This is a genomic window from Microbacterium sp. Leaf288 (assembly GCF_001422925.1).
Lineage (GTDB): Bacteria > Actinomycetota > Actinomycetes > Actinomycetales > Microbacteriaceae > Microbacterium.
The window spans coordinates 800,424-858,094 of the sequence record NZ_LMNI01000012.1 but is presented as its reverse complement, the minus strand read 5'-3'; the positions used below and the strand labels follow the sequence as shown (position 1 = coordinate 858,094).

General features: G+C 68.1%; 47 protein-coding genes (2 of these 47 cut by a window edge). 22 read left to right on the top strand and 25 right to left on the bottom strand.

Annotated elements, in window-relative coordinates; genetic code table 11:
• Window positions 1-460, top strand: partial view of an acyltransferase gene (locus ASF40_RS17350; protein ID WP_056371264.1) — the 3' portion only. Its footprint begins 116 nt before the window's first position; the window shows 460 of its 576 coding nt (coding positions 117-576); the start codon falls outside the window, past its left edge; its stop codon occupies window positions 458-460.
• A 4-nt stretch (window positions 461-464) separates the two neighbouring features.
• Window positions 465-2,171, top strand: coding sequence for a S8 family serine peptidase (locus ASF40_RS17345; protein WP_056371262.1), 1,707 nt, complete (start codon window positions 465-467; stop codon window positions 2,169-2,171).
• 41 nt (window positions 2,172-2,212) lie between these two features.
• Here the strand turns inward: ASF40_RS17345 and ASF40_RS17340 are convergent, their stop codons facing one another.
• The 7 genes from ASF40_RS17340 to ASF40_RS17310 all read right to left on the bottom strand — a co-directional run bounded on the left by ASF40_RS17340 (window position 2,213) and on the right by ASF40_RS17310 (window position 10,360).
• Entirely contained in the window at window positions 2,213-3,217 is a 1,005-nt protein-coding gene (locus ASF40_RS17340) for an HNH endonuclease signature motif containing protein (protein WP_082497145.1), read from the bottom strand.
• A gap of 569 nt (window positions 3,218-3,786) precedes the next feature.
• Window positions 3,787-5,391 carry a lipopolysaccharide biosynthesis protein gene (locus tag ASF40_RS17330; protein WP_056371255.1) on the bottom strand — a complete coding sequence of 535 codons (1,605 nt, stop codon included), beginning with the start codon at window positions 5,389-5,391 and terminating at the stop codon, window positions 3,787-3,789.
• On the bottom strand, window positions 5,388-6,668 hold the full coding sequence (locus ASF40_RS21275; RefSeq protein WP_056371254.1) for a hypothetical protein: 1,281 nt from the start codon (window positions 6,666-6,668) through the stop codon (window positions 5,388-5,390). Before ASF40_RS21275 ends, ASF40_RS17330 begins: the two co-directional genes overlap by 4 nt.
• Window positions 6,665-7,702, bottom strand: a complete 1,038-nt coding sequence (locus ASF40_RS17320) for an acyltransferase family protein (protein WP_056371252.1) — start codon at window positions 7,700-7,702, stop codon at window positions 6,665-6,667. Before ASF40_RS17320 ends, ASF40_RS21275 begins: the two co-directional genes overlap by 4 nt.
• 24 nt (window positions 7,703-7,726) lie before the next feature.
• Window positions 7,727-8,431 carry a hypothetical protein gene (locus ASF40_RS21190; protein ID WP_157549752.1) on the bottom strand — a complete coding sequence of 235 codons (705 nt, stop codon included), beginning with the start codon at window positions 8,429-8,431 and terminating at the stop codon, window positions 7,727-7,729.
• Between the two features lie 128 nt (window positions 8,432-8,559).
• Entirely contained in the window at window positions 8,560-8,769 is a 210-nt protein-coding gene (locus tag ASF40_RS21185) for a hypothetical protein (protein WP_157549750.1), read from the bottom strand.
• A 247-nt stretch (window positions 8,770-9,016) separates the two neighbouring features.
• Window positions 9,017-10,360 carry an HNH endonuclease gene (locus ASF40_RS17310; RefSeq protein ID WP_056371248.1) on the bottom strand — a complete coding sequence of 448 codons (1,344 nt, stop codon included), beginning with the start codon at window positions 10,358-10,360 and terminating at the stop codon, window positions 9,017-9,019.
• A 192-nt stretch (window positions 10,361-10,552) separates the two neighbouring features.
• Between ASF40_RS17310 and ASF40_RS17305 the strand changes: the two genes are divergently transcribed.
• The 6 genes from ASF40_RS17305 (at window position 10,553) to ASF40_RS17280 (ending at window position 17,477) form a co-directional block, all read left to right on the top strand.
• A complete protein-coding gene (locus ASF40_RS17305; protein WP_056371246.1) occupies window positions 10,553-10,822 on the top strand; it encodes a hypothetical protein in 270 nt (89 codons plus the stop codon).
• A 5-nt stretch (window positions 10,823-10,827) separates the two neighbouring features.
• Entirely contained in the window at window positions 10,828-11,907 is a 1,080-nt protein-coding gene (locus ASF40_RS17300) for a trypsin-like peptidase domain-containing protein (protein ID WP_056371244.1), read from the top strand.
• Between the two features lies 1 nt (window position 11,908).
• Window positions 11,909-13,039, top strand: a complete 1,131-nt coding sequence (locus ASF40_RS17295; RefSeq protein WP_056371242.1) for an ATP-binding protein — start codon at window positions 11,909-11,911, stop codon at window positions 13,037-13,039.
• Window positions 13,036-15,783 (top strand): AAA family ATPase, encoded by a 2,748-nt coding sequence (locus ASF40_RS17290; RefSeq protein WP_056371240.1) that lies wholly within the window; start codon window positions 13,036-13,038, stop codon window positions 15,781-15,783. Before ASF40_RS17295 ends, ASF40_RS17290 begins: the two co-directional genes overlap by 4 nt.
• A gap of 414 nt (window positions 15,784-16,197) precedes the next feature.
• Window positions 16,198-17,025 carry a universal stress protein gene (locus ASF40_RS17285; protein WP_056371238.1) on the top strand — a complete coding sequence of 276 codons (828 nt, stop codon included), beginning with the start codon at window positions 16,198-16,200 and terminating at the stop codon, window positions 17,023-17,025.
• A gap of 5 nt (window positions 17,026-17,030) precedes the next feature.
• On the top strand, window positions 17,031-17,477 hold the full coding sequence (locus ASF40_RS17280) for a hypothetical protein (RefSeq protein ID WP_157549748.1): 447 nt from the start codon (window positions 17,031-17,033) through the stop codon (window positions 17,475-17,477).
• Between the two features lie 138 nt (window positions 17,478-17,615).
• Here the strand turns inward: ASF40_RS17280 and ASF40_RS20945 are convergent, their stop codons facing one another.
• Entirely contained in the window at window positions 17,616-18,620 is a 1,005-nt protein-coding gene (locus ASF40_RS20945; protein ID WP_082497142.1) for a polysaccharide pyruvyl transferase family protein, read from the bottom strand.
• Between the two features lie 237 nt (window positions 18,621-18,857).
• Here ASF40_RS20945 and ASF40_RS17270 point away from each other — a divergent pair, with 237 nt between their 5' ends.
• Window positions 18,858-20,063: an IS110 family transposase gene (locus ASF40_RS17270; RefSeq protein WP_056371233.1), complete on the top strand. Its 1,206-nt coding sequence runs from the start codon at window positions 18,858-18,860 to the stop codon at window positions 20,061-20,063.
• A 407-nt stretch (window positions 20,064-20,470) separates the two neighbouring features.
• Here ASF40_RS17270 and ASF40_RS21180 read toward each other — a convergent pair whose 3' ends face one another.
• From ASF40_RS21180 to ASF40_RS17220, 13 genes are all read right to left on the bottom strand, one after another.
• Complete coding sequence (locus ASF40_RS21180) at window positions 20,471-21,676, bottom strand: hypothetical protein (protein ID WP_157549746.1); 1,206 nt, start codon at window positions 21,674-21,676, stop codon at window positions 20,471-20,473.
• A gap of 29 nt (window positions 21,677-21,705) precedes the next feature.
• Window positions 21,706-22,779, bottom strand: coding sequence for a glycosyltransferase family 4 protein (locus ASF40_RS20940; RefSeq protein ID WP_157549744.1), 1,074 nt, complete (start codon window positions 22,777-22,779; stop codon window positions 21,706-21,708).
• Window positions 22,776-23,705 carry a hypothetical protein gene (locus ASF40_RS21175; protein WP_157549742.1) on the bottom strand — a complete coding sequence of 310 codons (930 nt, stop codon included), beginning with the start codon at window positions 23,703-23,705 and terminating at the stop codon, window positions 22,776-22,778. Before ASF40_RS21175 ends, ASF40_RS20940 begins: the two co-directional genes overlap by 4 nt.
• Before the next feature lie 307 nt (window positions 23,706-24,012).
• Window positions 24,013-24,834 (bottom strand): glycosyltransferase family 2 protein, encoded by an 822-nt coding sequence (locus ASF40_RS20935; protein WP_162239872.1) that lies wholly within the window; start codon window positions 24,832-24,834, stop codon window positions 24,013-24,015.
• 14 nt (window positions 24,835-24,848) lie between these two features.
• Window positions 24,849-25,823: a glycosyltransferase gene (locus ASF40_RS20930; RefSeq protein ID WP_082497139.1), complete on the bottom strand. Its 975-nt coding sequence runs from the start codon at window positions 25,821-25,823 to the stop codon at window positions 24,849-24,851.
• Entirely contained in the window at window positions 25,820-26,590 is a 771-nt protein-coding gene (locus tag ASF40_RS20925; protein WP_162239871.1) for a glycosyltransferase family 2 protein, read from the bottom strand. Before ASF40_RS20925 ends, ASF40_RS20930 begins: the two co-directional genes overlap by 4 nt.
• 37 nt (window positions 26,591-26,627) lie before the next feature.
• Window positions 26,628-28,358, bottom strand: a complete 1,731-nt coding sequence (locus ASF40_RS17250) for a sugar transferase (protein ID WP_235560271.1) — start codon at window positions 28,356-28,358, stop codon at window positions 26,628-26,630.
• A gap of 251 nt (window positions 28,359-28,609) precedes the next feature.
• Window positions 28,610-29,527: a class C sortase gene (locus ASF40_RS17245; RefSeq protein ID WP_082497136.1), complete on the bottom strand. Its 918-nt coding sequence runs from the start codon at window positions 29,525-29,527 to the stop codon at window positions 28,610-28,612.
• A 110-nt stretch (window positions 29,528-29,637) separates the two neighbouring features.
• The gene (locus ASF40_RS17240; RefSeq protein WP_056371222.1) at window positions 29,638-31,119 is read right to left on the bottom strand and encodes a SpaH/EbpB family LPXTG-anchored major pilin; all 1,482 of its coding nucleotides are present in this window, start codon (window positions 31,117-31,119) and stop codon (window positions 29,638-29,640) included.
• An 84-nt stretch (window positions 31,120-31,203) separates the two neighbouring features.
• On the bottom strand, window positions 31,204-34,107 hold the full coding sequence (locus ASF40_RS17235) for a prealbumin-like fold domain-containing protein (RefSeq protein ID WP_056371220.1): 2,904 nt from the start codon (window positions 34,105-34,107) through the stop codon (window positions 31,204-31,206).
• A gap of 865 nt (window positions 34,108-34,972) precedes the next feature.
• Window positions 34,973-35,854, bottom strand: a complete 882-nt coding sequence (locus ASF40_RS17230) for a hypothetical protein (RefSeq protein ID WP_056371218.1) — start codon at window positions 35,852-35,854, stop codon at window positions 34,973-34,975.
• Window positions 35,855-35,867: 13 nt separating this feature from the next.
• Window positions 35,868-37,517: a polysaccharide biosynthesis tyrosine autokinase gene (locus ASF40_RS17225; RefSeq protein WP_056371216.1), complete on the bottom strand. Its 1,650-nt coding sequence runs from the start codon at window positions 37,515-37,517 to the stop codon at window positions 35,868-35,870.
• A 70-nt stretch (window positions 37,518-37,587) separates the two neighbouring features.
• Entirely contained in the window at window positions 37,588-38,178 is a 591-nt protein-coding gene (locus ASF40_RS17220; protein ID WP_056371215.1) for an arsenate reductase/protein-tyrosine-phosphatase family protein, read from the bottom strand.
• A gap of 34 nt (window positions 38,179-38,212) precedes the next feature.
• Here ASF40_RS17220 and ASF40_RS17215 point away from each other — a divergent pair, with 34 nt between their 5' ends.
• The 3 genes from ASF40_RS17215 to ASF40_RS17205 all read left to right on the top strand — a co-directional run bounded on the left by ASF40_RS17215 (window position 38,213) and on the right by ASF40_RS17205 (window position 40,574).
• Window positions 38,213-39,067, top strand: a complete 855-nt coding sequence (locus ASF40_RS17215; protein WP_200919515.1) for a CPBP family intramembrane glutamic endopeptidase — start codon at window positions 38,213-38,215, stop codon at window positions 39,065-39,067.
• A 194-nt stretch (window positions 39,068-39,261) separates the two neighbouring features.
• Window positions 39,262-39,798, top strand: a complete 537-nt coding sequence (locus ASF40_RS17210; protein ID WP_056371211.1) for an LPXTG cell wall anchor domain-containing protein — start codon at window positions 39,262-39,264, stop codon at window positions 39,796-39,798.
• 71 nt (window positions 39,799-39,869) lie between these two features.
• On the top strand, window positions 39,870-40,574 hold the full coding sequence (locus tag ASF40_RS17205) for a CPBP family intramembrane glutamic endopeptidase (RefSeq protein ID WP_157549740.1): 705 nt from the start codon (window positions 39,870-39,872) through the stop codon (window positions 40,572-40,574).
• A 57-nt stretch (window positions 40,575-40,631) separates the two neighbouring features.
• Here ASF40_RS17205 and galU read toward each other — a convergent pair whose 3' ends face one another.
• Window positions 40,632-41,525 (bottom strand): UTP--glucose-1-phosphate uridylyltransferase GalU, encoded by an 894-nt coding sequence (gene galU, locus ASF40_RS17200; protein WP_056371206.1) that lies wholly within the window; start codon window positions 41,523-41,525, stop codon window positions 40,632-40,634.
• Between the two features lie 689 nt (window positions 41,526-42,214).
• Between galU and ASF40_RS17195 the strand changes: the two genes are divergently transcribed.
• Window positions 42,215-44,017 carry an HNH endonuclease signature motif containing protein gene (locus ASF40_RS17195; RefSeq protein ID WP_056371204.1) on the top strand — a complete coding sequence of 601 codons (1,803 nt, stop codon included), beginning with the start codon at window positions 42,215-42,217 and terminating at the stop codon, window positions 44,015-44,017.
• A gap of 564 nt (window positions 44,018-44,581) precedes the next feature.
• Here ASF40_RS17195 and ASF40_RS17190 read toward each other — a convergent pair.
• The gene (locus tag ASF40_RS17190) at window positions 44,582-44,818 is read right to left on the bottom strand and encodes a PLD nuclease N-terminal domain-containing protein (protein ID WP_056371203.1); all 237 of its coding nucleotides are present in this window, start codon (window positions 44,816-44,818) and stop codon (window positions 44,582-44,584) included.
• A 198-nt stretch (window positions 44,819-45,016) separates the two neighbouring features.
• Between ASF40_RS17190 and rplM the strand changes: the two genes are divergently transcribed.
• The 5 genes from rplM to ASF40_RS17165 all read left to right on the top strand — a co-directional run bounded on the left by rplM (window position 45,017) and on the right by ASF40_RS17165 (window position 50,411).
• Window positions 45,017-45,463: a 50S ribosomal protein L13 gene (gene rplM, locus ASF40_RS17185; RefSeq protein ID WP_056371200.1), complete on the top strand. Its 447-nt coding sequence runs from the start codon at window positions 45,017-45,019 to the stop codon at window positions 45,461-45,463.
• Between the two features lie 25 nt (window positions 45,464-45,488).
• Window positions 45,489-45,965 (top strand): 30S ribosomal protein S9, encoded by a 477-nt coding sequence (rpsI, locus tag ASF40_RS17180; protein ID WP_056371198.1) that lies wholly within the window; start codon window positions 45,489-45,491, stop codon window positions 45,963-45,965.
• 16 nt (window positions 45,966-45,981) lie between these two features.
• Complete coding sequence (gene glmM, locus ASF40_RS17175) at window positions 45,982-47,340, top strand: phosphoglucosamine mutase (RefSeq protein WP_056371196.1); 1,359 nt, start codon at window positions 45,982-45,984, stop codon at window positions 47,338-47,340.
• Window positions 47,341-47,485: 145 nt separating this feature from the next.
• On the top strand, window positions 47,486-48,325 hold the full coding sequence (locus ASF40_RS17170; protein WP_056371194.1) for a universal stress protein: 840 nt from the start codon (window positions 47,486-47,488) through the stop codon (window positions 48,323-48,325).
• A gap of 1,045 nt (window positions 48,326-49,370) precedes the next feature.
• Window positions 49,371-50,411 (top strand): LacI family DNA-binding transcriptional regulator, encoded by a 1,041-nt coding sequence (locus ASF40_RS17165; protein ID WP_056371192.1) that lies wholly within the window; start codon window positions 49,371-49,373, stop codon window positions 50,409-50,411.
• A gap of 5 nt (window positions 50,412-50,416) precedes the next feature.
• Here the strand turns inward: ASF40_RS17165 and ASF40_RS17160 are convergent, their stop codons facing one another.
• Together ASF40_RS17160 and ASF40_RS17155 are read right to left on the bottom strand one after the other, a co-directional pair.
• A complete protein-coding gene (locus tag ASF40_RS17160) occupies window positions 50,417-52,060 on the bottom strand; it encodes a glycoside hydrolase family 32 protein (RefSeq protein WP_056371190.1) in 1,644 nt (547 codons plus the stop codon).
• Between the two features lie 85 nt (window positions 52,061-52,145).
• Complete coding sequence (locus ASF40_RS17155) at window positions 52,146-53,759, bottom strand: glycoside hydrolase family 68 protein (protein WP_056371189.1); 1,614 nt, start codon at window positions 53,757-53,759, stop codon at window positions 52,146-52,148.
• A 198-nt stretch (window positions 53,760-53,957) separates the two neighbouring features.
• Between ASF40_RS17155 and ASF40_RS17150 the strand changes: the two genes are divergently transcribed.
• The 4 genes in view from ASF40_RS17150 to ASF40_RS17135 are tightly spaced (at most 58 nt apart) and all read left to right on the top strand, a layout consistent with a single transcriptional unit that may run on beyond the window.
• Window positions 53,958-55,046, top strand: a complete 1,089-nt coding sequence (locus ASF40_RS17150) for a LacI family DNA-binding transcriptional regulator (protein WP_056371187.1) — start codon at window positions 53,958-53,960, stop codon at window positions 55,044-55,046.
• A gap of 41 nt (window positions 55,047-55,087) precedes the next feature.
• Window positions 55,088-56,377, top strand: a complete 1,290-nt coding sequence (locus ASF40_RS17145; RefSeq protein ID WP_056371185.1) for a sugar ABC transporter substrate-binding protein — start codon at window positions 55,088-55,090, stop codon at window positions 56,375-56,377.
• A 58-nt stretch (window positions 56,378-56,435) separates the two neighbouring features.
• Window positions 56,436-57,377, top strand: coding sequence for a carbohydrate ABC transporter permease (locus tag ASF40_RS17140; RefSeq protein WP_082497133.1), 942 nt, complete (start codon window positions 56,436-56,438; stop codon window positions 57,375-57,377).
• Between the two features lies 1 nt (window position 57,378).
• On the top strand, window positions 57,379-57,671 hold the 5' end (the start) of the coding sequence (locus ASF40_RS17135; protein ID WP_056371181.1) for a carbohydrate ABC transporter permease. It continues 661 nt past the right edge of the window; the window shows 293 of its 954 coding nt (coding positions 1-293); it begins with the start codon at window positions 57,379-57,381; its stop codon lies off the right edge, out of view.

The following is a 57,671-nucleotide window of genomic DNA, read 5'->3' as shown; positions in this document are numbered from 1 at the left end:
GGTGGGACCCGGGGTGTCGATGGCGCCGAACGTGTCGTTCCGCAACGGCGAGCGCATCTCGATCGGCGCCGGCACGCACATCGGCGAGTTCAGCCTGATCTGGGCGGGCAACGAGACCGGTCGCATCGAGATCGGTGAGAAGTGTCTGTTCGCGCCGCACGTGATGGTGACGGCGTCGAACTACGGCGTCGAGAGGGGGCCGGTCCCGATCATGGACCAGCCCAAGATCGAGCGCGATGTGGTGATCGGCGCCGGCTCCTGGCTGGGCGCGAACGTGGTGGTTCTGGCGGGCGTGACGATCGGCGAGGGCGCCGTGGTCGCGGCCGGGGCGGTGGTGACGAAGGACGTTCCGGCGTTCTCGATCGTCGGAGGGGTTCCGGCGCGGGTCATCGGCGAGAGGCCCTCGGGCCAGGAAGTGGGAGAGAGCCGTGGGGAAGCTCAGAAGGAGAGAGTCGAATAGGGCGATGCGCGTCGCTGGGCTCGCGGTGGGGACCGCGGTCGTGGCGTCGTTGCTGGGCGGCGGTGTGGCCACGGCCTCGTTCGCCGCCGGCGACGGGGCGGGCGTGTACACCGTCAGCTTCCGGACGACGGCGGGGGTGGATGCTGCGCTCTCGGCCATCGTCGCCGAGCCTGACGCTGTCTACGACAGCGTGGTGAAGGGATTCACCGGGTACCTCAGCGCCGACGAGGTCGCCTTGCTGCGGGTGTCGTCGACGGTGCGGGGGATCTCGGCGAACAAGGTCGTGAGCGGCGCCGCGCAGACCGTGACGCCGGCGGTGGGCACGGTGGAGGCGGACCTTCCGCCGACGAGCGCCACGACGGCGGGCGCGTGGGACGGCCCCGGGCTCGCGATCATCGACTCGGGCGTGAGCGAGCACACCGACCTGAACGTCGCGCGCCAGATCAACTGCTTCGGAAGCGGTGACGGCACCGACGCGAACGGCCATGGCACGGGCGTCGCCGGTGCGGCGGCGGCGATCAACAACAGCGTGGGGCTGGTCGGCGTCGCGCCGGGCGCCCCGATCACGTCGGTGCGCGTGCTCGACAACAAGATGCAGGGCACGCTCGCCACCCTGATGTGCGGCCTCGAGTGGGTCATGGAGAACCACGAGCGCTACGACATCGCCGTGATGAACATGAGCATGCAGTTCGGTCAGGCCGACGACGGCAACTGCGGATACACGAACGGCGACGTCATCCACCAGGCGATCTGCGCGCTCGTCGAGGACGGCGTCGTCGTGGTCGCGGCCGCCGGCAACTCGTCGAGGGATCTGGCGCAGTACTCGCCGGGCAACTTCGACGAGGTGATCACCGTCACCAACGTCGCCGACTACGACGGCAAGCCCGGTTCGCGCGGCGCGAAGGCGTGCACCGAGTCCAACGCCCCGGTCGACGACACGATCAACCCGAAGAGCAACTGGGCCGTGAGTGCGGCCGATCGCGCGCACACGATCGCGGCTCCCGGCACGTGCCCCTATACGACCAAGAAGGGCAACCGGTACGGCTACATCGCGTCGGGCACGAGCATGTCGGCGGCGGTGATGTCGGGCGTCGTGCTGGCGTGCTTCGCCGAGGGCTCGTGCGAGGGCCGCACCCCGCGCGAGGTGTTCCAGATCCTCGAGGGCCAGGCGCAGGCCGCGGCGGCCACGCGGGGCAAGCGCTTCGCGGGCGACCCGCTGAGCCCGATCTCGGGCCGCTACTCGGGCTGGCTCGCGTCGACGGTGCCCACCGGCACCACCCCGACCCCGACGCCGACGCCGACGCCGACCCCGACGCCGACGCCGACGCCGACCCCGACCCCCACCCCGACCCCGACCCCCACCCCGACCCCGACCCCCACCCCGACCCCGACCCCGACGCCCACGCCGACTCCGACGCCGGATACGCAGGCGCCGACGGCGACGATCACGGCGCCGGTCTCGGGGTCGACGGTGTCGGGCAGCGTAGCTGTGCGGGTCACGGCCGCCGACAACGTGGCGGTCACCGGGGTCACGCTGTGGTCGGGCACGACCAGGCTCGGCACGCTGGCGAAGCAGTCCGACGGTTCCTGGGCCGGCACGCTGCCGTCGCGCAGCTACCCGAACGCCACCTACCCCGTGCACGCGCGGGCGGTCGACGCCGCCGGCAACACGGGGTACAGCCCGACGATTTCGCTGACCCTGCGCAACTGAGACCCCTGCCTCGCTTGAGCATTCCGGTTCAGGCGCGGTCATCAGAACGGCGGCAGGTCGGCGCTCGGCACGAAGACGACGCGAGCTGGTGGGTCTTCGAGGTAGTGGGCGCCGGCCGGGCTCGTCCATTCGAGGGCGCCGCCGGGCAGCTGCCGGACGGTCCAGTCGGTGTTGTGTTTGAGGGTATGGTGCCGTTTGCAGAAGCACGCAAGATTGCAGATCTCGGTCAGTCCGCCGAGCGCGAAGTCCTGCGTATGGTCGTGATCGCATGATCTGGCCGGTCTGCGGCAGCCCGGGAATCGGCAGTGCTGGTCTCGCGCGCGGAGGAACCGCTTCTGCTCGGCGCTCGCCTGATACCGGTCGACGGTGAGAACCATTCCGGTGACGGGGTCCGTCATGACGCGATCCCACCCCGGAGCGTCGCCGGCGAGTCGCCGCGCGGTCTCGGGGTCGACCGGAGCGAGGCCGTCGAGCTCTGCTCCGCCGGTCGTGACCCCCGTCAGCGTCGTGACCGGAACGGTGACCTGCACCATCGCGCGGATAGCACCGAGCCCGCCCGGCGAAGCGTCGAGCGTGGGATCGATCGCGGGGGATCCCGTGAGCAGCATGTCGACGACGACGTCGGCGCGGGTCTGATCGATCGTGCGCTCGTCGAACCACGTGTCGTCGGCCGCAGCATCCGTCGACGCGTCATCTCCGGCTGACGCACCCACACCACCGTCACCCTCGACGGATGCACTCGTCGCGTTGCGACGTGCGGCAGCATCGACCCGCTTGATGAGTTTCGCCTGCCTGGTGGCGCGATCGTGGATGCCGTGCGCGATCGCCGTCGACGTCAGAAGGCTGAGCTGCGACATGCCGTCGGCCAGGTCGGTGACCCAGATGCGACGACCCCGGACAGCGTCATCGTGGCGCTCTTGCAGGGTGCGGGGATTGTGGATGTCGGCCTGCTGCTGGGCGAAGGAGCGCGTGCGCGCCGCGGTCGTGCCGTGGGCGTGGTCGAGCACTGCCTGCTCGTAGGCACGGCGGGCGCCGACATCGTCGATGTCGGCGCCCCCGGTGAGCGTCCCAGAGGTGGGACTGCATCGTGCGGTCGTTGATGCGCACCGCGAGTCCGAGTTCGGCGGCCAGCGACCGCAGCGGCATGTCGCGTTCCCGGGACCTCATCGACGGGATGCGGGCCTTCTGCGTCTCTGCGAACTCGAACGCTTCGGCGAGCAGCCGCACCTTGCGGGCCTGCAGTGCTGCCTCATCGGCGTGGATCGCGCGAAGTTCGTCGGCGAACGCGCCGGCGCGCTGCGCCTCGGCCCGATCACGCGCTTCGTGGTCCACGATGTGCCCTTCCGTCGCGCGACGCGCGACTCTCGCTCCCCGTCCGGGGAGTCATCGATCCGGCGAACCGGGGGCACTCGATGACCTGCTGGACCCATCATGACAGGGGCCTCCGACATCGCCGCTGACGTTGATGGCACCCGGTGATGCCGGGGCCGAACGACAGACGCCCCTCCCACCCGAAGGCGGCTCAGGGGAGGGAGTTATCGAGAGAATGCACGGACGTGCCGTGCGCCAACACCCCCGCTGTTGTTCGGAGCCCCGAGGGGCGAGGAGCGAATGCTCAGCGACCGGGACTCTGAGCCCGGCGCTTCTCGATCTCGGCGTCGAGCACGTCGCCGGGAGTCGCGGCGTCTTCGAGCAGCACGCTCTCGTACGCCTCCGCTTCCGCAGGGGTCGCAGCATCCGTCGTCTCGTTCTCGTCGGCGGCGGCGCGCGCCTTCGGCTTGCGCATCTGCTTCACGAACCCCATGATCTGCGCGACATCACGCCGATACGCGGGGATCAGCAGCAGCGGTCCGATCACGACCGCCCCCGCAAGCCCGCCCACCAGAATCTCCAGGATCGGCACCAGGTCGACGGCGCGCGTCGCGGCGAACGCCGCCCCGAACGCCAGCAGCGCGAACAGCAGCGGGCGCAGCACGGGGAACACGATGTCGCTGCCGCGCACGAACGTGCCGCGGATCGCGAACGCGAACCCGGGGATGAGGAGCAGCGCCGACAGGATGCCGTACGTCAGGGCGAGTCCGTAGATCCCGCCCCACCAGATCCCGACGAAGAAGCCCACCACGACCAGCGGCCGCGCGACGAGGTCGTAGAGCAGCTGCTGATGGGAGCGGCCCATGGTGATGAAGAGCCAGCCGCGCACCTTGCCGATGCCCTGCGCGATCCCGGCGATCGCGAGGATGCTGAACAGCACGGCGGCCTGCTCCCAGCCGGGGCCGAGGAGGATCGCGAAGAGCGGCTCCGAGATCGTCGCGAGGATCGCGTAGGTGGGGAGCGTCAGATACCCGATCACCAGCAGCGCGCCGCGGATGTACAGGCGGTAGCGGTCGCCGTCGTCCTGCAGCTTGCTCAGCACGGGCAGCGCGACGCGCCCGATCGGCCCGTTCAGCTGCTGCAGCGGCATGAGGAACAGCGCGTACGCGCGCGAGTACTGGCCGAGCACGGCCGGGCCGAGCTGCTGGCCGATGATGACGGTGTCGGCGTTGCGCTCGACGTAGTTGAGCAGCTCGGCGCCGAAGATGCTGCCGCCCCGCGTGACGAGCGGCAGCACGTCGCGGTGGACGCGCGGCCAGCCGGGCCGGGGGCGGATGCCGATCCACAGCATCACCAGCCGCACGACCAGTCCGGTGCCGACCATGACGATGAGCGCCCAGTATCCCCACCCGAGCAGGCCGGCCGCGATCGCTGCGGCGACACCGCCCACCATCGAGACCACGTCGACGCGCGCCAGCAGCGCGAACTTCAGTTCGCGGGTGGCGCGGGCCTGCAGCGGCATGGTGAGGCCGTTGACGATGAGGCTCGGTGCGATCACGAGCGTGATGAGCACGAGCTGGGGTTCGTCGTAGAGGTTCGCGATAAGTGGGGCGCACGCCGCGAGGACGCTTCCCAGCACCACGCCGAGGCTCAGCGCGAGCCAGAAGAGACTTCGCCAGGCGCGCTGCGAGATCTCGCGCGCTTGGATGATCGCGCCGGTGAGGCCGAAATCCCGGACGAGGTCGATGATCCCCGAGATCGCCGTGACCATCGCGACGAGACCGAAGTCCTCGGGGCTGAGGAGGCGGCCGAGCAGCATGATCGCGGCCATCTGGATGAGGGTCTTGCCCCACATCCCTCCCATGGTCACGGCGATGCCGCGCGACGCGCGGTGGGCGAGGTCGGTCACTTCCAGATCGATTTCAGGTACGCGTCGGTGGGAGTGGGCACCAGGGCGTCGAACTGGGCGGCGCCCCACGAATCCATCGAGCTGTCGTAGCTCCAGCCGCCCGACGCGACGGGGTTGCGCGTGGTCGCCTGCCCGTACGAGACCTTGGTGTTCGAGACGCCGCCCCACTTGCTGCGGTACATCGAGCCGAAGATGTACGAGTCGTTCGCGTAGAGCTGGAAGTCCTCGCCGATCCCGTTGATGGCCTGCGCCATCGAAGGCGTGTCGGCCCCCGTGGGCGTCGGATACCGCACCCGAAGAGCTGTGGCCTGCGACGTGAGGATGCTGTGGTCCACCGTGAGGAACCGTGTGCCCTTGTTCGGGTCGTCGTCGCGCATGCCGCCGATCTGCAGGGCGCAGTTGAGGGATCCGAAGAAGGTCGTGTCGCGCACCGTGAGCCCCCGGTACCAGCCCGATCCGTACATCTGCAGGGTGTCGACGTGGTCGGTGGCGCCGGACGGGCGGAACACGGGGGCTGAGTAGCATCCGTCCCACACGCTGTCGGTGAGCACGCAGTCGGCGCCGGCGGCGTACCCCAGCGGGTCGGAGATGTCGGACTTCACGTTGCTCATGACGATCTCGTACGCCCCGCACTGACTCGTCGTCGCGCCGTACGACGAGGCCATGCTGAGGCCGTCCGACATGACGGACTGCGCCCACGCGCTGCGCGTGCAGTTCGTCAGCAGCACGTCGACGCCGTTGATGCGCGCGAACGTGACCCCGTACACCTCGCGCAGGCGCGCGGGCTCGGTGATGACGACCGAACCCCAGCCGTCGCGCGGTGACACGAGCACGTTCTTCGCCCACGAGGCGCTTCCCAGCCCCTGCAGCACGGCCTTCGATCCCGACGAGGCGCCGAGGCCGGGCAGGGTGCCGGGCCGCACCTTGATGTGCACGCCGGCGGCCGCCTGCGAGGCGGTCACCGCGAGCAGCGCCGTGCGGATCGCGGCCCACGTGCAGGGGACCTCGACGGTCGTGACGGCGTCTTTGATCCAGGGCGTGTGGGCGGGCCAGTGGGTGCCGTTGGGTCCGAACGAGCGCACCACCGCCGGCCGGGCGGCGCCGACGATGGCCGCGGCGGCACCCGTCGGTGCTGTAGCCGAGGAGGAGGGGACGGATGCTGTGGCAGAAGGCCCGCCGGAAGTCTGAGCGGGCGAGCACATGGCGGTGGCCGCGGCGGGCGCGGCGACGGCGAGAAGGCGGACGAAGGATCGGCGGCTGAACGGGCTGGTGGTCATGGTGCGGGCCTTCCGTCGGTGGTGTGTCCGGTGTAGACGGTTGCCGAACGGCGGGCGGGCCACGCGAACAGCAGGTCGAGGGCGGGCAGGACGCGGAGCAGGTGCACCATGACGACGCCGGCACCGAGGCCGAACACGAAGCCGACAGCGAGCGCGATCCAGGCGTTCCCCGTGAGAGCGCCGAGGGCGACGCCGGCGCTCGCCGGCCACCAGTGCACGATGTAGTAGACGAGCGAGTCGCGTCCGACCGCGCGCAGGGGACGCAGCATCCGTGCCGATCCGAACCGGCGCGCGAGCACGATGGCGATCCCGATGCCGCCGGCGGCGAACGGCGCAGACAGCGCGGTGTAGCGCAGGCCGACGCCCACCGCCGCGGCGGCGACCGTGGAGAGCGCAAGCGCCGCGCACGCCCAGATCACCCAGCGGCGGGCGAGCATGCGGTCGAGCGCTCCGACGTGCTGCGAGAACCACACGCCGATCATGAAGAACACGAGCAGCAGGAAGAACCGCCGCATGCCGAAGTCGGGCACGAGGGCCGACGCGACGAGCGCGCCGCCGGCGATCCAGAGCGGCGGGACCCGGGGCGTGACGAGCGCGACCATATAGAAGAGGAACAGGTCGTACAGGAACCAGAGGTGCTCGACGGGGTCGTAGAGCGGCAGCAGGAGGTCCCACGGGGTGACGACGTGCGCGGTGACGCCGCCGACGATGCCTTCACGGATGCCGAACCCGTACAGCAGCGCGAGCGCGATGATCGACCACACGACGTAGGGCCAGAGCACCCGGCGCACCTTGCCGGTCACGTAGGCGCGCGGGCCGCGGGCGAGCGAGCCGGCGACGAGCAGGCCCGACAGGAACACCATGAGCGGCATGCGCACGGGGGAGAAGATCGTGTTGAGCACCCAGGCGACCTCGGGTGCGCCGAGCGGGGAGGAGCTCGCGAACAGGATGGCGTGGTTGAACACCACGAGGATGATCGACGTCCCGCGGAGGACGTCCATCCACTCGATGCGCGACTTCTCGCCCGCTGTCATCAGGTGCTCCGAGCTGCGGCCCGCTCAGGTTCTCCGGCGCCGGCTCAGCGCGATCCCGCCGACGATGGCTGCCGCGGCGGCGATGGTCGCGGCGACGGTCCATCCGACGGCCGCGCCGGTCGAGGCGAGCGCGCCGTCGGCAGCGGCTGACGTGGGGGTCGCCGCTGCCGACGGCACTGGCGTCGCCGTGGCCGTCGGCACAGGGGTCGTCGGAGAGGGAGTCGGCGACGCCGTCGGGGTGGGTGTGGGAGTCGGTGTCGGGGTGGGCGTCGGTGTCGGGGTTGGCGTGGGGGTCGGCCCGCAGCCGATGACGGTGATGAGCGGGCTCGGGTAGGTGATGAGCCCGCTGGTCCACGAGGGCTCGTCATCGCCGCGAGCAGCGTAGCCGTAGGCGATCGCCGACGTGTCGTGGAGGTCTTCGCAGGGGTGCCCGGTGATGGTCACCTCGTGGGTGCGCACCTCGCCCGGCTCGAAGCGGGTCGGCCCAAACGTGTAGAGCCTGCCGTCGGGACCGTTGACGCGCGCGACCCCCCAGGCGGGAACCGACGATGCGTTGCGGGTGTACACCGAGATCTCTGCCACTTTGGGCGAGGTGAACTCGATGACGACGCTGACGTCGCCGACCACGGCGCTGCTCTCGGCCGATGCCGCGACGGCTGCCAATGCTCCGCCGCCGAGGCCGAGGGTGATCGCGGCCGCAAGGATTGTGACTCTTCTGCCTCTGTACATGTGCTCCCCAAGCCCAAAGAGAGAACGCCCGGGGCCGTTCCCTTCCGGCTCCGGGCGGCAGTGCCCCATCTGGGTGCCACGCTACGGCGATCTGTGCCGCGGGGGGTTACTTGCGCGTTTCGTCTCGGTTAAGCCCGGTGTTCAGGCGTTTGGGGCGCGGGGGTGTCGCCGTAGTAGTGCCGGACGGACTCGCGGGAGTCGATGACGAGGAGCGCGTAGAGGGTCACGGCAGCGGTGGCGACGAGGGCGAAGAGCGCGACGGCGACGGTGGTGAGGACTCGGATCACGGTGGGGGCGGGGCTCCGGCGACGAGGGGGGAGGGTGATGGCGCTCGTCAAGCTTAGGCTTCCGGCGGACGCCTGCGTGGCGCCGTGCGGGTGATCGGATGAGTGGATGCTGCGCCCCGGCGCCCCCGGTCGCGCCCTGCCTGTGCGGGTGGTGGCGTGGGGCGCGCGGTCGGTGGTGTGGGCGCGCGTGTGGGTGGTGTGGGCGCGCGTGTGGGTGGCCCGGAGCGTCGGGCGCCGCGCCGTCGCCGCGCTGTCACGCGCCGCGCCGTGGGGCGTTGCGCCATCGAGTGCCGCGCCGTCAGGCGACGAGATCGAACCGTGCCCGACCGCCGAGTCGGGGTGTGCGGTCAGGATCGACGTGCGCGGGCGGCAGGAACCACACCTTCGCGCGTGTTCCCTTCCCTTCGATCCGGATGTCCCACCCGTTGTCGTGGATCCGGTGGTGGCAGGCTTCGCAGAGCAGCACGCCGTTGTCGAGGTCGGTGGGACCGGCGTCTCTCGCCCACCATCTGATGTGATGGGCCTTCGTATACGAGGGCGGGGCACCGCACTTGGCGCAACCCCCGTCGCGTTCCACGAGGACGAGCTTCTGCGCCGTCGTGTAGAGACGCTGGATGCGCCCCCAGTCGAGAACCTCGCTGTCGGCTCCGAGGACGCAGGAGATGATTCCGCCGCCGGCAGCCATACGCCGGGCGGTTGCGACGGAGACCGGGGTCGCGATGCCGTCGATGGTCGCGTACCCAGTCCCGGTGATGAGGTCTTCGTGGTCGATCCGCACCACGACCGTCGCGCCACCGAGGGGGAGGTCCTTGTTCGCGCAGCCGAGGGCGTGCTCGGCGAGGCGGGCGAGGGCGTCGGCCTGCATCTGCGGAACAGAGCGGCGCACAGCATCCGTTCCTGCCTGCGCGGCGTCGCGTTCGGCGCGAAGTTCGGCCCCGACCATCGTCTCGATCGCGAGCTTGACCGGCGCGCCGTGCTCGGGATCGAGCTTGCCGTTGACGACGATCATGCCCCGGCGGTCTTCGTAGATGTGGAGCGCCTGCTCGGCACGCAGTTCTTCTTCGCGGGCTTCGACGCCGGCCGGGTCGAGCTGGGCTTCGGCGCGCGTGATCAGTCGGGCGAGCTGATCGGATGCGAGCCCGGGCGCCTTCTCGACGAGCCGCTTCTCCATCTCGTCGATGGCCTCACGCCCCGCGCGCAGCGCGACCCTGTCGAGCATCGTGATGATCGCGCTCGCCGCAGCGGCGCCGATGCGCCCCGCTTGGAGCGCGGTGGCGACGTGCGGGTGCCGCGCTGGCGCAGCTTCACCACTCAATGTCATGCGGGGCGCGGTCGCCTCGCCGACCTTGATGAGCCGCGCCGCTTCGCCGGCGCTCGCCCCGCCAACCGTGGCGATCAGTGCGGTCGGGTTGCGAAACCCCTGCTGCTTGGCGAGCCCACCCGCACCGAGTTCGGGCCTCGACTGCCGTGCGATCTCGGCGGCGACGCGTGCCCGCGCCGCGTCGAGAAGTCGTTGGCTGTCGGCAAGCTGCTCGTTGAGACGGATCAGCGCCCCCGGTGCCAGCGCTTCGATCGCTTCCTCGGCCCACAGCACCCGCGCGGAGTCGACCGCAGCGGCGAGGGGAGCGAGGTGGTCCGTCATGGGTCCAGACTACCGCATCAAGGCGGTTTCGTCGAATATAATTACGAGTAAGGCCCAGAACGAGCCCGCTGTCGAGTCGCCGCCCGACGTGCGCGATAGAACAAAAATTCCCCATGAGGAACCACTGATGACAGGCACGCTTCCGCTCGCTACGGTAAAGGGAAAATCGGCCGCACCGGGAGGGTGGGGATCATGTCGGTCGCTGATTTCGAAGTTCCGCCGAGGGGTTCCTCAGGCGAGGAAGAGGGTGGCGGCGAAGGGCTTCCCGAGCCGATCACCAAGCTGAACCGGCCGGTGTACCTCGTGGTCATCATCGGACTCTTCGTGACACTGCTCTTCGGACTCGTGTCATGGTTCGTCCTGACTCTGCAAGGCCTCGCCATGCCTGAGGGCATGGCGGTGCTGATCGGCACCGTCGGCGGCGGACTGGTCGGGCTCGTCACGACGTCCAGGGGGACGTGATTCCGATGGTGCGCACCGCGAAAGCAGCGGTCGACAGCCATCCGCTCGATCGGTACCCGATCCGTTGGACCGATCCCGTGATCCGCGATGTGCGCGAGACGCTCGCAGAGACGTACCGAATGCACTCTGAGATCATGCGGCTCGTGGACGCAGTCGACGGGATCAGCTCGATCGAGATTGCGTGGGGCGAGCCATCCCCGATCGCGGTGTGGACGTCGGTCCTCAACGAATCCAACGCCAAGGAGCGTACCCGCGCTCTCCTGGCGACGGTCCGTCAGCAGAAGCCGAAACTCGCCGACGTCATCGACGACTGGTTGACCGATCTCCCGCCGATCGCGGCGCGAGAGGACCCGGCGATCACCGACGCGGCCGACTGGACGGGATTCTCAGACGGAGGGGAGGAGGAACGGCAGATCGTTGAATCGCAACCCACCCTGCTGGATGTCGTATTCCTCGAACTCGGGCTGCAGCGCGCGAAGTCGGTCTGCCAGCTGAGAGTGAAGTTCCCGGGCCGTCGTGGTCTCAAAGGGACAGGGTTCAGGGTTTCCAAGGATGCGATTCTCACAAATCACCATGTGCTGTTCACCAAGGACGGGGTGAAAGCACGCGACGTCATCGCTGTCTTCGACTACGAGGTGGGTCTCGACGGTCATACTCGCGAAGGTTCGGCGATCCGCGGAGACCCGTCGAGCATCATCGGGGATCCCGCGCGTGACTGGGCTGTGTTCAAGACGCTGGATCCCATTCCCCCCGAATATCCGGTGCTACCCATCGATGCAGAGGTGGAGCTGGCGCCCGACGACCGGGTGTACATCATCCAACATCCGCTGGGGCTGCCGAAGATGATCGGCATGCATCACAACCTCGTGCGGTTCGTGGATGACGACGTCGTCCAGTACTGGACTGACACGGAAGCTGGCTCCTCCGGGGCCCCGGTGTTCGACTCCGAGTGGAATGTTGTCGCCCTTCACCATCGCTGGACCCAGGGTCAGGCCGACGGGAAACTCGAGTATCGCAATCAGGGCCAACGTATCGACCGGGTCCGTGCTGACCTCATCACTGCGAAGGTGAGACTCGGAGGGTGAGATGGCGCTGTGGATCGATGTCGCATCGACCAAGGTGGACGCGACCGCGAAACAGCTCTTGGGGCTGTTAGCCGAGCTTCTGCAGGAACCGGCGAAGATTCGTCTTGCTCTGACAGAGGTCGATGTCGACATGAGCGAGATCGAGCAGTCAGAGAAGCCGAAGATATTCCTTGCCTCGGCCGTGCCGGAGGTCAGGCGGCAGCGGAAGATGAGGGCGCTGCTGGAGTATCTGCAGACGAAGCAACCGGCGCGCAGGGGGGACTTCGACTACTTCCTCAGCGTCGACGAGGCCGAACTCGTGCTCGGACTTCCCGCGGGACGGAGGGACTGGCGTATCACCGCCGACCCGCTCGATGCCACCTTCGTCGACGTCGGCCTTTCGCAGCTCGTGTTCGATCGACTCCCCCTGCGCGATCGCCTCAAGAGGCTGAGGGACGAGGGGTACCACACGCTGAACGTCACTGGTGATCAAGAGAGCGGCAAGACGGTGATCGTGCGTCTTGCATTGCACTTCTGCGCAGTCAAAGGAGTGGAGCGGGCCTCGGTGTGGGACGAGGATTGGACTCCCGACGCTCCGCTCACCGACCTCGACCTTGCGATGGCGATCATCAGCGAGTTGCGCGATGATCTCACGAGCGACCAGCGCGGGAAGATCGAGGACGACCTCCGAAAGCGCGTCGAATACGTCGTCGCGCCCGAGAGCCGAGCCCGACTGCTGGTGAATGAAGTTCGAGAGATCATCGAGCCTTCCGATGGCGAAGCGCAATGGATTCTCATCGACGGTCTCGAGAAGCCTCAGGTGCACCCCTCCGCGGTCCACTTGGTCGAGCGACTCATCCTCTCGCTGAATCGAGACCTGAAACCTTCGAATACCAAGCTCGTCGTCACGGGCTTCGGGGGCAAGGCGCACCGACAGAGCCTCGACTATCGCACAACGCCCATCGGCTCTCGAGACATCGAGACCTTCATCGACACGGTCACGGGCGGCTGCGAGCCGCTCGTGACCAAGGCGACTCGCCGCACCTGGACACGCAACGCGATGGATGAGTACGAGAAGTCGGGCGGTGATCTGGGCGCGCTCGGCGACTATCTTCGCGGACGTCTTGAGAAGCACTTTGCGGTGGAGTCATGACGAAGGCGGATCGATTGACCCCGGCGCGCCGAGAGCTCCGCGAGGCGACGGCGACGCTCGCTTCCTTTCAGGGAGGCTGGCTCGAGGCTTCCGCCGCCGGCGAGGTCGACCCCGAGCAGTCGATCGTCGACTTCCTTCTCGACGACTGCGTGAAGGTGCGCGATCACAGCGGAGCCGCAGCGTGGACGCTTGACCCTGCCGTGCGCCGAGACACGCTCAAACGGCTCGGCACACGAGGGGCCCAAGAGCGGCGCGCCCAGGCTCCTCGGGTGCCCGACGGACCGACCCAGGCGGCCATCGACCGAATCCTGCGGGGCGAAGGCCCCGCACCGGCGGAGCTGTCCGCAGCGGATCTCAGGGCCGAGCTGCAGGTCGTCCGATGGTTCGACGGAATCGTCTCTCGTTCGGACGATCACGAGAACGCGGCTCGACGTCGACTCGGGCGGCTGGAGGTCCTGCAGCCGCTCACCGACTTGCTGCGATTCGGCTTCGTCGGTCGCGGGGCGGAGCTCGAGCGGATCGCGCGCCACATCGATGTCGACGACGGCCGGGCTCTGGTGATCTCGGGCGTCGGTGGTGTCGGAAAGTCGACACTGCTGGCCAGGGCAGTCGTCGATGCTGTCGACCTTCGGGGAGAGGTGCTCGTCGCCTACCTCAACTTCGATCGGGGTGCCCTGCGCACCGACGATTCGGCCGGCTTGCTGGCCGAAATCCTCGCGCAGACTTCGCTTCAATCCCCGGACACGTCGCGAGAGTCTCCGATGGAGATGCATCTAGCGGCAGTGATCGACGAGCTTCGCCGGCAGGAGGAAGCAGATCTCGGGTGGTATGGCCTCAGTTCACGCAGCATCCAGGGAAACACGTACAAGTCCGCGAACTCGCGGACGAGACCGGGGCTGGGAGTCAATCCCTTTGGGCGCACCAACCCGTACCTCGCGAGCCCGACCAGCGGCTACGACGACCTGCTCGGTGCTGCAGCCGACCTGCTGGAGGGATTCGGCGCGGACAGGGTCGTTCTGTTGCTGGACACATTCGAGGAGGTCGAGCGCAACCAGGAGTCGGATCTGTTCCTGCTCTGGGACTTCCTCGGGTACCTGAGGCGGCGGATCAGCTCGCTGCGCATCATCGTTTCGGGCCGCGCGCTCGATCCGCAGGACTTCGACGACAGGTTCGTCGTCCGTACGCTCGACGAACTCGACGAAGAGTCGGCGATCACGCTGCTCACGACGCAAGACGGTCTCGAAGTGAGTGAGTCCCAGGCGAGGCTCATCACCGCCCGATTCGGAAGGAGCCCGCTCACTCTGCGGCTGGTCACCGATCTGCTGAAACATGACGATGATGACGGTCTGTTCGAGGCAGGGGGTACTCACGACAGCCTGGACGGGACGTCGCTTCTCGACGGAATCCAGGCCGGGCTTGTCCAGGGCCAGCTCTACTCCCGGATCCTGTGGCACATCGCAGATCCCGACGTGCGCAAGCTGGCCCACCCTGGGCTGGTCGTCCGCGTGATCACGCCGGACATCATCCGAGAGGTTCTCGCAGTGCCCTGCGAGCTCGACGTCACGACCGAGCCGGAGGCCTTGGGCTTGTTCCGCGCGCTTGCGGAGGAAGCGACCCTCGTCGAGGTGGATGGCGAGGTGTTGCGCCATCGGGCAGACGTGCGATCTCGGATGCTCTCGTGGCTGCTCCTTGATCGTCGCGACCAGGCGCGCGCCATTCACGTGGCGGCGATCGACTACTACCGGGCTCGCGAAACGGTCGAGGACCGCGCCGAAGAGCTGTACCACATGCTCATGGTGGGGAGCCCAAGCGACGAGCTCGACGATCGCTGGGACGATCGGGCCTATCGACTGCTGAAGCCATCGCGTGATGAGTTGCCACCAAGAGGCCGTGCCTACCTCGCCGCACGCTCGGGCGGCGACCTGCGGATCGACGACGACGTCAGCTCTCACCTCGACGATGCGGGCTGGATTCGGTCGACGGAGTCGAACGTGCGGTCCTTGGTGCAGGCGGGCCAACTCGAGGTTGCGCTGGACACGCTTCGTTCACGACGAGGCAGCCTCGGCGAGTCGCTGCTCCCCCTCCTCGAGATCGAGGTCCTCGAGGACTTGCGGCGGTTCGACGAGGCGCTCGAAGTCATCCAGTCGGCGAGGCGCGTATCGCTCGACCGCAGCGGTGATGACGAATTCGAGCTGCGATTGCGACTGGCAGAGAGTCGAGTGCTCGAGCGAATGGGGCGCTTTCACAACGCGGCGGATACCGCAAGGCAAGCACGTGAGCTTGCCGCGCGTGTCGCCGAGCCCATCGATGTGTTGATTGCAACCGTAGAGATGCTCCGCACCATGCGGCGCGGCGGCGAGATGTGGGATCTCGACGCACTTGCAGACTCTGCCACGGATCTCGCGGAGTCGATCCCGTTCATCGACCTGGAGGTGCAACCGGGACTCGTCCGCGAGCTGCTGGGCGAGATCGGCACGCGATCGCAGAGGCTCTTCGAACTTGGAGTGGGGATCATCGGTGTGGAATCCGGTACCAGTGCTCGCGTCGACCGCGACCTGACCGAGCGTGGCCTCCTTTTCGACGACAACGACGATCAGCTCCTGCCGCCGCGGGAGCATCTCGTCACCCGTGGAACGACCGGCGATCGGGTTCAGGGGTACCTGTTGAACGCTGGGGGCGACGACCGTCTGGCAGACAGTATCGTCCAGCAATGGCGCGACGAAAGCGATCGGCTGTACTCCTGACCCGCGTCGACACGAGACTGGTGGATGCTGCGGATGCCACGGGATGCCACGGGATGCCGCGGCCTCGCGCCGTGTGCCATGCGTCACGGCGCGCGCGCAGAACGCCCCCTCCCACCTGGAGGGTGAGAGGGGGCGTCCACCCGTCATTCGGAACGGGAGCAGGGGCTCTCGCACCCGCCCGCTCGTTGAGCGGAGGGCGGGATCAGGGCCCTTGCCTCCCCGCTCGTTGAGCGGAGGCGGGAGCAGCGGCTCTCGTACCCCCCGCTCGTTGAGCGGAGGGCGCTCCAGCGCCCGAAGTCGAAACGCCCTCGAGAGCGTGCGGGTACGTGCCTTGCGGCAGGTCCCTGCGGTTGTTCGGAGACGTGTCGGCTTCGGTTTGCGTCCGCTGCGGGCCGCACGCGGCAGGATGAGCGTATGACCGAGAGAATCGTCGTGGGTGTGACGGATGCTGCGGCCAGCCGCCGTGCGGTGGATTGGGCGGCGCAGCGCGCGGCGCAGACGGGCGCGGTGCTCGTCCTGATCGCCGTGACGAAGGACTCCGAGGATTCCGAGGCGGTGTCGGCGGGCGACATCCTTCTCGAGGCGGAGACAGCGCGCCTGTCCGTCGCCATCGCCGACGCCGACCTCGTGGTCGAGGCACACGCCGAGCATGGCGACGCCGTCGATGTGCTGGTCGAGGCTTCGCGCGACGCTGCGCTGCTCGTGCTCGGCGACCCGCACCCCGGGCATCACTGGGGCGATCACGGCCGGCGCATCGCGACCGCGGCGCATTGTGCGGTGGCGGTGGTGCCCGACGCCGACCTCGAGGGGCGCTCGGGTGTCGTGGTGGGCATCGACGGTTCCGAGGTGACCGAGGCGGCGGTCGCGTTCGCCGCCGCGGAGGCGGTGCGCCGGGGCGAGCGCCTGGTCGCCGTCGCCGCGTGGTCGCCGGTGCTGGTGGGCGACGGCATCACGTCCGGCCTTCCAGGATCCGATTACCTCGAGCCGCTCGACCTGCAGGAACCGACCGAGGAACTGGTCGAGCATGCCCTGGCCGCGGTGCGCGCGGCTCACCCCGACCTCGCGATCGAGAAGCAGGTGCAGCCCGGCGACGCCGCCCAGGTTCTGCAGGCGTTCGCGTCCGGCGCGGCGCTGCTCGTGGTCGGCACGCACGGTCGTGGGGCTCTCGCCCGCCTCTTCATCGGCTCGGTGAGCGACGCGGTGCTGACGGATGCTGTGACCCCGACGATCGCCGTCCGCTGATGGTGGTGGACGAGCTGAGCGTCGCGGTGCGCCCGTGGGAGCCCGGCGACGACGACGCCCTGCTGGCGGGCTTCGTCGACGCCTACAACAGGCCGCCGTGGAACGACGCGTGGACCCTCGCGACCGCCGCGGTCTACCTCGGCGAACTTCGCGGCATCCCGAGATCGACCGCGAGCCTCGACTCCTGCTACAACGCCGCGACTGGCCCCGCGTCGTGCCGCACGATGATCAGCGAGGCCTATGCGGTGAAGGAGCAGGGCGACCGGACCGCCGCCGAGAAACTCGGCATCGAGTACGTCCCCACCGCGAAGTGGTTCACCGCCAGCGGGAGGGTGATGCCCTTCGCGGGCACCACCCCCCAGCGCTGGGACGGCGGACACATCACGGCCGAGTACGCGGCGTCATCGTGGCACCGCTGGCCGAGGCGCTGTTCCCGCCCGCGAGTTAGGTAGACCCATCTGTTCGCTTGGAAACTACGTCAACTCGCCTTGCATCGAGCCAAGCACCCGCAGTTTGCGCGGAAGCGGTCACCGTCAGTTGCAGTCGCATGGGGGCGAGATTGCCCGTCTTCTCGAGGCCCGTATACCCGACTAGATCTTCTCGACCATCGCCCAGAGTGCTGCTCTCGACTCGCCCGCAGCAACCTTCCAGCGATCCGAGTAGTCAACTGGCGCTGCAAGCTGTTCCATCACCTGGTCGATGTCTAGCGTTGTGAGGATCGTCTCGGCTGTGCCTATCCGGTCCAGGGTTGGGCGTACCTTTCCGCAATACGGCACTGAGACAGTCGGCGTTCCGAGCGCCGACGCGATTAGTCCGGGGTGCATCCGCACGCTGAAGACCCCCGCGGCAGATGCCAGAGCAGAGACGAGCCCTGGGACGGTGGATGGCACAAGGATGGGAATGTCGCCAAACGAACGCAGGTGTTCGGCATCCCCCTCGCCGATGACCAACCCGACTGCCCGATCCCCGAGTCGCTCGACGAGCAGCCGCCCAAACTCGACGAGTTGCACAGGATCCAGCTCCGCCTCTTTCGAGTCTGGACGGCGTGCGATGTCGAGAAGATTCAGCAACACCTTCCCGCGCAACTCAGGCACGCGCGTGCGGTAGCGGTCGAGGTGCGGTGTGAGCAACGCAATCGCATCGGGCACGATCTCCGCCGCCTGGTTATCCAGGCGACCAAGCTCCAGCTGAGACTCGCGGTCTCGAACCGTGGCCGTAGCATGACGGAGTACCTTTCTGGCTCGCTCTTCCAAAGGCGTTCGGACGAGACCTCGCACCTCAACGGCGTGCGTTGCCACACGGACCCCGCGGCTGTCGTGAGCGATGCGGCGCAATTTGCGCCCGATCTCGGGAAGCCAGGAACCGTTCAAGTACCCGCCTCCACCAAGGATCACGACGTCGTCCTGAGCGAGTCGTCCGAACGTTCCTTCTTGGCGGAGCACCCTCGACTCGAGTTGCGCTTTTGAACTTCGATGTGGATCGACGGAACCGACCTGGAGATCGACTTCTCCATTGAGTGTCTCGATGTAGCCCGCGAGGAGTGCCTCATCGCCGAGGTTGAAGTATCCCCAACCGCCAAGGAGCCTAACTGTCAATGTGGTTCCTTACTTTGTTGGTGTGTGGTTTCGGGAGCGTCGTAGGCTTCTGACCGCTCCGGGGATGCCGGGTATGGCTGACATGTGGTTGCCGTTGTGACGGCTGGAAAGGATTGGCCGCCCGGTGTCTCGCAACGGCTCGACCGCTGATTGAGAGACGCGATCTGATCGCTGTGTAAGGACGAGACGGCGTGGTCGTTCGCTGGGGCGGAAGCACCTGAGAGAGCGGAGGCGCGGATGCCGCGACTGTGGGCCGGTATCGATGCCGGCAAGACCCATCACCATTGCGTCGTGATCGACCAGGACGGTGCGAGAGTGCTGTCGAGGAAGATCGCCAACGTCGAGGACGACATCCTCGCGCTGCTGGCCGACGTGGTTGCCTTGGCGGATGGCGGCGCACTTGTCTGGGCGACGGACCTGAACCAGGGCGGGGCTGCGCTGCTGATCGCTGTGCTCGCCGCGAACGGGCAGAGCCTGCTCTATATCCCGGGCCGGACCGTCCATCACGCCGCCGGCGCCTACCGCGGCGATGGGAAGACCGACGCCAAGGACGCGGGGATCATCGCCGACCAGGCCCGGATGCGCCGCGACCTTTCCCCCGCGCGGGGGATGGACGAGATCGCCGTCGAGCTGCGGATGCTCGCCGGTCATCGCGCCGATCTGGTGGCCGACCGGACCCGGGCGATCAACCGGATGCGGGCCACACTGCTGGAGTACTTCCCCGCCCTGGAAGCCGCGTTCGACTACGCCCAGCGCAAGGCCGCTCTCATCCTGCTCACGCAGTATCAGACACCCGAGCAGCTGCGCCGCGCCGGCGTGACCCGGGTGACCGCCAGGCTGGGCAAGGCCGGCGCCCGCCTGCCCGAACAGATCGCGCAGGCCGCGATCGACGCCGCTCACACCCAGCACACCGTCGTCGCCGGGCAGGACGCGGCCGCGATGATCGTGCGGCGACTGGCCACCGAGGTGCTGCGGCTGCGAGAAGAGGTCGAGGAGGTCGAGTCTCAGCTCGAGGCCCGGTTTCGCCGCCACCGGCACGCCGAATCGCTGCTGAGCATGCCCGGCTTCGGGCCCTTGCTCGCCGCGGAGTTCATCGCTTTCACCGGCGGCACCCTGACCGTGTTCGAGTCCGCCGACCGGCTCGCCGGCATCAGCGGCGTCGCACCCGTCCCACGAGACTCCGGACGCGTCACCGGCAACCTCCACCGCCCCAAGCGCTACAGCAGACGCCTGCTGCGCACCTGCTACCTCTCCGCCGAAGTCGCAGCCCGCTCCCATCCCGCTTCCCGCGCCTACTACGACCGGAAACGCCGCGAGGGAAAGAGCCACAAACAGGCCGTCCTCGCCCTCGCCCGCCGACGCATCAACGTGATCTGGGCGCTCCTGCGAGACGGCACGACCTTCCATCAGGAATCACCGCCCGCCACGCCGACCGCCGCTTGACAAGTCAATTGAGATTCCTTTCGGATGCGGCGATGCTGAGCGGCATGTGCAAATCGAGCCCAGGGTGGCTGCATGCCGTGAGCGTCGAGACAACAGCGCCACGTCCTACGTGGGCGCCTTCCTGGATGTGAATGCGCGCAACGCCGTCAAGGCGAGCGCGAGCCCCAACGTACGCGTCGCGTTCGACGCGAAGGTTGACGTTGTCTATCACTACCGCCGAGCCAATGGTCGCTTCGTTACTGATAAACCCGCCGGCCTGCTGTACCACTCGCCTTGTCAACGATGGCGGCATGAGGCCTCTCTGCATCAATCGAAACACTGCATCCCGTAGCGCTGAGCGACTGGTTCGTCGCAGGCCGCGCAGATGATAAATGAGCCTTGATTTCATTTCCCAAGCCTTTTCCAGGTCAAAATGTCGGAGTCGGGGAGAGGATTGCCTGAGCTAGTAAGAGTGAAACGATTGCGCACAGAGTGGCCGAGATCGCTATCCCGAAGCGGCGCTGCACGACCGAAAGAATGACTCCCGGCACTAGGTCCATCAGTATCAGGGCGCCGATCACGACGATAAGATTCAGCAACCCCAGCGCGTTCGCTATAGATAGTGCGGCCGGTATAAGCACTGCCGGAATTATTGAGAACATTGCCACTCGGCCCGGCAGAAAACGCGCCGCCACCCTCTTCATCGATGCATTCAAATTCGCGGCCACGGCCCATGGAATCACGAGAAGCGCGTAGCCGGCGATCGAATCCTGGAGGTTGGCTGCGACGATGGCCGCGAGGGCGAGTGGGAGGGTGGCCCATGCCCCTACATTTACGAAAAGAACGAAGCGATATGTTGGGTCAGCCGAGAGCGTGTCGCGATGCACTAGGCGCGGAAGAATGGCGTTGGTTACAACTGCTGTGATGCCGGCCACGATCCTGGAGACGATGCCGAGCGAGGAGAGTGCATTCGCAGGAAGCGTGGCGGTTTGCGTCTGGATGAAGAGATTCGATCCGTACGCGGTTGCTGATTGGGCCAGGAACCACCTGTGGGCGCTCGATTCGGTGTGGCGAGGCGCGGATACCGTCCGGGACCGGATCCGGTGCATCCTCAACGCGACGATCACAAGGTAAACGGCCGATCCCAGGACCTGTGCCCCAAGGAGAGCCGTCACCCGCCCTGGTAGCGGAAGCGCCTGACAGATTACGAGCGCTACGCAGGCGGCAAAGTTTGCCGGAAGCGTGACAGCCGCAAACCACAAGGGATCATTTTCTGCAGCGAGACGGAGCACAACGGCCCATAGCGCGCCGGATATAAGCCCCAGCGACGACATCAGCACACAATGCAGCCACAGTTCGGGGTATGGCTCCGAGAGCCGAGCAAAGAGATAGGAGGCGATGACCCCTGCCGCCGCCGAGAGCAAGGGCACCACAGCCAACCACGCTCGCTCGTTCGGAACGTGTGCGCCCCGGACCCAGGTTGGGTACACGACTCCTAGGAGGACGATCTGCCACGGGACTTGTATCCAGGCAACGATGTAAAAGTACGCATCGGATGCGGGACCCGGCCCCTCGCCTAAGAAGAGAAGAAGCAGTTGAAAGAGTGCTAGGCCTTGCGTTGCCCCAGCGAGCAAGCTCGAGCCTCCAAATCGTCGGATATGCCTCACCTGGTTAGCCAGCGATCTGATGTCACCCGTGTGTGTTCCGTCGGAAGCGACCCGAGCACCTCGATCCGCGCGGGACCGCACTGGAGAGCTGAGTTGACCGCATCCACAACGTGCGCTGGGTTGGCCGCATCAACCAAGAAGTGTCCTTCGGCCTGGAGCCAGTCCGCGATGCCGGTCTCGGAGGTCGTGACAACGACGCAGCCATGGCTAAGCCCCTCGACAATGGGTAGCCCGACTTGCTCTCTCCATCGGGGAACTCGCTTGGACAGGAGTACCACGACTTCGGCACGCCGGTACTCCTGGTGAACTTGGTCTCGCGGCGGGTCTATCAGTATGCGGACGTTTGGCTTGGCGTTTGCCCACGCCTGCACGCGGCTTGTGAGTGGGCCGATCCCGACGATGGTCAGCCGTGTATCGTCGTCCATCAACTCCCAAGCCTTCATCAGTTCGACAATTCCCTTGCGATGCTCGAGTGCTCCCACGAAGAGCACACTCCGGGGGGCAGCAATCGCGTCGGGGCACGAGCATGGTGAAGGAAGTTGGGGAATCACGCTGATTTCGGGCGTCGTTTTCGTCGTTCGTAGGAGTGAGGCGTAAGCGGCGGCGGCTCCCGCGGAGCCAAAGCTTACCCTGTCAAAGGACGCGAACATATAGCGAAAGAACGGGCGAACGAGAAACGCGGCGAATCGTCGAGGTAGTCGAAAAGTATCCGCAATAGCGGCATCCGGAGGTAGGTTGTCAATCGCATACAGGATTGCCGACGGACTGCCTTTCCTATCGAACGCGCGGCGCGCCCGATGAGCTGAGGTGTAGATAAGCAACCTGGGCCAGAGTTTCAACATGGTCGGCTCATTGAACTCCACATACTGGTGGGTCCCGGTCAGCACAGCCCAAGTGGTTGCGAAGATTCCACGCTTTCGAACATCAAGCCCGGTTGCCTCACGAATATCAAAGCTATAGTTCTCGCTGGCATAGAAGAGCGTTGACGGGGTAAGGCGCTTCAGAAGCTCGAAATGCGATGTGCGAGTTTCGTGCCAGACTCTGAGCACCTTCTTTGCGGCGGTGCTCACTCGACGTTCCCTCCAACTCTACGACCTTTAGTGCTCGCTGGGTTCTTCCGGCCTACGTTCACACTCATCGCCATGCCCGTAATCAGAATCCAAAGGCCCCCCAGCGAATCCCACGCATGTAGCGCAATTGAGAATCCAAGTAGTGAGAGTGCTGTTGCCGTCAGACCAATGGGGAGGTCGAAACGTACCGTGCGAACAGCAATTAGGAATGCGGCAATGACAACCGCGATGCCAGCGCAGCCGAAAGTGAAGGCTGAGTAGACCAACTCTGAGTCCAACGTCTGCACCAGGTCGCGTATGCCGAAGGCCTGCGACGCGACTAGCCATACTCCCGCAGGAAGCGTTCCCAAGCCATACCCGAACGGCACCGACGATAGGAGACCGGGCAATGTCGCGTATAGCGCCCACCGGTAGTTGGCGCTGTACTCCTCGCCGCTCGCGCCCAGAACCTCTGCGCTCCACGTGGTGATGGATAGGTAGGCCACGACTGCGACTGCGACGATCGCAATCGTAGTCAGCCAACGGGATCGACCCACAGCACGCGCGAGAGGAGGAACCAAGACTACAGCCGCGAGCATTGCGCCAATGACTAGTGGTCCGCGGCTCCCTGTGGCATAGATCCCTGCGAGCAGGAGAAGTATCGAGAACATTCGCGCTCTGGCGGAGAGCACCAAGGACATGGGTATCGCGCATGCGAGTAGGCATCCAAGAACGAGCGCTTGATCTGACGCCAAGACGGCTCTGGTTACGCCGTCCCGCGCGAGAGCGCGGAGGACGTCATTGCGGCCAAAAAGGGAAATCTGCGTCGCGCCCTCGAGGCAGGCCAGCGCGGCCGTTGGTACGGCGACATACACGAACCAGCGAAACGCTGTTGGCCCCATGGACGCGCGCTGGATGCGGTATCCAGCGATCAGCAAGATCGGCATCGACGCAACTAACCGCTGCACGTTGGTAGCGATTAGCGGATCGCGCGCCGCGGCAGCCAATTCTGTACCCGTGGCGACAACGATTGCGGCATACCCTGCGATGACTAGTACTGCGAGGATCCGTCTTGGGCCAACTGACGGCCCATGAATCGTGGATGCTATTAGGAGAATTGCGATGACGATCGTTACCAGACGGGGACTAACGAATGGTGCAATCAGCGCGGGGTAAAAGATCGTGCACGCAAGGGCGGCAAACAGTAGCGAAGTGAAGCGGCCGCTGTGCCCCGACTGTTCTTGCGTTTGTATCTCAGGTCGGTCTTGCTGCGATGGCATCTCGAAGTCCAGTGACGTAATCGCGCAGTCGTACCCGACGTTCCCGCACGCTTCCGCTTGCTAGGCAAAACCGCGTCGCCTCGCGGACCGACGTGAGCCAAGCAGGCAGGAGACCCGCATGGCGGCGAAGGAAGAGGTATGAGTTTCGTCCGACATAGTAGGGCGGGGCGCCGTTCGTGTCCTGTTCGACAACAGCCTCCGGGATAACCGCGACTTTCCAGCCCTTCTTGCCCAACCTCATGTGGAGATCAGTCTCCTCGTAATACATGAAGAACTGGGCGTCGAAGCGATCGGTGGTTAACGCGGACAATCGGTAGATCGCGAAGGCGCCGTCCACCCACGAGCACGATGTCGGGCGGTCGAGCTCCTGCATCCGATGGACGGGGCGCCGCCCGAACTTCGTCAGTTGTCCACCGCTGGACCAGATGGCGCGGGAACCACGAATCAGGAGCACAGGCCCTACCACACCGCAATCAGGATTCAGATCGAGGTACTGTGTCATATTTGACACCGCATGGGGGAGAGCCACGGCTTCGTGGGAAGACACTAGCACATACTCCGAGTTGGGCCGGTTGGTGACCACCCATTCGATCCCGAAGTTCGCGGCAGCGCCGTAGCCGTCGTTGCCGACGAAAGAAACCGCTACTCCCTGCGGAGTGAACTGTTCAAGAGCCGCGCGAACTTCGTGATCTTCCGAGTTGTCGACAAGGATTACGTTCTCCGGGGCCACACCCTGGGAGAGCACCTGCTGAACGGTGTTCAGTACATCGGGGAAATTCCTATGGTGGACGATCACCGCGCAGGTGCTACTCACAGCGCCAGTCCCTCTCGACGCTTGCCGCTGCGCCACGCAAGCCCGATCGGGTAGCCGATCATCTTCGCCACGTCGCCTACTGCCATAATTAGCGGAGCAATCGCGACCCCGAGTACCTTTTCGCTAATCGGGAGCCTCTCGGAGCGGACAACCCGACGCGTGTATCTTCCGGAATAGACCAGGTACCCGCCGGCGAGTAGCGCGAGGGTGGAGAGCCAGCCGAAGGGCGAAGTGACCATCATAACCACGCCGGCCCCATAGACGCCGTAGCGCGCAACATGACGTTTGGCCCAGAGATTCGCCTTGCCATCTCCGCGCCCGTAGCGGAAATACTGCTTCGCAAATGCTCGCAAGGACGAACGTGCCGACCAAGAGACCAGAGCATCCGGGGCGAACACGAACCTTGCGCCTGACTCGCGAACTTCGAGGTCAAACACCAGATCCTCGCAGTAGTCCAACCATTCGGGATATCCATCGACCTTGGCCCATACCGACTTACGAATGAGCAGTGACCGGCTAGACGGAAGGAACTTCTGCGGGTCAATCTCTTCGACACGAAAAGTGATCAGAGTGGCGAGCAAACGCTCGAACAACTTGTCACCGATCGGATAGAAAAAGCCCGAGACCACATCAGCGTGACCGCGTCGCTGCGCAAGCTGACTCAGCCATGACTCATCCAGTGTTGTTCCGGCGTCCGTAACGGCAAGCCATTCTCCCGATGCAGCCGCGATCGCGCGATTTCGCCCCTCGCTGATGTTCGCGCCGGGGGAAACGACGATGGTGACGCGGAACGGGGCATCTTGGGCCCACTCTTCGAGGATGGCTACTGTTCGATCTGACGACCCGCCATCGCAGACGATCAACTCGTCGGGCAATCTGGACTGCTTGCCTAAGGTTTCAAGCCAGGCGCCTATGCTCCGCTCCTCATTCAGCACGGTGATGACGAGGGAAATCGTTGCTGTATGCGTCATCCGAGCTCCGGGGCTTCCGATGCAAAGAGCAACTCTGGATACTTCCTATAGAACGTCAGGGCGCTTCCAAACTCCAGCTTCCAGGCGCGCGCGTTGAACCCGGACGCAGCGCGTGCCCATCCATGTAGCCAGCGGCAGCTTCCGACGACGGTCGAACCGATACCGAGCTTGCGCGCGCGAAGGCAGAGATCGACATCCTCGTAGTAAACGAAGAATGACTCGTCGAACCCTTCTAACCGGCGCAGGAGCTCCTTCTTGGCGAAGACTACTGCTCCTGTTAGCCAGACAACGGCTCTATGTTCCTTTTCGACCGTGAGCACTCTAAAGCCGCGCTTGGATGCCAGCGAAGGGCGCAACCGGTTTAGAACCTTGTTGGGAAGGGACGGCACACCTCGGCCGTTGGGTTGAAGTGAACCGTCAGCATTCACGAGCTGGGGAGCGACTAGGTGATTCGACTCCATCGCGGCTTCGCAAAGCGCGGGAATGTCATCGTAGATCACAGTCACATCTGGGTTCACGAAGGCGACGACGTCGCTTCGAGAATGGTCCAATCCGATATTGCATGCGGCACCAAAGCCCACGTTCTTCGAGAGTTCGATCACTCGCGCACCGAGCTGTCTTGCAACAAGCACGGAATCATCGGTCGAAGCGTTGTCGACCACGACCCATTCGATGCTCTCGTCAGGGATGGGTTGCCAGAACTCACGCAGCGCTGGCCCGCTGTTGTGCGTAACGGTAACAAGTGTCACTCGGGGAATGTTGGTCATGGTCCTCATCTGTACCGCGGTGCTTCGACGACTGGGTTTAGTGGGCGGAGTTTCCTGGATTCAAGGCGGCGCGAGCGGTCTTAACGAGGATGACGAAGTCCCCGATCAACGACCAGTTCTCGACATAGGCGAGATCGAGCCGTACCGAGTCCTCCCACGACAAGGATGAACGACCCCCGACCTGCCAGGCGCCGGTGATGCCGGGCTTCATGAGGAAGCGGCGGTGGACGTGGGTGTCGTACAGCTCGACTTCACTCGCCAGAGGAGGGCGCGGGCCGACAAGCGACATGTTGCCTGCAAGGACATTGAAGAGCTGGGGCAGCTCGTCGAGGCTGTACTTGCGCATGATCTTGCCGATCGGGGTGACGCGAGGATCGTCTGCCATCTTGAACAGAACCTCGTTACCGGAGTTCTGCTTCGCACGGAGACCTGACAGGAGCTCCTCGGCGTTCACGACCATCGAGCGGAACTTGAGCATCTCGAACTCGCGGCCCTTCAGGCCGATCCGCTTCTGACGGAAGAGGACCGGACCCTCCGAGGTCAGCCGAACGCTGATGGCAAGGAACGCGAGGACCGGGCTGATCAGGACCAGGCCTACGACCGAGATCAGGAGGTCCATCGTGCGCTTGGCGATGCGCTGACCGCGGCTGAACTTCGGGGTCTCGACGTGGATTAGCGGCAGGCCGGCGACCGGGCGCGTGTGGATACGAGGGCCGGCGATATCGGCGATGCTCGGGGCCAGCACCAGGTGTTGCCGGCCGGCCTCGAGCGCCCAGGAGATCTGCTTGACCTTCATCGTCGGCAGGTCGTCGGTGCTCGTCACTGCGACGGTGTCTGCACCTGTAGCTGCGATGGCTAGCTCGACGTTGTCGACAGTGCCCATCACCGGAACGGGAGTACCAGGAATCGTGTCGGCGACCTTCCCGGACGGCACGCACGCACCTACGACGTGGTAGCCAGCGGTTGGGGAGCGGTGCAATTCGCGGGCGATCGCGGCGACCGACTCCGCCGAACCCACGAGCAGGACCTTCGCAGAGTATCGCCCGACCCAGCGCTGAGCGATGAGCCACTGACGCCAGAGCCAGCGCTCGAGCAGCAGCACGAAGATGCCGAGCGGGAGCGCGATGAGCAGGTAGCCGCGGGCTACGTCGACGCGGAACAGGAAGGCGAGGATCGCGATGGCGCCAAAGAACGTGAAGCTCGCGCGGGCCATGCGCACGTACTCGGTGGGGCCGTTTCCGATGACGCGGTGGTCGCGGGAGTCGATGAGCGAGAGCGCCCACATCCAGGCGATGACGAGGACCGCCGAGAAGATCCAGTAGGAGAACTCATTGAACCGGGAGTCTTGGCGGATTGCGACCTGGGCGTTGCCCCAGCCGAACCACAGAAGCTGGGTGCCGTAGACGGCCCAGACGAGGACGAAGGCATCACTTAGCCACAAGCGGGTGGCGTACGCGCGGCGCCAGTTGGGGCGGTGTTGCTCGAAGGTCCGGGGCGTTTCGACTCGCTCGTTCCTCGCTCGCTCAACGAGCGAGGGGGGCGTCGCGGGCGTTTCGACTCGCTCGTTCCTCGCTCGCTCAACGAGCGGGGGAGGCGTCGCCGACGAGTCCGAGGGAGACGTCGGAGACGAAGAATCCGGGGCGGACGGAAGGGTCGCCGAAGGAGCGGCTGCCCGTGCCTGGGGATGGGCTGGCGACTCCGTTGGCGCGTCGATCTGGGGATTCGACGACACAGTGCCTTCTCGCTTTGTGGTGGGTTTCCCGGCCACCACGGGAAGAGTAGCAGTAGGCGGGCGTGGGGGAATGTACGAGGTCGGCATGGAATTCCTTGGGGGAGGAAAGGGCGTTCCCATTATGAGAGAACCCTCATCATGCCCGAGTTCATGTTTCGTCCGGAGACACGGAATCTCAAGATTCGCTGAAGGGGGAGGTGGTGCGCCGCGCTTGGGGGCGTTTCGACTCGCTTCGCTCGCTCAACGAGCGGGAGGTGGGGTGGGGCGTTTCGACTCGCTTCGCTCGCTCAACGAGCGGGAGGATGCCGGCGGGCGGAGTAGACCACGTACGCACCTGCGACCACAATCGCGCCGGCTAGGCCCAACGCCCAGTAGGGGAAGCCGGGGATGTCGGGGCGTTGGCCCGCAGCATCCATGTCTTGAATCGGAGTGGGGAGGATGCGCTCGCCGGTTACGAGGATGCGGTGGGTGTTGATGCCGAGGGGAGTGCAGGTGACGAGGGTGACGAGGTCGGCGCCGCGCTGCGGGTAGAGGGTCTCGGTCTGCTCGGGCTCGACGACTTTCGTGTCGGTCACCTGGTAGGTGAGCACCTCGCCGAAGACCTCGATCGTGAAGGTGTCGCCGACGACGACCTTGTCGAGGTTGGTGAAGAGTTCGGCGTCGGCGAGGCCGCGATGCCCGGTCAGCACGGAATGGGTGCTCTCGCCGCCGATGGGGAGGGCGGTGCCCTCGAGGTGGCCGACGCCCTCTTTGAGGGTCTCGTCGCTCGTGCCGTGGTAGATCGGCAGATCGAGGGCGATCGATGGGATCTTGATCCGCGCCATCAGGCCGGTGTCGTCGGCGTGCAGGAGCTGGACGTAGTCGGAGTCGGCGTCGGTCTCGGCGAGGGGCTTGTTCTCGCCGGCGGCGACCACGGACGTGCCGTTGATCAGCGCAGAGTTGTAGGCGACAGCATCCTGAATCGCGTCATGACGCGACTCGGCCGTCAGATCTTGCACCGTCGACGAGTACTCGTCGATGCGCTGGGACTGCGCGTACTGCGTGAGCCACGCCGCCGCCGACGGGTACAGCAGCACGCCGATGCCCAGCACGAAGCCGAGCGCGAGGGCGGCGGCGCCCCACGGGAAGCGGCGGCGGACACGCCGACGCGACCGGTCGCGCACTGGCGGATCCGGTCGCGTCGACACAGGTGCGGTGAGGGTCATGCGCTCTCATCTGCAGGGAGTGGTGCGGAGGGTGGCGGGCGGTCGGGGCGACCCGCCACCCTCCGGTGGGAAGTCCGTCACGGGGAGGGGGTGTGACGGACAGCTGGGCGTCAGGCCGTGGCGGCTGCGCGCCGACGAGCGGCGAGGAGCGCGATACCCACGGTCATGACGACGAGCGCGGCGCCGCCGACGCCGAACCAGAGGGCACCGTCACCACCGGTGAGAGGCAGCGCCCACGCCGGAACCTGCGAGTTCTCGACCTTGACGAAGTTGGTGCTCGTCGTGGACTGACCGGCGACGACCTCGACCTTGGTCGGGGTAGCGTCGAGCTGGTAGCCCGCGGGAGCTGCCGTCTCGACGAGCCAGTACGAACCCGGGCGCAGCGCCGGAATAGTGAGCGTACCGTTCGTGGCGGTGGTCCACTCGCTCGCGCCCGCGACGGTCACCGGCTTGGTGCCGGCCTCGTCGAGGAAGAGCTTGAACTTCGCGCCGTTCAGCGAAACTTCGGGGTTGCTGTCGGTCTTGGCGTACTTGAGCACCTTCAGCTGCCCGACGGACGTGGTCTTCGACGCCGTGAGCTCACTGTCGTTCACGACGCTGACCGCGTCATTCTCGATGACGCCATTGGCCGGGATCACCTTGACCTGCGTGAGCACCGACACAACGACCGTGCCGCCCTGAGCCTGATTCTGCAGCTTGAGCAGACCGGCCGGGGTGAAGTTCACGACGAGCGACGACGCCGACGGCGTGATGGTGTAGTCGCCCGCGACGAGGGCGACAGCGGCGCCGCCGGCGGCCTTCGCGACGACCGAGGTCGGCGCGACGCCGAGCGTGGTGGCCTGAGCGTCGGAGACGAACGCGAGCTGCGCGGGGTCGACCTGGTCGGTCACGGTGAACTCGGTGAGGTCTTCACCCGACAGGAACGGCACATCGGCCGTGATCTGCCAGCGCGCGAGGTCGCCGTACTTCAACTCGGCCTCGGACGGTGCGACCACCGTCTTCTCGAGACCCGTCACGGCGTTCTTCGGGTACACGTGGACGTTGTAGATCCACTCGTTCGGGTTCTCGGCGTCCGGGCCCGTCGGGAACGGGATCGTGACGAGGAACGGTGCAGCCGGGTCGGTCACGGTCGACGGCGATGCCGTTTCGGTGACCAGGTACAGCGCGTACGGCAGGCTCGCAGCGGTAGCGAGGCCTGTGCTGTTGGTGGTCACCACGGTCTGCGGCGAAAGGCCGGCGGTCGTCGCGGCGGCGATCGGGTCAGCAGCCTCGGCGATCGCCTCGACGGCATCCCACCCGGCCGGAGTGGTCAGCGACGGCGTGTTCACCTTCTGAATAGTGAACTGCACACCCTCGAGGCCGACGCCGGTGAAGCCCGGGATCTCTTCACCCGTGCCGGGATCGAGCGGGCTGGTGGCGTCGCGCTCGTACTTGTGGATGGTCAGCGAGCCCGCTTCGCCGGTGATGTTGCCGACGTTGTCGGGCGTCACGGGCGTTGCGGAGGCCGGCGTGGCCACCGCGACGGCGCCCAGGATCCCCAGAGCGAGGGCGCCGACGGCGGCGGTGAGCCGCTTCGAAATGGACGTGGTCATTGTTTGATCTACTTCCCCAGAAAGTTGGTCAATGGTGCTTCGGTCTTGATGAATCGGGTATTCAGTTATCGGCTCATGGTCGGGTCAACCGGTTCCTCGCTTCATGCGGCGGGCGGAGCGCCACGCGGCCACGGCGACGACCGCCGAGACGATGGCTCCCCCCAGGAGGAGGAACGCGTCGGACGCGGTGCCGCCGGTCAGCGGCAGCACGACCGCCGGCACCTTGTCGTTGACGAATCGGTAGGTCGCCTGCTCGCCGGCCGCGACCTGGACGTCGGCCGAGCCGACGTTCTCCCAGTTGGCGTCGACGGCGGGATCGGTGCCGGGCTTCAGCTTCTGCAGTCCCAGGTTGCGGTAGGCGATGGTGCCCGACTCATTCGTCTCGGCGAGCGTGTACGTGTGCGCGGGACGCACCTCGAACGTGTTGGCGGCGCTCGCCGTGGTGGCGCCCGCGGTCTGCAGGGCGGCGAGGGTGAAGCCGGGGGCCGGCGTGCTGGTGAGCGTGAAGTCCGCAGGCACGAGACCCGAGCCGTCGGCGGTCTGCTTCAGCAGAGTGAGCTTCGCGGTCGTGTTCGTGACGGTGCACGTGACCTTCTGGCCGAGGGGCACCGTGACCTTGGCGTTGGTCACCGCGACGGCGGTGGTCGTGCCGGTGAGCACGCACTGCCAGCCGTTCGAGGCCGGGATGTACGTGTCGGGGCCACCCGATTCCTTCAAGGTGTACGCCTTGTCGGCCGAGACGCTCGCGGTGACCGGGGCGCTCGCGCTGTAGTTGCCCTTCGGGCCGGCGAGGCCCCCCAAGGGCGCCTGCGCCTCGAGCAGCCACGCCGACGTCGCCGCGGTGCCGGGCGCGGCGACGACCTTCACGAGGTCGAGCGTCTGCGTACACGTCACGGTGTTGGTGATCTCGAACGTGTTCGTACCGCCCACGAGCGTCGCCGTGTAGTCGCCGGTCTTCAGGTTGAAAGGCAGGTCCGTCGACAGGCTGTTGCCCGCCGTCAGCTGCTGCGACGTGAGCACGCAGCCCGGCAGCAGCTGGGCGTCGATCGACGCCGTCTCACCGACCGCCAGCTGCTGACCGATCGTGAAGCCCGTGTAGGGCGTGCCCCACTTCGGCGACGGGGTCGTACCGAGCTTCGGCGTCGCCGACAGGCCTGCCGGAACGGCCGGGTCGGCCGCGTTGCCGCGCTGGTAGTACGTGCCGACGGTGGTGCCCGCCGAGTCCTTGACGACCCAGGTCTTGTTCGCCTGTACCGTCGCGGCCTGGCCGTTGACCACCGTGCACACCACCGCGTCGCCGGTCTTCAGCCCGGTCAGCGAGAATGTCGCCGCGTTCGGGATGCCCGAGATCGGGGCGCCGTTCTTCGTGCACGTCACGCTCTCGACCGACCAGCCCGGCTTCGTCGTCTCGGTGATCGACACGTTCGCCGTCTGCGTCGTGTTCGTGAACGCGATCCGCCACGGCTGCGGGAGGTAACCGCCGGTCACCGTCGTCTGCGCGCCTACCGGCGTCATCGTGCCCGAACCGGTCTTGGTGGGCGTGAACGTCCAGCCCGCAGCATCCGTCAGTGTTCCGTTACCGGCGCGCTCCTGCTTGCGGATCTGCACCGTCGCCTCGCACGTGAGCGACGAAGCCAGGTTGCCGAGCTCGGTTGCGACGACGTTCCAGCTGGTCGGGATCGCGAAGTCGGTCTGGCCGATCGGGATGCCGCCGTTCTCGGTCCACTGCACGGGGCCGGTGACCGAGGCGAGGTTGTACGGCGTGTTCGGGTTGAGGTAGTCGCCGACGCCGAACGTGATCATCTGCGTGCCCTGCGCCTTGACGAGGTTGGCCGAGAGGATCGCCTCTTCGACGCCGCGCAGGTCGGTCCACGAGCCGTTGCCCGAGCCGCTGCGGTAGCGGGTGGGGTTGCCGTCGGTCAGCATGACGGCGATGTCGTAGTCGGCGCCCGCGACCTGCTCGATGCCGCGATCCCAGTTGGTGTACTGCGTACCCGACACCGAGATGCCGTTGATCGTGGAGTTGATCGACGAGAGATTGGCGCTCGTCACCACGGTCGGGATCATGACGGTGGCCGCGTTGCTGCCGAACTGGAAGATGCCCAGCGACACGCCCTTGTCGGCGAACGCCGCCGCGAAGGCCTTGGACGCGGTGCGAGCGCCGTTCAGGCCCTCGTTGCTGTTGTAGGTCATCGAGGTCGAGGTGTCGACGATCAGTGCGACCTTGAGGCCCGGCGTGCAGGTGGGTGCGAACCGCGGGTTGTCGATCGTGGGGATGATCTCGGTGCCGTAGTGGGCCCAGCGGTTGGAGGTCGACACGGTGCGGGACAGGGGCAGGGTCGGGTTGCCCACGCGGGAGTTGGTCGGCATGTCGTTGAGGCCCGTCGTGGGGACCTGGTACGGCGTCTGCGAGCGGTTGATCACCGGCGTGCGGAACGCGTAGGGCGTCGCGGCGAAGCGATTGGCGTTGCTCGTCGAGTCGGTGTTGTCGCCGGTGACCAGGTACTGGCTGAGGAACGCGTCGGGGCCGGCAGCGGCGGTGGGGACGACCCAGTAGCGCTGGCCGTTCGAGGTGGGCACATTGCTCAGGACGAAGCTGCAGTCGCCGTCGGCGTCGGTCGTGCAGGTCGCGACGACGGTGCTGCCGTACGTCGCGCCGTTGTCGACCGTGGTCTCGTTGCGCAGCTCGAGCGGGATGCCCGCGGTGGCCGAAGTCGTCGTCTGGGTGCCCGCGGCGGCACGGAGTGCGCGCAGGTTGACCGTGACGGCCGCACCGGTGGACGGGATCGACGCCGGCGCGGCGAGCGGTGCGATGGCCTGCGGAGCGCTCGCCGCGGCGGCGGTGTCGAGCGACGTGGCCGGGGCGACCGACGGCACCGCGAGGGCGGGTGCGAGGCCGCCGAGCACGAGTCCGGCCGACAGCACGGTGGCGGCGATGGTGCCTGCCGAGCGCCGGGTGCGGCGGCGGTTTCGGGCATGCTGGCGCATTTTCCGGCGCGATGAAGCGTCGATGTTCATTCGGTGCCCCCCAGAGGCATCGCTACAGAAGGCAGCCCCAGACCCGACGCGCCCCCACGGCGCACGGGCTCTGCCCTCAGATGTGCCGCACTTCGCGAAGACCGCCGGTGAACTTCGGGTACCCGGCGTCGCGACGAAGCGCAACGTTCATGAACCTAGGGGTCTCATTCGGGTGAATCCAAGTTCTATTACGCGGCTTGAGGAGAAACCGCGGGGATCTTGAGGTTTGCGGGAGGGTGTGGCGCGTTTCGACTCGCTCGTTCCTCGCTCGCTCAACGAGCGAGGGGGACGGGGTTTCTCGCACGCTCGACGAGCGACGGGGACGGCGTTCCTCGCTCGCTCAACGAGCGGGTGAGGGAGCCAGGGAGGGGCGCGGGGGAACCGGACAAAGGGAGCCCGCCGCGGCTCTCGGGAAGTCGCGGCGGACTCGGTGTGGGCAGTTATTCGAGGGCGATCACCAGGAGGCTCGCGCCCGTCCCCCTGAGCGGGGCAGTGCCCACGCGCTCAGCGCGACCCGCATTCGGTGTCGCTGTCTCGGCATATCGACCTCGGCTTTCGTCCTGCGCCTCGGGTAGCGCGAACCGGACGGCCCCGTCCGGCAGCCCCAGTGTGCCGGATGCGTGACATGTTCCTCGCCGGCGACGTTTACGTCAAGAGCATGCGGGCGTCGGCGTTGCTCGCAGGCCTGGAGCGTTTCGACTCGCTCGTTCCTCGCTCGCTCAACGAGCGGGGAGCGGAGCGGGTGTGGGGAGCGGGGAGCGGGGAGCGGGGAGCGGGGAGCGGGGAGCGGGGAGCGGGGAGCGGGGAGTGGGGCGCGGGGAGCGGGGGTGAGGGGTCAGGGAATGCCGACGAGCGCGTCGCCGATCCACGCCACGACGCCATCACCTCGCGTTGCGATCGCGACCGGGGCCGCAGCATCCGTCCCCTCCGCGCAGCCCACCGGCGACGCGACATCCGGAGTGCCGGCGGCCACGCGCGCGACCGCCACACCGGCGCAGTCGTCGGCGCGATGCGCAACGAGGACGTCCGAACCGTCGACAGCCACCGCGAGCGCGTTCTCAGGGGCCAGCGCCACCCACTCCTCGCCCGACCACGACCACGCGCGGCCGTCGCAGATCAGCGTGACCACATCGCCGAAGGCGTGCAGGCCGAAGGCGGCGGGGCAGGGCGCGGGCACGGGGCCGGAGGGGAAGTGCACCGAACCAGGGTCGCTCGGCTCGATGTAGCGCGAGGCGGCGAGCACGTCGGGGTAGGAGTCCCAGAACTCGCCGCGCGTATACGTCCGAAGCGCCTGAGGCTCGCAACCGGCCATCGCGGCCACCAGCTCGGCGTCGCGGGCCGAGAAGGCCTCGAGCGTCTGCACCTGGGTGATGCCGATGTAGGCAGGGGTCACGTCGGTCCAGGTCTCGCCCTGGTCGTACGAACGCTCCACGACGGGCGCAGGGCCCGTGCACGAGCCGGCCGTGGCGCGCCACCAGACCTCCGACCCGATCGCGAGGAAGCGGGTCTGCTCGAGGCTCACGGGAGCCTCGGTGGGCGTCGGCGTCGGGGTAGGGGCCTCCGCGCCGAGCGTGAACGTGGGCACCGGCTGAGCCTCGCCACCCGCCGACTCGGGGTTGGCGTGCTGCAGCGCGGCCCACACGAGCACCGCGACCGCGGCCACGAGCACGGCGATACCCGCGATCGCGACCCATCTCGCGGCGCCCAGACGTTGCATCGGGTGCCCGGGGTCAGGGGAGGGGATCGTTGCGACCGGGCGCCGTCGACGCCCCACCCGCCTGGCGGATGATGTCGTCGATCGTCAGGCCGGAGTCGGGGGCCGCCTGAGCCTGACCGGGCTGGTCGGTTGCCGGGATCGAGCGCACCGCCGAGACCTGGGGCGTTTCGACTCGCTTCGCTCGCTCAACGACCGGTTGGACGACCGGTTGTGCGGGGGTGCGGCCAACGACCGGGGCCTTCGGCGGGGCGGGGGTGGGCTTCGGGGCCTTCGTCTTCTTGGCCTTCTTCGCGGGCTTCTCCTCGACGTAGCCGTACGACCCGTACCCATACCCGTAGGCGTATGAATCCGGACCGCGCGTGGGGACCATCGTCATCGCGACACCGGCGATGTGCGCGCCGGCGGTGTTCAGCGCGTCGACCGCGCCCGACAGCTGGTGGCGGTTGGTGTGGCCGGCGCTGACCACGAGGATCGCCCCGCTCGTCGCCTTCGCGAGGATCGCAGCATCCGTCACCGGAAGAAGGGGAGGAGCGTCGCAGAGCACGATGTCGACATCGCGCTCGAGGGCCTCGAGCAGCTGGAGCATGCTCTTCGAGCCGAGCAGCTCGCTCGGGTTCGGCGGGATCTTGCCGGCGGGCAGCACGTACAGGCTGCGGTTGCCCCAGGGGAGCATCACGTCGGCCAGGCGCGCGCGGCCGATCAGCACGTCGGTGAGGCCGGCGCCACCCTCGATGCCGAGGTACTCGGCGACCTTCGGCTTGCGCAGATCGGTGTCGAGCAGCGCGACGCGCTTGCCGGCGTCGGCGAGGGCGATCGCGAGGTTGATGGTCGTAGTCGACTTGCCCTCGCTCGGCACGCTCGAGGTGATGACGTACGACGCGCGGCCCTCGTCGGTCTCGAGGAACTGCAGGTTCGTGCGCATCGCGCGGAACGACTCCGCCCGGGGGCTGAGCGGGTCGGCGTGCACGATGAGCGGGCGCTCCTTGGCCTTCGGGTCGAAGGCGATCGCGCCGATGAGCGGGCGGTCGGTGACCTGCTCAACGTCGCGCGGCGTGCGGATGCGCGTGTCGAGCACCGCGCGCAGCACCGCCACCCCGATGCCGATCGCGAGACCCACCAGCGCACCCAGCGCCAGGTTGAGCGGAACGTTGGGGCTCGACGGCTCCAGCGGCGGCAGGGCGTCCTTCACGCGCTCGAGACGAACAGGGCTCGTGTCGGTGCCGTTCGGCGTCTCGAGCCGCTCGACGACCGAGGTCAGCGAGGCGCCGAGCGCGTTCGCGACATCGGCAGCCTGCACCGGGTCAGGACCGGTCACGGTGATCGTGATGAGGGTCGTGTTGAGAGCGGCGGATGCCTCGATCTGGGCCGACAGCTCGGCCGCGGTGGTGCCGAGCCCGAGCTCGGCGATCACCGGGTTCATCACGATGGGGGTTGTGACGAGGTTGGTGTAGGTCTGCACGCGGGCCTGCGTGAAGTTCGATCCCTGCTGCAGATCCTGGATCGTCGACCCCGACTGGGTCGACACGAAGACCGTGCTCTGCGCCTCGTACTGGGGGGTGCGGGTGAGCGACCAGGCCGCTGCGATTCCGATCCCCACCAGGGTGGCGACCACGATGATCACCCAGTTCTTGCGGAGGATCCGGATGTAGTCAGTGAGCTCCATGTCGCCTCTCGCGGGGTGCCGGTGTGCTCCGTGCATTCTTCCACAGGGCCAGGTCGGGGCCCGGAAAGCGTTACGCGACGGCCAGCCGCACCGTCGCCGCGACCGCCGTCACGGCGGGTTCGAGCTGCCGCGCCGACAGCAGGTACGTCTCCCACGGCCGCCGGTACGGGTCGATCACATCGTCGTCGGCCGGGTCCTCCGGCGGCGGCACGAGACCCCGATAAGACGCGATCACGGATGCTGCGGCCCTGAGCTTCTCGGAGGGGGAGGAGGCAGCATCCGCCGCCGCCCTGACCTCGTCTTCGGGCACTGCGGCGGCGAGGCGCGCGAACTCGCGGATCGTGAACGTGGAGCGCAGGCGCGACGGCGCCAGCTCGGCGATCGCACGGCGGTGCTCGCGGGTCATCGCGAGGATGAGATCGGGCGCGACGAGGTGCTGCTCGGTGAGGAACCGCGACCGATGCTCGGCCGTCTCGGACGCCGGAACCCCGAGCGCCTCGGCGATGTGCGCGGCCTCGGGAGTCATCGGGGCGGCGGCCAGGCCACGCGTGCCGGCGCTCGCGACGTGCGGCGCAAGGTCGGCCAGACGGGCGCGCAGCAGCTGCTCGGCGAGCGGCGAGCGGCAGATGTTGCCCGTGCACACCGTGAGGATGTCGAACAAGAGGGGGCCTCCACGGGGCGGGTAACGTAGGCGCGTGCCCGACCAGCCTAGCGACGCCGCACCCACGGTCGACCTGTGGTCGCTGCAGCCACCGGCGGGCTCCTCAGCCGAGGTCGCTGCAGAACCGGCGCCCGCGGCCGACGCCGCGCCGCGGCGGTCGCGGCGGTCTTCGCATGAGGCCCGCATGGACTGGCGGCTCGGCGGGCGCACCGTCTACCGGTGGCGCGAGGGCCTGCTGGCGATCGCGCTGATCTCGCTCGGCGCCGGCGTGCTGCTCGGGTCGCTCGTCGCCGCGGTGTGGGATTCGCCGTGGGCCGCAGCATCCGCCACCGCCATCGTCTGGATCGGGATGCTGCTGCCCGTCGTGTGGGCCTTCACCCGGTCGCGCCCGATCGGGCTGCTGCGGCTGCGCGCGGTGGATGCGCTGTACGGGGTCGTGCTCGGCGCGCTGCTGCGGACGACGCAGGGATGGATCGAGGGGCTCGACGGGACCCCGGCGGAGTGGCCGGGCCTCGTGCAGGTGGGTGGGTCGATCCCGTTGTCGTCGATGGTCGTCGACGTGGTCGGGCCGGTGGTCGTGGCGCCGCTGGTCGAGGAGTTCTTCTTCCGCGCCGTCGTGCTGGTGTCGCTGTACACGGTGCTGCGCCGGCCGTTCGGCAAGCTCACGGCCGGGATGGTGGCCGCGCTCGGATCGACGGCGCTGTTCGTGGTGATGCACGGGATCTCGGGCGCCGCCGATGTGAGCGGGGTCGTCTCGCTGTCGCTTCTGGGGCTGGTGTGCGCGCTGCTCGTGATGCTGACCGGGCGCATCTGGGGCGCGGTGTTGGTACACGTCGTCTACAACGCCTCGTACGTCGCGCTCGCGCTTCTCGCGAGCGCAATGACCTAGGTCCCTGCGCAGATCGCTCGGTTTTGTCCCCCAAAGGGGGGACAAATGCGACAACTTGTTACCTTCTGGAAACTCCGAGCCTCTCATCGAACTCTCAGAATGCGATAACGTGTCACAGGTCGGCCCCTCGGGCGAACGTTTGCCGACACGAAATTTCCGCCGATGACGCGCACATAACTCGGGAGATCTACGCCATGTTCAAGAAGACCGCTGCCGCGCTCGCCGTGGCTGGCCTGCTCGTCCTCGGAGGCGCTGGGGCAGCCTCCGCCGATTACCCCGCCGGTGTTCCCGGCACCGTCAGTGACACGACGCCGGCTGTGGGGCAGTCCGTCACCGTCACCTTCACCGAACTCGGTGACCTCGAGACCGTCTTCTTCTCGGTCACGCCCAGCACGGGCGCCACGCTGGCGTCGATCGTCGTCGCCTCGAGCGGCGGCAGCTCGGTCGAGAAGCCCGTCTCCAACGGCTCGGCCTCGGCCTCGTTCACCGCGCAGACCGCCGGCACTTACGTCGTCAGCGTCTCGGACGGCGAGACCACCATCGGCTCGGTCACGCTCAACGTCGCCGCCGCGGGCTCCGGCTCGGGTGGCACCGGCGGCTCGGGTCAGCTGCCCGCGACCGGTGGCGAGGTCCCCGGCGCGATCATCTGGCTCGGTGTCGGCGCGATCGGCCTCGGTGGCATCGCCGTCGCGGCAGCGGTCGCCCGCCGTCGCGCTGCGGGCAGCCGCTGATCAACGACTCCTCGAAGACCCCGGGCACCCGCCCGGGGTCTTCGGCTTTCTCCAGCCACCTCGGGAGTGTGATGGTGAAGGAATCGAACGGGCGCGCGTGGCGGCATCCCTGGGTGGCCGTCGCGGTCGCCGCGGTCGGAGCTCTGCTCGTCGCGGTCGTGATCCTGTGGCTGCCGTCTCTGCATTCGGCGCTGCTGCGGTGGCCGGCGGTGCTGGTCGGCGTCGTCGACCTCGTGCTGCTGTCGGCGCCCCTGCTCGGGGCGGTCATCGTCGCCGTGCGGGTCTCGGGCGACCGGTTCGCCGCGGCAGTGGGACTTCGAGGGTTCTCGTGGATCGACCTCGTCGCCGGGCTGGGCGTCGGGCTCGTCGCGCGCGGACTGGTCGAGCTCGTCGCGCCCTCGGTCGGCGGGGGGTTCCTCGGTGGTGCGACGGACGCGATGGCGGCCACGATCGTGGCTCTCGCGGGGGCCGTGCTGGTGACTCCTCTTATAGAGGAGCTGTTCTTCCGCGGATTGCTGCAGCGGGCGCTGGGCGATGGGCTCGCGGGAGCGGGTCGACTCCTCGCTGGTGTGGTGGCTGTGCTGGTCGCGACGGCGATCTTCACCGGGCTGCACGTGCTCGCGGCGGGGGAGTTCGTGCCGGTCGGGCTGCTTCTCGGGACCGTGGCCGTGGGACTGGGCTGTGGGTTCCTGACGCTGCTGACCGGAAGGCTCGCCGCGGCCTTGATCGCGCACGTCGTCTTCAACGCGATCGGGGCGGCGCTGCTGGTGTGGTGACGCTTGCGCGAAACGGATGCCTCGGGTCGCAGCATCCGTCCCGCTTCAGGTGTGCGCTCAGGAGAGCGTCGGCGCGAGCTCCTTGATCCAGGCCGCCAGTTCGGGGCCGAGGTCGTCGCGGTCGAGGGCCAGCTGGATGCTGGACTTCAGGTAGTCGAGGCGGTCGCCGGTGTCGTACCGGCGGCCGCCGAACACCACACCGAGCACGGGACCGGCGATCTGCTCGTCGCCGGCGAGCACCTCGAGCGCGTCGGTGAGCTGGATCTCGCCGCCCTTGCCCGGTTCGGTGCGCTCGAGCACATCGAAGATCTCGGGCTTGAGCACGTAGCGGCCGATGATCGCCAGGTTGCTCGGGGCCTCCGCCGCCGACGGCTTCTCGACCAGGGCCTTGATCCTGACGATGTCGGCCTCGCCGGTCGACTCGACGTCGGCGCACCCGTAGAGATGGATCTGGCCGGGGTCGACCTCCATGAGGGCGACCACGGTGGCCGACTCCCGGTGCGAGACCTCGATCATGCGCGAGAGCAGGGGGTCGCGGGCATCGATGAGGTCATCGCCGAGCATCACCGCGAACGTCTCGTTGCCCACGTGCTTGCGGGCGCGCAGCACGGCGTGACCGAGGCCGCGCGGATCGCCCTGGCGGACGAAGTGCACGTCGGCGAGCGAACTGGGCTGCATGACGCGCTCGAGCTTGGTCAGGTCGCCCTTGCGGTGGAGCGTGTCTTCGAGTTCGGTGACGCGGTCGAAGTGGTTGGCGAGGGCGTTCTTGTTGCGCCCGATGATGACGAGCACGTCGTCGATGCCCGCGGCCACCGCCTCCTCGACGACGTACTGGATGGCGGGCTTGTCGACGACGGGGAGCATCTCCTTCGGCATCGCCTTGGTGGCGGGAAGGAAGCGCGTGCCCAGGCCGGCGGCGGGGATCACTGCTTTGATCGACGGTGCGTTCATGAGAACGACATTAGAGAGGTCCCGTGAAGCCGGTGTTACAGATGACATGAACAGTGGAAGAGGAGAACTGACCGCGGTCGATACCGGGTCGGTCGCGCTCTGCGGCCTCGCGCTGGTGTCGGCGGGCGCGGAGTGGGGCGCAGCATCCATTCCTCTCTTATGCAGGGTCGGCGGGGAACGCCGCAGTTGAGGGCGGTTCGGGGCGGCGGCGGTGCGGGGGCGGCCCCGGGTTCTGGGAGCGGCTCGGGGGCGGGGCGTGGTTCGGGTGCGGGGCGGCGTGGCGAGCGACTCGGGGGCGGGGCGTGGTTCGGGTGCGGGGCGGCGTGGGGAGCGGCTCGGGGGCGTGGTGCGGCGTTCGGCGTGGGGAGCGGCTCGGGGGTGGGGCGTGGTTCGGGTGCGGGGTGGCGTGGGGAGCGACTCGGGGTGGGGCGTGGTTCGGGTGCGGTGTTCGGCGCGGGGAGCGGCTCGGGGGCGGGGCGTGGTTCGGGTGCGGCGTTCGGCGCGGGGATCGGCTTCGTGCGTCCCGCCGCGCCGGAATCGCGGGCCTCGGCTGTGGAGCGGGCCTGGGCGGCAGCATCCGTTAGCAAGACAACGATCGCGCGCGGGAGTTCGGTGCGTGGCCGCAAGGTGAGCATTCGGAAGAGGCGAAGATAGATTCGAATGTCAGAGGTTGGTGAGATGCTTCAGTTATGAACATCCTGACCGATCTGCAGGGCCGGCTCGACCGGCTCGCTGCATGGTCGGAGCTGGATGTCGACGCTGACGCGCTCCCGTCGAGCGCGGCGCGGTTGAGCGATGCATCGGTGCTCGAGATCCTCGCCGAGGTCGGCGCGATCGCGAACGATGCCGACCGGTTGCAGGCGGTGCTCGCCGGGGTCGCTGCGACGAGGTCGTCGCGCGATCGCGGGCAGGGCGGCCTCGCCGCGGGCCAGGGCTTCTCGACGCCCGAGAAGCTGATCCAGTCGATCACCGGCGGAACGAGGGCCGACGCCGTACGTCACGTGCGGGTCGGCACGTCGCTGGTGGAGGGGGCGGATGCTGCGACCCCCGCGTTCGTCCCTGGGGGTGGGGTCGGGGTTGGGGTTGCGGGTGATGGGCTTCCGGCGGCGGGTGATGGCGGCGAGGGCGGGGTGGATGCGGGGTTTCCGGGGTCTGGGCCCGAGGGCGAGTTCGGTGGCGGGGCGGGTGCGCAAGCCGAATCGCCGGCGCGGATCGTGGCGTGGGATGAGCCGCTGCGGCGAGGGCTGCTCGACGGGCGGCTGACGACGGCGCAGCATGACGCGATCCGGCGTGGCCTCGGGGCACCTCGGGTCGAGATCGCGGCACGCGGGGCGGATGCCGTTCCCGGCGCCGACGGGGAGCGGGGGACGGGGTCAGGGTCGATGCTGTTCTCCCCGACGGACCCCGTTGAGGAGGCAGCCCGCGAAGCGATGGTGCGCGAGGCGTGGATGCTTGCGGCTGAAGCGCTCGCGGCGGAGGCGTCAGGCATGCCGGTGGAGGAGCTGGCGAAGCGCGCGCGGACCATGCGAGACATGCTCGACCCGGTCGGGGCGGAAGAAAGGTACGCGCGGCGGTTCGACGGCCGCGGATTCCGGATGTGGACCGATGCGGACGGGCAGGACCGCAGCACGATTGCCTTCGACGATGAGATGGGGGCGTTCGTCCGGTCCATGCTGGCTGCCGGCCTGCGTCCGCGGCGCGGCGGCCCTCGCTTCATGACGGATGAAGAGCGGGCGGCCGCGGCGGACCTGATCGACGACCCGCGCACGAACGACCAGCTCGCCTATGACCTGCTGATGGACATCATCCGGGCCGGCGCGCTCGCTGAGGCCAAGAGCGTGTTCGGCTCACGCCAGCCGGGCGTGCGGATGGTCGTCGTGAAAGACGCCGGCCCCCGCGATGCGTTCGGGCGGCTGCTCGCCGTCGGCCATGACGTGGACGGCGGCTGCGCGCTCCCGGGCTCCGTGATCGACCGGAATGCATGCGCGAACGGGTTCATCGAGGTCATCGTCGACCCCGAGGGCAACCCGTTCGACCTCGGCCGCGAAGCCCGCATGTACTCGGCGGCGCAACGACTCGTCCTCGCTGTACGAGACGGCGGCTGCGTGTGGCCGGGCTGTGACCGACCTCCGTCGTACTGCGAGGCGCACCACTGCGACCACTTCGCAGAGGGTGGCAACACCGACGTGGATCGCGGCGTGCTGCTCTGCCGGTTCCACCATATGAAGCTGCACAACACCGGGTGGCGCATCACCAGGGACGGGAACGGGCCGTTCGTGCTGCGCCCGCCGGCCGGCGAGGGTGCCCCGATCGTACTGGTGTCGAAGTCGGCGTGGAGTTGGGCGTGGGATCCACCTCGCCCACCGGATCGAGCCGACTGGCGGACGCCACCGGACCTCCCACCAAAACCCGGGGAACCGGGAGAATGGGCATCGGGGGAGTCCGGAGGCCCAAGACATGCCCGAGGCGACGTGCGCAGAACCGGGACGTGATGCACCCCCCCGGGCTGACCGGGATCTGGTCGATGGCGGCCCGGGACCTGGTCGACGCCGGGCGACTCCGCCGCGACCTCCGCAACAACGCTGAACCTTCCGTGCCGAAGTCACCCCGCCGGCCACACGGGCCAGGGCCTCGCGGGGGCTTCACCCTGCCCGGTCGCGCGGCTCACGCAGAGGACGCTGCAGGCGAGCGCGGGCCGATCGTCTGCCCGGCTGCGCGGCTCACTCAGAGGACGCGGCCGGCGAGCGTCGGCCGATCGTCTGCCAGGACGCGCGGCTCACTCAGAGGACGTGGCCGGCGAGCGGGGGCCGTTCGGCTTCCCGGCCGCGCGGCTCGCCCAGAGGACGTGGCAGGCGAGCGTCGGCCGTTCGTTTGCCCGGCCGCGCGGCGCATTCAGAGGACGTGGCAGGCGAGCGCCGGCCGATCGTCTGCCCGGCGGTGCGGCGCATTCAGAGGACGTGGCAGGCGAGCGCCGGCCGTTCGACTGCCCGGCCGTGCGGCGCATTCAGAGGACGCGGCAGGCGAGCTGCGGCTGATCGTCTGCCCGGCCGCGCGGCTCACTCAGAGGACGTGGCCGGCGAGCGTCGGCCGATCGCGAACCACGCGAATGCGCCGATGACGGGGACCAAGATGACGAGCAGCGTCCAGCCGAGCGCTTGGCGCGCAGTGAGCTGCGTCGACGAACGCGAGATCGACACGACGGCGATCACCGACAGCGCGAGAACGAGCACCGCGATCCCCGACCAGACGATGTCGTACCAGGCGGGGATCAGCGGGTTCTGCGACGCGGCCATTCCCATACCCTACGGACTCCGGCGGGTTTGGCCGCGACACTCCGATGGCGTAGACTCAACCTTTGGTGTCCGGCTCAGCTGACCCGGCGCCGCGAACGTGAGCCCTCCACTGGCGTGTTTCTCCGATCGTCGATCGGGAAACCACCCCGGAGTGGGATTCACGAACCTCTCCGTTCGAATCAAGAAAGCAGCACTACTGTGACGCGCACTTACACCCCCAAGGCTGGCGAAGCCCAGCGCGAGTGGCTGGTCATCGACGCGACTGACGTCGTCCTCGGCCGCCTCGCCTCGCACGCTGCCGCGCTCCTGCGTGGCAAGCACAAGGCGACCTTCGCCCCCCACATGGACATGGGCGACTTCGTCATCATCATCAACGCCGAGAAGGTTGCCCTGACGGGCCAGAAGCTCGAGCAGAAGAAGGCCTACCGTCACTCGGGCTACCCGGGCGGCCTCAAGTCGGTCACCTACTCCGAGCTCCTCGAGAAGAACCCGGTCCGCGCCGTCGAGAAGGCCGTCCGCGGCATGCTCCCCAAGAACAGCCTCGGCGCCAACCAGCTGTCGAAGCTCAAGGTGTACCGCGGTGCCGAGCACCCCCACGCCGCGCAGAAGCCCACCGCGTACGTTTTCGACCAGGTCGCCCAGTAAGCGCCGCACAGAACAGGACACACTGATGGCGAACATCGAAGAAACCCCCACGAGCTACTCCACCGAGTCCACCGTCGACGAGACCGTCGTCGCCGCCGAGCGCCCTGTGCTCTCGGTCTCCGGCGCCGCAGTCGGTCGCCGCAAGCAGGCCATCGCCCGCGTGCGCGTCGTCCCCGGCTCGGGCACCATCACGGTCAACGGCCGTGCGTTCGAGGACTACTTCCCGAACAAGCTCCACCAGCAGCTCATCACCGACCCGTTCACGGTCCTCAACCTCACGGGTGCGTACGACGTCATCGTCCGCATCTCGGGTGGTGGCCCCTCGGGCCAGGCCGGTGCGCTCCGCCTCGGCATCGCCCGTGCGCTGAACGAGATCGACGTCGAGAACAACCGCCCGACCCTCAAGAAGGCCGGCTTCCTCTCGCGCGACGCCCGCGTCATCGAGCGCAAGAAGGCTGGTCTCAAGAAGGCCCGCAAGGCGCCGCAGTACTCGAAGCGCTGATCGGCTTCCATTCCGTATGCCGATCTTTGGCACGGACGGGGTGAGGGGGCTGGCCAACGGCCCCCTCACCGCCGATCTCGCACTGTCCCTGGCCCAGGCGACCGCCGTCGTCCTGGGCCAGGGTCGTTCCGCCGAGGCGCGCCGCGCCGCGGGCAAGCGGCTGACCGCCGTCGTCGCCCGCGACCCGCGCGTCTCCGGCGAGTTCCTCTCCGCCGCGGTCGAGGCCGGTCTCGCCTCGTCGGGCGTCGACGTCCTGGACGCCGGCGTGCTGCCGACCCCCGCAGCGGCGTACCTGATCGCCGACATGGATGCCGACTTCGGCGTCATGGTCTCGGCATCCCACAATCCCGCTCCCGACAACGGCATCAAGATCTTCGCCCGCGGCGGCGTGAAGCTGCCTGACATCGTCGAAGCCCGCATCGAGGCCGCCATGGCGGGCCCGAAGCTGCTGCCGACCGGCGCTGCCGTCGGGCGCATCCGCCGCTTCGCCGACGCCGAGGACCGCTACGTCGTGCACCTGCTCGGCTCGCTGCCGCACCGCCTCGACGGCCTCCACGTCGTGCTCGACTGCGCGCACGGCGCGGCCTCCGGCGTGTCGCCGCAGACGTTCGCAGATGCGGGCGCCCGAGTGACCGTCATCGGTGCAGACCCCGACGGCTGGAACATCAACGACGGTGTCGGCTCGACCCACCTCGATCAGCTGGCCGAGCACGTGGTGCGCGTCGGCGCCGACGTCGGCATCGCGCACGACGGCGACGCCGACCGCTGCCTCGCGGTCGACGCGACCGGCAAGGTCGTCGACGGCGACCAGATCATGGCGGTCCTCGCGGTCTCGATGAAGAGCCGCGGCGAACTCAAGGACGACACGCTCGTCGCCACCGTGATGAGCAACCTCGGACTCCACCGTGCGATGTCGGCCCACGGCATCCACGTCGAGACCACCGCCGTCGGCGACCGCTACGTGCTCGAGCGCATGAACGAGCAGGGCTTCTCCCTCGGTGGCGAGCAGTCGGGCCACGTCATCATGAGCGACTACGCGACGACCGGCGACGGCCTGCTCACCGGCCTGCACCTGGTCGCCGAGATGGCGCGCACCGGCAAGACGCTCGAAGAGCTCGCGTCGATCATGACCGTGTACCCGCAGGTGCTCGTCAACGTGAAGGGCGTCGACCGTACCCGCGCCGCCACCGACGAGGGGGTTCAGGATGCCGTCGCCCGCGCATCCGCAGAGCTCGGCCTCTCGGGGCGCGTGCTGCTGCGCCCGTCGGGCACCGAGCAGCTCGTGCGCGTGATGGTCGAGGCCGCCTCCGAGGACGAGGCCCGCCGTCACGCCGACGAGCTCGCCGGCGTCGTGCGCGAGCGCCTCTCGCTGTAACTCCGAGGGCGACGCCTTCGTTCGAACGCGGTGGGCCTTCGGGCCCGCCGCGTTCGTCGTTCCGGCGGCGGGATTTGTCACGGCTCGCGTGCCTGCCGCCGCCGAGGCGGTCGGGCTAGCCTGAAGGCATCCGAGAGGAGCCATCGTGGGTGAAGCGATCGTCGTCGGAATCACGGATGCTGCGGTCACGCGTCGAGCGGTCGACTGGGCAGCGCAGCGTGCGGTCGAGAGGCGCCAGCCGCTCGAACTGCTCGCAATCGTCGGAGGTGCGGTCGGCGCCGTGGGGGAGGACTCCCTCGTCGACGCCGCACTCGCCCAAGCCGTCGAGCTCGCCGAGGCCGAGGCATCCCGAATCGCATCGACAGGTGCCGATGTGCGCACTCGCGTCGAACGGGGCAACCCTGTCGCGAAGCTGCTGGATGCCTCGACCGACGCTGCGCTGCTGGTCATCGGCAGTGACTACCAGGGGTCGGGCTCGCGCGCGCATCGCGGTGCCCACGGCCTGCGCATCGCCGCGGGCGCGCACTCGCCGGTCGTGGTGATCCCGGACTTCGACGTCACGGGCCGGGCCGGAGTCGTGGTCGGCGTCGACGGCTCGCCGGTGTCGGAGAAGGCCGTCGCCTTCGCCGCCGCCGAAGCCGACAGGCTCCACGAGCCGCTCATCGCCGTGGCGGTGTGGACGCCGCTCGAGGTGCCGCGCAATATGGGCGCGTACCCCGTGCAGTACCTGGAGAACATGGAGAAGCTCACCGGCGAGGCGCTCGGGCTCTCTCTCGCCGGGCTCGCCTCGCGCTACCCCGATCTCGAGATCGTGCGCCGCGTCGAGCGCGGCTATCCGTCGCACATCATCAACGAGCTTGCGGGCACGGCACGCCTCGCGGTGGTGGGCTCACACGGCCGCGGCGCGCTGGCACGCTTCCTCCTCGGCTCGATCAGCCAGGAAGTGCTCGCGCGCCTCGAGACCGCGGCCGCCGTCGTGCGCTGAGCGATCGGCGGAGTCCGGGGCGCAGCCCGTCCTTTCGGGCGAGAACGCGTGATAGCACCACGCGCGTGTCGTGCTTGGTGCTGTCGTGAGGTTTCGCGTGCAGCAGGTCCGGATTTCGGGCTCCCGGACGCTCACCGGACCTGCCGCGGCGCAAGACCCGGAGAGCGGGCGCATCTGCGATTTCCGGTCGCTCGCGAGGGGGCGGTGGCGGTGGTCCGCAGCATCCGTCCGCTCGTCGGCCTTGGCGCCGTCCGCTCGGTCTTCGCGCCGGCGTGGACTCGCGAGAACGCGCGATAGCACCACTTGYGTGTCGTGCTTGGTGCTGTYGTGAGGTCTCGCGTGCAGCAGGTCCGGATTTCGGGCTCTCGCACGCTCTCCGGACCTGCCGCGCCGCGGAGACCCGGAGAGCGGTCGCACCTCCGATTCCGGATGGCTCGAGGGGGCGGTGGCGGTGGGGCGCAGCATCCGTCCGCCYGTCYTTTCGGGCGAGAACGCGTGATAGCACCACTTGCGTGTCGTGCTTGGTGCTGTCGTGAGGTCTCGCGTGCARCAGGTCCGGATTTCGGGCTCCCGGACGCTCTCCGGACCTGCCGCGGCGCGAAGACCTGGAGAGCCGTCGCATTTCCGATTTCCGGATCAGTCTCGAGGGGGCGGTGGCGGTGGTCCGCAGCATCCGTCCGCCCGTCCTCTCCGGCGAGAACGCGTGATAGCACCACGCGCGTGTCGTGCTTGGTGCTGTCGTGGGGTCTCGTGTGCAGCAGGTCCGGATTTCGGGCTCTCGCACGCTCTCCGGACCTGCCGCGGCGCGAAGACCTGGAGCGCGGGCGCATGTGCGATTTCCGGATCGGTCTCGAGGTGGCGGTGGGGCGCAGCATCCGTCCGCCCGTCGGCCTTGGCGCCGTCCGCTCGGTCCGGCGTGGACTCGCGAGAACGCGCAATAGCACCGACGGTGTGTCGGGTGCGGTGCTGTTGTGATGTCTCGCGCGCGCACGGCGGACGCGCGCCGGGTCCGGACCGCCCGCGCCCCGCGCCATAGGCTGAGGGTATGTCTGGCAAGACCGGCGGGCGCGCGCGCGTCAGCGACGTGGCCGCCGCCGCGGGCGTCTCGGCGACGACGGTCTCGCACGCGCTGAGCGGCGCGCGAGCGGTGAACGCCGAGACGCGCGAGCGGATCCTCGCCGTCGCCCGTGAGCTCGGCTACGTCCCCGATCGGGTGGCCAGCGGACTGCGCCGCCGCCGCACCGGCGTCGTGGGCCTGATCGGCGACGACCTCGCGGCGACCCCGTTCGCGGGCCGCATCATCGAGGGCGCCCGGCGGGCCGGACTCGAGCGCGACGTGCTGCTGATGGTCGCCGAAAGCGGCGGCGACGCCGAGGCGGAGCGCGACCTCGTCGCGCGCTTCCTCGCCCAGCGCGTCGACGGCCTCTTGATCGCACGCATGTACCACCAGCGCGTCGAGCAGCCCGACGTCCCCGACGACGTACCCGTCGTGCTGGTGGATGCTGCGCCGCAACCCGGCTGGGAGGTCGACGCCGTCGTGCCCGACGAGGCGCAGATCGCGGCACTCGCGTGCGAGCGGCTCACGCGTGAGGGGCACCGCGACATCGCGTACGTCGGGACCACGGACGAGTCCCGCGCCGCCCGCGGCCGCCTGATCGGCGTGCGATCCGCCCTCGGAGACTCGGGCATCGCGCTGGCCGACGGTCGGCTCGACTTCTGCACGTCCGATGCGGCAGGTGGTCGAGACGCCGGAGGGCGACTCCTCGATCAGCCCGTCCCGCCCACGGCCATCATCTGCTTCAACGACCAGATCGCGATGGGCGTGATGCAGGCTGCGGCCCGCCGAGGGATCTCCATCCCGGCGGGCCTCTCCGTCGTGGGGATCGACGATCTGCGTCCGGTCGCCGACGCCCTCGACCCCGGGCTCACCACGGTCGCGCTGCCCCACGCCGAGATGGGGCGGTGGGGGATGACCCGGCTGCTCGACCGCATCGACGGGACCGCACCTCCGATCGGCGACGGCATCCACCTGCTCCGCGGCTGGCTGGTCGAGCGGGAGTCTGTCGCGGTGCCGCAGCCCCGGTAGCCGAGCTACCCGCGCGCCGAGCCCCGTTCGACCGGCGCGACGCGCAAGGGCGTGAGGCTGGCGCCCGTGACCGCGACCTCGTCTCGAGACCCCTCGAGCTGCAGCCCTCGCACGCCGGTCGTGCCGAACGTGGCCATCGTGAGCGCCGCGCGCCCGCCGCCCGCGAAGACCTCGATCGAGGAAGCGTCTACGACGATGTCGAGCGCGATGCGCCCATCCGCCGGTTCCACCGCCGCCGTGCGCACCTCGCGGTACGCCTCCGGCATCGTGTCGGAGACGGCGTCGGCATCGCGTGCCACGAACACCGACCGCGCCTCGAAGTCGTAGCCGACCGTCGCGAAACTGCCGTCGCCCGTGAGGACCTTCACTCGAAGCTCGCCGGCCGGGCTCGCAGCATCCAATCGCAGTCGATACGCGCCCGATGCCGGCACCGCGACGTCCACGGCTTCACCGTCGCCCAGCCGCGCATCGTCGAGGTTCTCGGTCTCGCCTTCCAGCGATTCCAGCTCGGGTGCCGGCTCCGAGTGCAGCGTCGCGCGCCCCTCGTCGTCGCCCAGGGTGATCTTGCGCACGAGGGAGTCCGACCCGCCGTGCCAGTCCTCGGTCGGGAACCCGCCCGCGTAGGCCCAGTTGTTCATCCAGCCGATGCCGTACCGCGACGCGAGGCGGTCGTGCTCATCCCGGCGCGGGTCGTCCCACGTGACGGCCGCGTAGTAGTCGGGGCCGTGGTCCAGCCACTGGTGGCCGCTGCCGTCGGCCGTGAAGTGCTCGCCGTCCCACTCGCCCACCCAGTACGCGGTGCCCGTCGTCATCCCCTCCGCGGCGCCGTTCGCGCCCGCGACGAGCACCCACCGCACATCGTCGGGATCCCCGTCGACCGCCATGGGGAACAGGTCGGGGCACTCCAGGACGCCGAGGTCGGTCGTGACGAAGTCCGAGGAGTAGGTCCAGTCGCGAAGATTCGGCGAGGTGTAGAACCCGATCCGGTCGTGCTCGGCGAGGGCCATCACCCAGCGTCCGGCCGCGTCGTCCCAGAACACGCGCGGGTCGCGCCAGTCCGCGACGCCGGGGTTCTCCATGACGGGATTGCCCTCGAAGGACTCGAAGCGGTAACCGCCGTCGCGCGAGACGAACAGGGACTGGCGCTGCACGCCGTCCACCTGCTGCGTGACGAGCGCGATCACGGCACCCTCGCCGAACCCGGCCGTGCCCTTCTCATCGACGACCGCCGTGCCGGTCCAGATGTCGCCGAGGCCGTTGGCGTACTTGTCGATCGCGACGCCCTCGTCCTTCCAGTGCACGAGGTCGGTCGAGGTCGCGTGGTACCACGCGGTGCCGTTCCCGTCCGGGTAGTCGGCGTTGTAGAGGTAGTAGTAGTGCCAGACGCCGTCGAGCAGGAACGGCTTCTGCGGATCGTTCATCCAGTTCGCCTCGGGCGTGAGGTGCACACTCGGCCGGTGCGCAGACCAGCCTGCGGGCCGCTCGAACGCGTCGGTCGTCGCGGACGGTGAGGGCGCGGCATCCGTCCCGCCGCGCTCGGACAGGGCGACGGCGATCGCCGCCACGAGCACGATCGCCGCCGCCGCTGCGGCGACCACGACGAGGAGGCGCCGCCGGGGCGACGCGGATCGGGTGTTCTGCGTGTGCATTCGGTCTCCTTCTCGGCTCGGAACGGGACGAACGGATGCCTCGGCACGGGGGCCGTGCCGAGGCATCCGCTCGACGGTCTTCAGGTCAGGGCAGCGGCGTGACCTTGCCGCCGTTGTTGACGTTGATGTTCGCCGGGATGTCGGCGTAGCCGCCGAGCCCGCCGGTCCCGTACGAGTAGTCGACCGCCGACGAGGCGCCGTCGATGTCGATCTTCACGGTCGGCGCGAGCGTGCCGCCGCGGCGGAAGTCGCCCTCCGTGCCGACCGTGTCGATGAACGACTGCACCAGTCCGCCGGGCATCACGTAGTGCGAGTACGCCTGGAAGTGCCCGATCGGCTGGTTGAAGTCCGGCGCGAACGGCTGTCCGCCCGCGAAGTTCAGGTTCGTCGGGTTGCCCAGTGCCAGGCCCGAACCGGAGTTCATCGGCTGGTAGTCGCTGCGGATGCCGTCGCCGACGAACCCGTAGACGCCCTCAGGGCCATCGATGCCGTTCGCGAACGTGCCGCGGTGGCTGATGGTGAAGAGGTAGTACTTGCCGTCCTTCATATAGATCTGCGGACGCTCGGTCTGGTCGGTGACGCAGTTCGCCGACAGGATGGGCGGCAGGAACTCCCACTCGGTGAGTTCCTTGTTCTTCGCCTTGGCGAGGCCGACGTTGCCGATCTGGTACGTGGCGCCCGAGGCGTTCACCTGCTCGACCGTCTCCGCGTAGGGGTCGCCCTCGCGGTAGCCGAGGTCCTCTTCGTTGCACGTCGCGGACTCGCGCGGCATGGCGGAGTTGCCCTCGAAGACCATGTAGGTCTCACCGGGGTGGGCCGGGTCCTCGAACGTGAACGGGTCGCGGAAGTTGAAGAACTCGTTCTGCGCACCGGTCTGGTAGTACGTGCCATCGGCCTGCAGCAGGTCGGTGACCTTGTCGAATCCGGTCAGCTTCACGCCGTTCTTGTTGGCGTGCACCTTGCCGACGCTCAGCGCGATGCGCGGGTCGTAGGGCTTGCGGTTGCTGCCGTCCTCGTTGCGGTAGAACGCGACGTCCGTGAAGAACAGCTTGATCTCGCCGCCCTTCGAGATGCGCGCCGACCCCGACCACTGGGTCTGGTGGCTGTACGACTGGTCGGGGAAGATCTTGCCGGTCACCCCTTCGTCGAAGACGAGGCCGCCATACGTCCAGCCGCCGTTCGCCGGACGCTCATCGGCGGGGACGCCGGCGGGGCGGTAGAAGTAGCCGATCTTCGCGAACACGTGGCGCTCGTCGAACACGAGGTTGCGGTCGGCGACGAGCGAGAAGATGATCTCCTGGCCGTTGACGCTGTACTGGTTCGCGTCCTCATCGGTCAGCGGCCACGAGTCCCAGACCCACACCTGCTCGTTGCTCATGTCGGGGAAGTCCTGCGCAACCGCGGGCATGGTGAGCTCGGCGGGCATCGAGTTCTGCTTCGAGCCCGCGGTCGGGTCCGACAGACGCTTGAGCTGGCGGGCGTCCGCGCGGGTCCACTTCGCGGTGAAGTCGTCTTCGGGGGCGTACGCCTGCTGCGTGTGCGCCGTCGGCTGGGGGCCGTCCTGCAGCTCGGGCGTCGCCGGCGCGGCCGGTGCCGCGAGGGCTGCCGTGGGCAGGCCGACGAGCACGGAAGCCGCGACCGCAGCGGCGGTGAGGCCGCCGGTCAGGACGCGCCTGACCTTGTTCGGGGGAGTGTGCATTTCTGATTCGCTCCTTGGATTCTCCGGGATGCAAATCGATTTGCATCCCGCACTCATCGTTGCATGTGCGAGCCGATCGCGCACATGCGGATGCAGGTGCATGGAGTTCGCCGAAACGTGGCACTTGACGGTTCGCCGTCACTCGGTCCATAATCAGATCCGCTCGATAAATCGATTTAACACGAGGGAGTGTCACTGATGGCGAGGGCTCGGATCTCAGACGTCGCGGCAGCGGCCGGCGTCTCGGTGACCACGGTCTCGCTCGTCATGAACGACGTCGAGTCGCGCATCTCGGCGGAGACGCGCCAGCGCGTCCGCGAGGCGGCCCGTGCCGTCGGCTACGCGCCCAGCTCGGTGGCACGAGGGCTCCGCACTCAGCGCACACGCACGGTCGGACTCATCTCCGACCAGATCGCGACGACGCCGTTCGCCGGTCGCATGCTCGCCGGCGCGCAGGACGCGGCGCGCGACGCCGGGCACCTCGTCTACCTCCTCGACACCGGCGGCGACGCCGCGATCGAGCGCGAAGCGATCGACGCGCTCACCGCACAGCAGGTCGACGCGATGATCTACGCGTGCATGTGGCACCGGGTGGTGGATGTCCCGCAAGGCGTCCTCCCGAAGACGGTGCTGCTCGACTGCCGGCCCGTGAACGGCGGCTACCGCAGCGTCGTGCCCGACGACCGCGCCGGGGGAGCCGCCGCCGTGCGCGAGCTCGTCGCCGCCGGCCACCGGCGCATCGCCTACCTCGACACGGATGACCCCGGCCCGCTCGCATCGCGACTGCGCCACGAAGGGTACCTCGAGGCGCTCGCCGAGGCCGGGATCCCGGCCGACCCGGCGTTGCACGTCACCGGCGAGACCTCCGCCCACGGCGGTCGCGCCGCGGCCGAGGCGCTGCTCGACCTCCCCGACGACGAGCGCCCCACCGGCATCTTCTGCTTCAACGACCGCATGGCGGCCGGCGTGTACATCGCCGCGCACCGCCGCGGCCTCGACATCCCGCGCGATCTGTCCGTCGTCGGCTACGACGACCAGCAGCTGATCGCCGCGGAACAGGATCCCCCACTCACCACCGTCGCGCTGCCCCACTACGCCATGGGCCGCTGGGCGATGGAGGTCGCGCTCGGCGTCCGCGCGGAAGGGGATGAGGACGCCACGCACCTGATGGAGTGTCCCGTCATCCGACGAGACTCCGTAGGCCCGCCGCCGGCGCAAGTCGCCAAACCGAACCGGCGACGGGCTTCACACACCGAGCGGCCGCCACAGGCGGCCCCCGATCGGTGACCCACGCGGGCGTGAGTCACCAAGAAAAGGAAACCACAACAATGCGCACAAGGACCCCGATCCTCGTGTCCGCGGGCCTGGTCACGGCGATCGCCCTGACCGGGTGCGGGCAAGCCGGCCAAGGTGACACCACCACCGCGGACGGCCGCACGCAGTTGACGATGTGGACCCACTCGGCGGGCAACCCTGCCGAGCTCGAGGTCTACGAGCAGATCATCTCCGACTTCAACGCGTCGCAGGACGACTACGAGGTCGTCCACGAGTCGTTCCCGCAGGGCGCCTACAACGACGCGATCGTCGCGGCCGCGGCATCCGGCGATCTTCCGTGCCTTCTCGACCTCGACGGTCCGATCATGCCGAACTGGGCCTGGGCGGGCTACCTGCAGCCGCTCGACCTTCCGACCGAGATCACCGACTCCCTGCTGCCCACGGCCGTCGGCGTGTGGGATGACGAGATCTACTCCGCCGGCTACTGGGACGCCGCACTCGGCATCTTCGCCCGCAAATCGGTGCTCGACGCCAACGGCATCCGCATCCCGACCGTCGACGAGCCGTGGACCGCAGACGAGTTCGACGCGGCGCTCGCCACGCTGAAGGACGCCGGCTACGAGACGCCGATCGACATCGGCGCCGAGGACACCGGGGAGTGGTGGCCGTACGCCTACTCGCCGTTCCTGCAGAGCTTCGGCGGCGATCTCATCGACCGCGACACCATGCTGTCGGCCGACGGCGCGCTCAACGGACCCGAGGCGGTCGCATGGGGCGACTGGTTCGCGGGCCTCTTCGCGGACGGCTACGCGGGCAACAGCGGCACCGTCGGCAACCAGGAGTTCATCGACGACCAGGTGGCGCTCAGCTACACCGGCGTCTGGAACGCGGTGGCCGCGCTCGACGAGGTCGGCGACGACCTGCTGATCCTGCCCCCGCCGGACCTCGGCAACGGCCCCAAGATCGGCGGCGGCTCGTGGCAGTGGGCGATCTCGTCCAAGTGCAACGACGCCGACGGCGCTCGCGCGTACCTCGAGTTCAGCTTCCAGGACAGGTACATCACCGAGTTCGCCGACAAGCAGGTCGTGATCCCGGCGACGGATGCCGCCGCCCAGGCGTCCGAGTACTTCGGCGATGACGGCGCCCTGCGCCCGTTCGTCGAGTTCTCGCAGAAGTACGCGGTGCTGCGCCCCGAGACGCCCGCGTACGCGGTCATCTCGACGACGTTCGAGACGGCGGCGAAGGACATCATGAACGGCGCCGACGTCCAGGAGACGCTCGACCGTGCCGTCTCTGAGATCGACGCCAACATCGCCTCGAACGACGGCTACGGCTTCCAGTGATCCACCGTGCCGGCGAGGGCCTCGAGCCCTCGCCGGCGCACTCCCCGAGAGATCTGTCATGACTGTCACTCCTCCGACGGTCGCTGCCGAGGAACCTCGGCGCGCCTACCGTCGCTTCCGCTCCATCAAGGGTCGCGAGACCTGGGCAGGACTGGGGATGATCGCCCCCGCGGCCGTCCTCCTCGTGCTGTTCCTCGTGATCCCCGTGATCCTCGCCTTCGGGCTGTCGTTCACGAACGCGCGTCTCATCTCGCCGAACCCGCCGCGGTTCGTCGGCTTCGACAACTTCATCCGCGCCTTCACCGCCGACCCGGTGTTCGTGCAGTCGGTCGGCAACACCGCGCTGTTCGCACTCGTCGTGGTGCCGGTGCAGGCGGCGCTCGGACTGCTCCTCGCGGTGCTCGTCAACCGGCGCATGCGCGGCGTGACCGCCTTCCGCGTGATCTTCTTCGTCCCCGTCGTGACCTCGATCGTCGTGGTCTCGATCCTGTGGAAGTTCATGTACCAGAAGGACGGCCTCATCAACGCCATGTTCGATGCACTCACCTTCGGGGCGTGGTCGAACGTCGACTGGCTGAACGACCCGAAGACGGCGCTCGGCGCGATCATCGTGCTGTCGATCTGGCAGGCCGTCGGGTTCCACATGATCATCTGGCTCGCGGGCCTGCAGACGATCCCCGAGGAGCTCTACGAAGCCGCCAAGATGGACGGCGCGAGCCCATGGCGCCAGTTCACGAACGTGACGTGGCCGGGCCTCAGGCCCACCATGGTGTTCGTCCTCGTCACGATCACCATCGCCGCCCTCGGCCTGTTCGTGCAGGTCGACGTCATGACCCAGGGCGGACCGGTGAACTCGACCTCGACCATCGTGTTCCACGCCGTGCGCAAGGGCTACGAGCAGCAGGAGATCGGCTACGCCGCGGCGATCTCGCTGATCTTCTTCGTCGCGGTCCTCGCCATCGCGCTCATCCAGCGCCGGCTCACGCGAGAGAAGGACTGACATGACCGCCACCCAGACTCTGACGACGGCACCTGCCGACTCGCGCCGTGCCGCGCGCCCGGCGCCGGCTCGCAGCGAGAAGGCGCAGCGCATCCGGGGCAAGGTGTTCCTCTACATCGCCCTGTCGCTGTTCGGGATCGTCTTCCTGTTCCCGCTGGTCTTCATGTTCGTGTCGAGCCTCAAGCCCGACAGCCAGATCCTGCAGGACATCGACTCGCCCGCGGCCTTCCTCCCGGTCGGCGACATCAGCCTCGACAACTACTTCGGGGTGTTCGACCGTGTGCCCGTCGCGCA

What these genes read in the sequence shown, in the direction of transcription:
- ASF40_RS17345 (WP_056371262.1), top strand. Translation starts at nt 465, where the DNA reads ATGCGCGTCGCTGGGCTCGCGGTGGGGACCGCGGTCGTGGCGTCGTTG.
- ASF40_RS21275 (WP_056371254.1), bottom strand. Translation starts at nt 6,668, where the DNA reads ATGACCACCAGCCCGTTCAGCCGCCGATCCTTCGTCCGCCTTCTCGCC.
- ASF40_RS17320 (WP_056371252.1), bottom strand. Translation starts at nt 7,702, where the DNA reads ATGACAGCGGGCGAGAAGTCGCGCATCGAGTGGATGGACGTCCTCCGC.
- ASF40_RS21190 (WP_157549752.1), bottom strand. Translation starts at nt 8,431, where the DNA reads ATGTACAGAGGCAGAAGAGTCACAATCCTTGCGGCCGCGATCACCCTC.
- ASF40_RS17310 (WP_056371248.1), bottom strand. Translation starts at nt 10,360, where the DNA reads ATGACGGACCACCTCGCTCCCCTCGCCGCTGCGGTCGACTCCGCGCGG.
- ASF40_RS17305 (WP_056371246.1), top strand. Translation starts at nt 10,553, where the DNA reads ATGTCGGTCGCTGATTTCGAAGTTCCGCCGAGGGGTTCCTCAGGCGAG.
- ASF40_RS17300 (WP_056371244.1), top strand. Translation starts at nt 10,828, where the DNA reads ATGGTGCGCACCGCGAAAGCAGCGGTCGACAGCCATCCGCTCGATCGG.
- ASF40_RS17295 (WP_056371242.1), top strand. Translation starts at nt 11,909, where the DNA reads ATGGCGCTGTGGATCGATGTCGCATCGACCAAGGTGGACGCGACCGCG.
- ASF40_RS17290 (WP_056371240.1), top strand. Translation starts at nt 13,036, where the DNA reads ATGACGAAGGCGGATCGATTGACCCCGGCGCGCCGAGAGCTCCGCGAG.
- ASF40_RS17285 (WP_056371238.1), top strand. Translation starts at nt 16,198, where the DNA reads ATGACCGAGAGAATCGTCGTGGGTGTGACGGATGCTGCGGCCAGCCGC.
- ASF40_RS17270 (WP_056371233.1), top strand. Translation starts at nt 18,858, where the DNA reads ATGCCGCGACTGTGGGCCGGTATCGATGCCGGCAAGACCCATCACCAT.
- ASF40_RS21175 (WP_157549742.1), bottom strand. Translation starts at nt 23,705, where the DNA reads ATGCCGATCTTGCTGATCGCTGGATACCGCATCCAGCGCGCGTCCATG.
- ASF40_RS20930 (WP_082497139.1), bottom strand. Translation starts at nt 25,823, where the DNA reads ATGACGCATACAGCAACGATTTCCCTCGTCATCACCGTGCTGAATGAG.
- ASF40_RS20925 (WP_162239871.1), bottom strand. Translation starts at nt 26,590, where the DNA reads ATGACCAACATTCCCCGAGTGACACTTGTTACCGTTACGCACAACAGC.
- ASF40_RS17245 (WP_082497136.1), bottom strand. Translation starts at nt 29,527, where the DNA reads ATGACCCTCACCGCACCTGTGTCGACGCGACCGGATCCGCCAGTGCGC.
- ASF40_RS17240 (WP_056371222.1), bottom strand. Translation starts at nt 31,119, where the DNA reads ATGACCACGTCCATTTCGAAGCGGCTCACCGCCGCCGTCGGCGCCCTC.
- ASF40_RS17235 (WP_056371220.1), bottom strand. Translation starts at nt 34,107, where the DNA reads ATGCGCCAGCATGCCCGAAACCGCCGCCGCACCCGGCGCTCGGCAGGC.
- ASF40_RS17230 (WP_056371218.1), bottom strand. Translation starts at nt 35,854, where the DNA reads ATGCAACGTCTGGGCGCCGCGAGATGGGTCGCGATCGCGGGTATCGCC.
- ASF40_RS17225 (WP_056371216.1), bottom strand. Translation starts at nt 37,517, where the DNA reads ATGGAGCTCACTGACTACATCCGGATCCTCCGCAAGAACTGGGTGATC.
- ASF40_RS17210 (WP_056371211.1), top strand. Translation starts at nt 39,262, where the DNA reads ATGTTCAAGAAGACCGCTGCCGCGCTCGCCGTGGCTGGCCTGCTCGTC.
- ASF40_RS17205 (WP_157549740.1), top strand. Translation starts at nt 39,870, where the DNA reads ATGGTGAAGGAATCGAACGGGCGCGCGTGGCGGCATCCCTGGGTGGCC.
- galU (WP_056371206.1), bottom strand. Translation starts at nt 41,525, where the DNA reads ATGAACGCACCGTCGATCAAAGCAGTGATCCCCGCCGCCGGCCTGGGC.
- ASF40_RS17195 (WP_056371204.1), top strand. Translation starts at nt 42,215, where the DNA reads ATGAACATCCTGACCGATCTGCAGGGCCGGCTCGACCGGCTCGCTGCA.
- ASF40_RS17190 (WP_056371203.1), bottom strand. Translation starts at nt 44,818, where the DNA reads ATGGCCGCGTCGCAGAACCCGCTGATCCCCGCCTGGTACGACATCGTC.
- rpsI (WP_056371198.1), top strand. Translation starts at nt 45,489, where the DNA reads ATGGCGAACATCGAAGAAACCCCCACGAGCTACTCCACCGAGTCCACC.
- glmM (WP_056371196.1), top strand. Translation starts at nt 45,982, where the DNA reads ATGCCGATCTTTGGCACGGACGGGGTGAGGGGGCTGGCCAACGGCCCC.
- ASF40_RS17165 (WP_056371192.1), top strand. Translation starts at nt 49,371, where the DNA reads ATGTCTGGCAAGACCGGCGGGCGCGCGCGCGTCAGCGACGTGGCCGCC.
- ASF40_RS17160 (WP_056371190.1), bottom strand. Translation starts at nt 52,060, where the DNA reads ATGCACACGCAGAACACCCGATCCGCGTCGCCCCGGCGGCGCCTCCTC.
- ASF40_RS17155 (WP_056371189.1), bottom strand. Translation starts at nt 53,759, where the DNA reads ATGCACACTCCCCCGAACAAGGTCAGGCGCGTCCTGACCGGCGGCCTC.
- ASF40_RS17150 (WP_056371187.1), top strand. Translation starts at nt 53,958, where the DNA reads ATGGCGAGGGCTCGGATCTCAGACGTCGCGGCAGCGGCCGGCGTCTCG.
- ASF40_RS17145 (WP_056371185.1), top strand. Translation starts at nt 55,088, where the DNA reads ATGCGCACAAGGACCCCGATCCTCGTGTCCGCGGGCCTGGTCACGGCG.
- ASF40_RS17140 (WP_082497133.1), top strand. Translation starts at nt 56,436, where the DNA reads ATGACTGTCACTCCTCCGACGGTCGCTGCCGAGGAACCTCGGCGCGCC.